The 57,671-nt window shown below is 33.3% G+C and carries 49 protein-coding genes (2 of these 49 running past the window's edge); 36 read left to right on the top strand and 13 right to left on the bottom strand.

What is annotated here, in order from left to right:
* On the top strand, positions 1–408 hold the final stretch of the coding sequence (locus tag AC1RRN_RS02285) for a M14 family metallopeptidase (RefSeq protein WP_492965743.1). It extends 1,320 nt beyond the left edge of the window; the window shows 408 of its 1,728 coding nt (coding positions 1,321–1,728); its start codon lies beyond the left edge, outside the window; the stop codon is at positions 406–408.
* Positions 409–546: 138 nt separating this feature from the next.
* Positions 547–1,584, top strand: coding sequence for a hypothetical protein (locus tag AC1RRN_RS02280; RefSeq protein ID WP_492965742.1), 1,038 nt, complete (start codon positions 547–549; stop codon positions 1,582–1,584).
* 170 nt (positions 1,585–1,754) lie between these two features.
* Here the strand turns inward: AC1RRN_RS02280 and AC1RRN_RS02275 are convergent, their stop codons facing one another.
* Complete coding sequence (locus AC1RRN_RS02275; protein WP_492965741.1) at positions 1,755–2,366, bottom strand: NUDIX hydrolase; 612 nt, start codon at positions 2,364–2,366, stop codon at positions 1,755–1,757.
* A 7-nt stretch (positions 2,367–2,373) separates the two neighbouring features.
* Between AC1RRN_RS02275 and pyrE the strand changes: the two genes are divergently transcribed.
* Both pyrE and AC1RRN_RS02265 read left to right on the top strand, forming a co-directional pair.
* On the top strand, positions 2,374–3,018 hold the full coding sequence (gene pyrE, locus AC1RRN_RS02270) for an orotate phosphoribosyltransferase (protein WP_089354431.1): 645 nt from the start codon (positions 2,374–2,376) through the stop codon (positions 3,016–3,018).
* A 125-nt stretch (positions 3,019–3,143) separates the two neighbouring features.
* Complete coding sequence (locus AC1RRN_RS02265) at positions 3,144–3,536, top strand: SRPBCC family protein (protein ID WP_492965739.1); 393 nt, start codon at positions 3,144–3,146, stop codon at positions 3,534–3,536.
* Between the two features lie 232 nt (positions 3,537–3,768).
* On the opposite strand, the gene AC1RRN_RS02260 is transcribed toward AC1RRN_RS02265, so the two are convergent.
* Complete coding sequence (locus AC1RRN_RS02260; RefSeq protein ID WP_492965737.1) at positions 3,769–4,509, bottom strand: biotin--[acetyl-CoA-carboxylase] ligase; 741 nt, start codon at positions 4,507–4,509, stop codon at positions 3,769–3,771.
* A gap of 93 nt (positions 4,510–4,602) precedes the next feature.
* Here AC1RRN_RS02260 and rsfS point away from each other — a divergent pair, with 93 nt between their 5' ends.
* From rsfS to AC1RRN_RS02225, 7 genes are all read left to right on the top strand, one after another.
* Positions 4,603–4,974: a ribosome silencing factor gene (rsfS, locus tag AC1RRN_RS02255; RefSeq protein WP_007809313.1), complete on the top strand. Its 372-nt coding sequence runs from the start codon at positions 4,603–4,605 to the stop codon at positions 4,972–4,974.
* A gap of 15 nt (positions 4,975–4,989) precedes the next feature.
* The gene (ftsH, locus tag AC1RRN_RS02250) at positions 4,990–6,915 is read left to right on the top strand and encodes an ATP-dependent zinc metalloprotease FtsH (RefSeq protein ID WP_026982207.1); all 1,926 of its coding nucleotides are present in this window, start codon (positions 4,990–4,992) and stop codon (positions 6,913–6,915) included.
* Positions 6,916–7,028: 113 nt separating this feature from the next.
* Entirely contained in the window at positions 7,029–7,637 is a 609-nt protein-coding gene (locus AC1RRN_RS02245; RefSeq protein WP_072971202.1) for a lactate utilization protein B/C, read from the top strand.
* Position 7,638: 1 nt separating this feature from the next.
* Positions 7,639–8,529, top strand: coding sequence for a phosphatidate cytidylyltransferase (locus tag AC1RRN_RS02240; protein ID WP_492965735.1), 891 nt, complete (start codon positions 7,639–7,641; stop codon positions 8,527–8,529).
* The gene (locus AC1RRN_RS02235; protein ID WP_074657311.1) at positions 8,519–9,172 is read left to right on the top strand and encodes a phosphatidylserine decarboxylase family protein; all 654 of its coding nucleotides are present in this window, start codon (positions 8,519–8,521) and stop codon (positions 9,170–9,172) included. The genes AC1RRN_RS02240 and AC1RRN_RS02235 overlap by 11 nt, the downstream gene beginning before the upstream one ends.
* Positions 9,173–9,442: an acyl-CoA-binding protein gene (locus AC1RRN_RS02230; protein ID WP_492965734.1), complete on the top strand. Its 270-nt coding sequence runs from the start codon at positions 9,173–9,175 to the stop codon at positions 9,440–9,442. It begins immediately after the preceding gene.
* Positions 9,443–9,450: 8 nt separating this feature from the next.
* Positions 9,451–10,233 carry a superoxide dismutase gene (locus AC1RRN_RS02225; protein ID WP_492965733.1) on the top strand — a complete coding sequence of 261 codons (783 nt, stop codon included), beginning with the start codon at positions 9,451–9,453 and terminating at the stop codon, positions 10,231–10,233.
* A gap of 55 nt (positions 10,234–10,288) precedes the next feature.
* Here the strand turns inward: AC1RRN_RS02225 and AC1RRN_RS02220 are convergent, their stop codons facing one another.
* Entirely contained in the window at positions 10,289–12,160 is a 1,872-nt protein-coding gene (locus AC1RRN_RS02220) for an alpha-amylase family glycosyl hydrolase (RefSeq protein WP_492965731.1), read from the bottom strand.
* A gap of 349 nt (positions 12,161–12,509) precedes the next feature.
* Between AC1RRN_RS02220 and AC1RRN_RS02215 the strand changes: the two genes are divergently transcribed.
* The 7 genes from AC1RRN_RS02215 (at position 12,510) to AC1RRN_RS02185 (ending at position 21,537) form a co-directional block, all read left to right on the top strand.
* The gene (locus AC1RRN_RS02215; protein WP_492965729.1) at positions 12,510–14,195 is read left to right on the top strand and encodes an OstA-like protein; all 1,686 of its coding nucleotides are present in this window, start codon (positions 12,510–12,512) and stop codon (positions 14,193–14,195) included.
* A gap of 116 nt (positions 14,196–14,311) precedes the next feature.
* Positions 14,312–15,511, top strand: a complete 1,200-nt coding sequence (locus AC1RRN_RS02210) for an aspartate aminotransferase family protein (protein ID WP_492965727.1) — start codon at positions 14,312–14,314, stop codon at positions 15,509–15,511.
* 204 nt (positions 15,512–15,715) lie between these two features.
* Positions 15,716–17,113, top strand: a complete 1,398-nt coding sequence (locus tag AC1RRN_RS02205; protein ID WP_492965726.1) for a tetratricopeptide repeat protein — start codon at positions 15,716–15,718, stop codon at positions 17,111–17,113.
* Positions 17,113–17,862 (top strand): shikimate dehydrogenase family protein, encoded by a 750-nt coding sequence (locus AC1RRN_RS02200; RefSeq protein ID WP_492965724.1) that lies wholly within the window; start codon positions 17,113–17,115, stop codon positions 17,860–17,862. The genes AC1RRN_RS02205 and AC1RRN_RS02200 overlap by 1 nt, the downstream gene beginning before the upstream one ends.
* A gap of 66 nt (positions 17,863–17,928) precedes the next feature.
* Entirely contained in the window at positions 17,929–18,678 is a 750-nt protein-coding gene (locus AC1RRN_RS02195) for a lipid A phosphoethanolamine transferase (protein WP_492965722.1), read from the top strand.
* Between the two features lie 291 nt (positions 18,679–18,969).
* Entirely contained in the window at positions 18,970–20,961 is a 1,992-nt protein-coding gene (locus AC1RRN_RS02190; RefSeq protein ID WP_492965721.1) for a DUF349 domain-containing protein, read from the top strand.
* A 159-nt stretch (positions 20,962–21,120) separates the two neighbouring features.
* Positions 21,121–21,537 carry an OsmC family protein gene (locus AC1RRN_RS02185; RefSeq protein WP_492965720.1) on the top strand — a complete coding sequence of 139 codons (417 nt, stop codon included), beginning with the start codon at positions 21,121–21,123 and terminating at the stop codon, positions 21,535–21,537.
* A 73-nt stretch (positions 21,538–21,610) separates the two neighbouring features.
* On the opposite strand, the gene AC1RRN_RS02180 is transcribed toward AC1RRN_RS02185, so the two are convergent.
* Positions 21,611–22,882, bottom strand: coding sequence for a tetratricopeptide repeat protein (locus tag AC1RRN_RS02180; protein WP_492965718.1), 1,272 nt, complete (start codon positions 22,880–22,882; stop codon positions 21,611–21,613).
* A gap of 47 nt (positions 22,883–22,929) precedes the next feature.
* Positions 22,930–25,569, bottom strand: coding sequence for a DNA gyrase subunit A (gyrA, locus tag AC1RRN_RS02175; protein ID WP_492965717.1), 2,640 nt, complete (start codon positions 25,567–25,569; stop codon positions 22,930–22,932).
* Positions 25,570–25,827: 258 nt separating this feature from the next.
* Between gyrA and AC1RRN_RS02170 the strand changes: the two genes are divergently transcribed.
* From AC1RRN_RS02170 to AC1RRN_RS02145, 6 genes are all read left to right on the top strand, one after another.
* Complete coding sequence (locus AC1RRN_RS02170) at positions 25,828–28,374, top strand: ATP-dependent Clp protease ATP-binding subunit (RefSeq protein ID WP_492965715.1); 2,547 nt, start codon at positions 25,828–25,830, stop codon at positions 28,372–28,374.
* Between the two features lie 140 nt (positions 28,375–28,514).
* The gene (gene rimK, locus AC1RRN_RS02165; protein WP_072971218.1) at positions 28,515–29,888 is read left to right on the top strand and encodes a 30S ribosomal protein S6--L-glutamate ligase; all 1,374 of its coding nucleotides are present in this window, start codon (positions 28,515–28,517) and stop codon (positions 29,886–29,888) included.
* Positions 29,889–29,982: 94 nt separating this feature from the next.
* Positions 29,983–30,498, top strand: coding sequence for a DUF421 domain-containing protein (locus AC1RRN_RS02160; RefSeq protein WP_492965714.1), 516 nt, complete (start codon positions 29,983–29,985; stop codon positions 30,496–30,498).
* A 105-nt stretch (positions 30,499–30,603) separates the two neighbouring features.
* Positions 30,604–30,939, top strand: a complete 336-nt coding sequence (locus AC1RRN_RS02155) for a PadR family transcriptional regulator (RefSeq protein ID WP_492965713.1) — start codon at positions 30,604–30,606, stop codon at positions 30,937–30,939.
* The gene (locus AC1RRN_RS02150) at positions 30,936–31,553 is read left to right on the top strand and encodes an HAAS signaling domain-containing protein (RefSeq protein WP_492965711.1); all 618 of its coding nucleotides are present in this window, start codon (positions 30,936–30,938) and stop codon (positions 31,551–31,553) included. Before AC1RRN_RS02155 ends, AC1RRN_RS02150 begins: the two co-directional genes overlap by 4 nt.
* On the top strand, positions 31,550–32,863 hold the full coding sequence (locus AC1RRN_RS02145; RefSeq protein ID WP_492965710.1) for a serine hydrolase domain-containing protein: 1,314 nt from the start codon (positions 31,550–31,552) through the stop codon (positions 32,861–32,863). Before AC1RRN_RS02150 ends, AC1RRN_RS02145 begins: the two co-directional genes overlap by 4 nt.
* Before the next feature lie 108 nt (positions 32,864–32,971).
* Here AC1RRN_RS02145 and AC1RRN_RS02140 read toward each other — a convergent pair whose 3' ends face one another.
* The 3 genes from AC1RRN_RS02140 to hutH are packed head-to-tail and all read right to left on the bottom strand — an operon-like array spanning position 32,972 to position 36,546.
* Positions 32,972–34,306 (bottom strand): inorganic phosphate transporter, encoded by a 1,335-nt coding sequence (locus AC1RRN_RS02140; protein ID WP_492965709.1) that lies wholly within the window; start codon positions 34,304–34,306, stop codon positions 32,972–32,974.
* A 32-nt stretch (positions 34,307–34,338) separates the two neighbouring features.
* On the bottom strand, positions 34,339–34,983 hold the full coding sequence (locus tag AC1RRN_RS02135; protein WP_026982186.1) for a DUF47 domain-containing protein: 645 nt from the start codon (positions 34,981–34,983) through the stop codon (positions 34,339–34,341).
* Between the two features lie 48 nt (positions 34,984–35,031).
* Positions 35,032–36,546, bottom strand: coding sequence for a histidine ammonia-lyase (gene hutH, locus AC1RRN_RS02130; protein ID WP_492965708.1), 1,515 nt, complete (start codon positions 36,544–36,546; stop codon positions 35,032–35,034).
* 637 nt (positions 36,547–37,183) lie between these two features.
* Between hutH and thrA the strand changes: the two genes are divergently transcribed.
* The 3 genes from thrA (at position 37,184) to thrC (ending at position 42,105) form a co-directional block, all read left to right on the top strand.
* A complete protein-coding gene (gene thrA, locus AC1RRN_RS02125; protein WP_492965707.1) occupies positions 37,184–39,631 on the top strand; it encodes a bifunctional aspartate kinase/homoserine dehydrogenase I in 2,448 nt (815 codons plus the stop codon).
* A 165-nt stretch (positions 39,632–39,796) separates the two neighbouring features.
* Entirely contained in the window at positions 39,797–40,720 is a 924-nt protein-coding gene (locus AC1RRN_RS02120) for a homoserine kinase (RefSeq protein ID WP_492965706.1), read from the top strand.
* 95 nt (positions 40,721–40,815) lie between these two features.
* Positions 40,816–42,105 carry a threonine synthase gene (gene thrC, locus AC1RRN_RS02115; RefSeq protein ID WP_492965705.1) on the top strand — a complete coding sequence of 430 codons (1,290 nt, stop codon included), beginning with the start codon at positions 40,816–40,818 and terminating at the stop codon, positions 42,103–42,105.
* 79 nt (positions 42,106–42,184) lie between these two features.
* Here the strand turns inward: thrC and AC1RRN_RS02110 are convergent, their stop codons facing one another.
* Together AC1RRN_RS02110 and AC1RRN_RS02105 are read right to left on the bottom strand one after the other, a co-directional pair.
* A complete protein-coding gene (locus AC1RRN_RS02110; protein ID WP_492965704.1) occupies positions 42,185–42,907 on the bottom strand; it encodes an RloB family protein in 723 nt (240 codons plus the stop codon).
* A 3-nt stretch (positions 42,908–42,910) separates the two neighbouring features.
* Positions 42,911–44,122 carry an AAA family ATPase gene (locus AC1RRN_RS02105; protein ID WP_492965703.1) on the bottom strand — a complete coding sequence of 404 codons (1,212 nt, stop codon included), beginning with the start codon at positions 44,120–44,122 and terminating at the stop codon, positions 42,911–42,913.
* Between the two features lie 603 nt (positions 44,123–44,725).
* Between AC1RRN_RS02105 and AC1RRN_RS02100 the strand changes: the two genes are divergently transcribed.
* The 7 genes from AC1RRN_RS02100 to AC1RRN_RS02070 all read left to right on the top strand — a co-directional run bounded on the left by AC1RRN_RS02100 (position 44,726) and on the right by AC1RRN_RS02070 (position 52,448).
* The gene (locus AC1RRN_RS02100) at positions 44,726–45,667 is read left to right on the top strand and encodes a hypothetical protein (RefSeq protein ID WP_492965702.1); all 942 of its coding nucleotides are present in this window, start codon (positions 44,726–44,728) and stop codon (positions 45,665–45,667) included.
* Positions 45,668–45,687: 20 nt separating this feature from the next.
* Positions 45,688–48,207 carry an FAD-binding oxidoreductase gene (locus AC1RRN_RS02095; RefSeq protein ID WP_492965701.1) on the top strand — a complete coding sequence of 840 codons (2,520 nt, stop codon included), beginning with the start codon at positions 45,688–45,690 and terminating at the stop codon, positions 48,205–48,207.
* A 19-nt stretch (positions 48,208–48,226) separates the two neighbouring features.
* Entirely contained in the window at positions 48,227–48,811 is a 585-nt protein-coding gene (locus tag AC1RRN_RS02090) for a hypothetical protein (RefSeq protein ID WP_492965700.1), read from the top strand.
* 71 nt (positions 48,812–48,882) lie between these two features.
* Complete coding sequence (locus AC1RRN_RS02085) at positions 48,883–49,104, top strand: hypothetical protein (RefSeq protein ID WP_492965699.1); 222 nt, start codon at positions 48,883–48,885, stop codon at positions 49,102–49,104.
* A 477-nt stretch (positions 49,105–49,581) separates the two neighbouring features.
* The gene (locus AC1RRN_RS02080; RefSeq protein WP_492965698.1) at positions 49,582–51,114 is read left to right on the top strand and encodes a S10 family peptidase; all 1,533 of its coding nucleotides are present in this window, start codon (positions 49,582–49,584) and stop codon (positions 51,112–51,114) included.
* A 47-nt stretch (positions 51,115–51,161) separates the two neighbouring features.
* The gene (locus AC1RRN_RS02075) at positions 51,162–51,668 is read left to right on the top strand and encodes a GNAT family N-acetyltransferase (protein ID WP_492965697.1); all 507 of its coding nucleotides are present in this window, start codon (positions 51,162–51,164) and stop codon (positions 51,666–51,668) included.
* Positions 51,669–51,899: 231 nt separating this feature from the next.
* Positions 51,900–52,448, top strand: coding sequence for a HutD family protein (locus AC1RRN_RS02070; RefSeq protein ID WP_492965696.1), 549 nt, complete (start codon positions 51,900–51,902; stop codon positions 52,446–52,448).
* A gap of 340 nt (positions 52,449–52,788) precedes the next feature.
* On the opposite strand, the gene AC1RRN_RS02065 is transcribed toward AC1RRN_RS02070, so the two are convergent.
* From AC1RRN_RS02065 to AC1RRN_RS02055, 3 genes are all read right to left on the bottom strand, one after another.
* Positions 52,789–53,172, bottom strand: coding sequence for a DUF3037 domain-containing protein (locus AC1RRN_RS02065; protein WP_492965695.1), 384 nt, complete (start codon positions 53,170–53,172; stop codon positions 52,789–52,791).
* On the bottom strand, positions 53,162–53,944 hold the full coding sequence (locus AC1RRN_RS02060; protein ID WP_492965693.1) for a HipA family kinase: 783 nt from the start codon (positions 53,942–53,944) through the stop codon (positions 53,162–53,164). The genes AC1RRN_RS02065 and AC1RRN_RS02060 overlap by 11 nt, the downstream gene beginning before the upstream one ends.
* A 138-nt stretch (positions 53,945–54,082) precedes the next feature.
* Complete coding sequence (locus AC1RRN_RS02055; RefSeq protein ID WP_492965692.1) at positions 54,083–54,931, bottom strand: NAD(P)H-hydrate dehydratase; 849 nt, start codon at positions 54,929–54,931, stop codon at positions 54,083–54,085.
* A gap of 360 nt (positions 54,932–55,291) precedes the next feature.
* Between AC1RRN_RS02055 and gcvT the strand changes: the two genes are divergently transcribed.
* The gene (gene gcvT, locus AC1RRN_RS02050) at positions 55,292–56,374 is read left to right on the top strand and encodes a glycine cleavage system aminomethyltransferase GcvT (RefSeq protein WP_492965691.1); all 1,083 of its coding nucleotides are present in this window, start codon (positions 55,292–55,294) and stop codon (positions 56,372–56,374) included.
* A gap of 180 nt (positions 56,375–56,554) precedes the next feature.
* A protein-coding gene (locus tag AC1RRN_RS02045) for a S41 family peptidase (protein WP_492965690.1) crosses the window boundary here: on the top strand, positions 56,555–57,671 show its 5' portion. The gene runs 914 nt beyond the window's last position; 1,117 of the gene's 2,031 nt are visible here — the first part of the coding sequence; the start codon lies at positions 56,555–56,557; its stop codon lies beyond the right edge, outside the window.

Raw genomic sequence — 57,671 nt, 5'->3', positions numbered from 1 at the left:
ACATTTTCAAGTGCTTATGAAGGGCATTATCCACACTATAATACAACCATAAATTCTAAAATGGTAAAAATAGCTTTCGCCAAAGGAGACTATCTCGTTTCAACAAACCAAAAAGGTGTGAAATATTTAGTAGAAGCTTTTGAACCAGAAGGTGTTGATTCCTTTTTTAACTGGAATTTCTTTGATCCTATCTTACAACAAAAAGAACATTATTCCGAATATATTTTTGAAGATACTGCTGCGAAATTGCTAAAAGAGAATCCAGTTTTAAAAGCTGAATTAGAAACTAAAAAACAAAATGACCGCGAATTTGCTAAAAATTCCGAAGCACAGTTAGACTGGATTTACAAACATTCTGTTTATTATGAAAAGGCGCATATGCAATATCCTGTTTATCGATTGCTTTAATTTTAGCCACAAAGTTTACTAAGTTTTTGATTTCTAGTGTGTTGAAAAACACAGAGATCACAAAGTTTAATCTAGACTTGTTTTTTTTAAACCAAATTTGAATAATCTAAAAAACATTTAAAATCATTAATTTGCAATATGGTAAAAAAATACAATGCTCTTCTTGTTTTTGGAATGATAGAAACTATTTTGTTATTAATAGATTTCTTTTTTATACCAAAAAATAGTGCGATTTCATTTTCAATTCTAACGACACTTTTTCTTATCGTTGCACCTATTATTTATTATTTTTTAAGTAGAAAAGAACAAACAGAATTTACTTTTTGGTTTGTTTTTTATTTGGCTTTTAAAACTGCGCCTTATTTATTTCCAATGAAAGGAAATTTCTTTGAAGTTATTTTTGATTGGAAAATTTACTTCAATATCGCATTCCTTTTGTTTTTAATCTGGACATCTGTTCGTTTTATTTTGGACTTTAAAAGAACTATAAAACAAAATAATATAGAAAATCATGACGATTATTCGCTAATAACGAATGCATTGCAAAAATCAATTAAATTTAAAAAATTGGGCAAAATTATCGCATTCGAAATTTGTTCTTTTTATTATTGTTTTATAAAATGGTCAAACAACAAAACTTCTGAAAATCAATATACAGGATTTAAAAATAGTGGCGTAAGTGCCATCTATATTGGATTAATGCTGGCTTCAATTGCTGAAGCCGTAACTGTACACATGCTACTTATTTCAAGAAGCAAAAACGGTGCAATTCTGTTTTTAATATTGCACATTTATGTTTTAATCAATTTAACCGGACAGTTAAAAGCAATTATTTTTAGAAGACATTTTATTACTACTGATAAAATTATAATTCAGTATGGACTTTTTAATTCGCTTGAAATTCCACTTAGCCTAATTGAAAATATCAGCAAATTTGAAGGTGATTACGAAAAAAATAATGAGCTTGTAAAGTTTGCATTCTTAGGCAAATTAGAACCTCATAATGTGAAAATTGAATGCAAAAATAATATTGAAATTAGTTTGCCTTTTGGAATTGTAAAAAATCCTAAATCAGTGTTATTATATATTGATGATGCAAATATTTTTATTACAAAAGTTAACGCGATTCGTAAACTTGAAACCATGAAAAATGAAACAATTATTTACAACGTGTAGCTTTGCGTGAGGGATAGAAGCAATCCGCCGCGGCGGAGCGGATAGCCCGACAGCATTAAGAAAAGGCCCAATGAACGCAATGCTCATTGGGCCTTTTTTTAATGGTGGCACGCCCAAAATAATTTTCTAAGCTGCTAAGTTCTATCTTGATTCTTACTTCTTCTTCTATATTACTCTTCAATCGAAATTTTATTTTCTTCTTCAAAAAGTAGTTTAATATTTTCGTAGGAGTTTTTTAAGGCTTCTTTAATTTGTTCCGGATTTAGCCAGGCAACTTTCTCGATTCCTTCTTCAATTTGACCTTGCGGAGTTCCTTCAAAATCAGAAAACATTTCGAACCAATGCGTGATTTTAAGTTTGTATTTCCCGTTGCGTTTAAAAACGTGATACGTTTTTTGGAGTTTATTTATGATTCGAAGTTGACCAACGCCCGTTTCTTCCTCCACTTCACGCATCGCAGTGTTCTCAATTTCTTCCCCTTTTTCGATTCCGCCTTTTGGTAAATCCCATTTTCCGTTTCTGAAAATGAATAAAACTTCTCCTTTTTTATTGTATACAAAGCCTCCTCCCGCTTTACTAACCGGGATTTTAGCTTTTAGAGTCTTCATAATCTCTCTTTCGTCGGGGTGATATAAGTAGGCCTTTTGAATTTTATTTTGAAAAATTTTCACTATAAGCTGCTCAATATCAATACTCTCCAACAAGAATAATTGAAAATTAGTCTCTCTTGAGATTTCATTTGTCAAAAAAAGTGGTTTGTCGTTCACAAAAACTTTATACATTTGTACTATGATTTTTAATAAAGATACTGCCGAAAAAACAGCCGAATTGCTTTTGCAAATAAATGCAATTAAATTGAATCCAGAAAATCCTTTTACATGGGCTTCTGGATGGAAATCTCCTATTTATTGTGATAATAGGTTAATTCTTTCATTTCCGATCATCCGAAATTATGTTCGTGATGAATTTGCGAAAAACATTGAAAAACAATTTGGAAAACCAGATGTTATTGCCGGTGTTGCCACTGGAGCTATTGGAATTGGAATTCTTGTTGCTGAAAGCCTTGGATTGCCATTTGTATATGTGCGTCCGGAAGCTAAAAAACACGGAAGACAAAACCAGGTTGAAGGTTTTTTACAAAAAGGCCAAAATGTGGTTGTCGTTGAAGATTTAATCAGTACCGGAAACAGCAGTTTGATGGCTGTTGAAGCTCTACGTAATGAAGGTGCTAATATTAAAGGAATGGCAGCGATTTTTACCTACGGTTTTGGTGTTGCCGAAGAAAACTTCAAAAACGCAAATATTGATTTGTACACTTTGAGCAACTACGAAAACTTATTAGAATTAGCTGTTCAGAAACAATATATCACTGAAGAACAGCAATCTACCTTGCAGGAATGGAACGCAATTCCATCAACTTGGGGACAGGATTAATTTTAGATTTTAGATTGTCGATTTTAGATTAGATCTAGCTTTGCGAACTTTGTGTTTATAATAAATTTACAATATAAAAAGAACCTTTGCGCCCTTTGCGGTTAAAAAAAAATAAAAAATAAAATATGAACTTAGAAAGTCCAAAAGTTACTGTTCAGAAATCAGCTCAAGATTTATTTGATCAATTGTCTGATGTAAAGAATTTTGAAAAATTAATGCCGGATAATATCGCTAAATTTGAAGTAATTGGTGAAGATGCTTTTATTTTTGGATTGAAAGGTATGCCGGAAATAAAACTAAAAATGAAGGAAAAAGTAGCACCAAACAAAATTGTTTTGGGAGCCGCAAGTGATAAACTTCCTTTTACTTTGGTTTCAAACATTGATAGTATTTCAGATTCAGAAAGTGCTGTACAATTATTTTTTGAAGGAGAATTCAACGCCATGATGGCTATGATGATCAAAGGACCAATCAGTAAATTCATTGAAACTTTAGCTAACAATATGACTAAATTGTAATTGTAATTATAAATTGTTAGTTGTTAATTCGCTATTTACATAAAAATTTAAAGCCTGATTTTTTTACGATCAGGCTTTTTTTATTGCCAAAGATTTCACAGATTAAAATGCTTTTTTGCACGAAGATTTTATGCAGATTTAAAAAGATATTCTATTTCTTAGCAAGAACTTTGTCTCTTCGCGTCTTCTTAGCAAAACCTTTGAACCTTTGTAACTCTGCCCCTTTGAACCTCTAGTAAAGCATCTGAACTTCCTTAATATCAAACTCCGAAACAGAATCATCTTCAAGCATAATTTGTATTTTACCTACTGAAGAAACGCCCTGGATGATTCCCATAAAATTTTGTCCCGATGCATCAGGATTCAGATTTTTAAAAGGCATTGGAATACCTTTTCGGAATAAAGTATTATAATAATCGCTCCAGAAAATCGCTGAGTTATTTTCCCAGGATTCAATTTTTTTCTTGATTTTTTCGATAATTAAGGCAGGTAAAATTTCTTTGTCAAAAGTATGCCCTGAAATGACTGCCAAAGAAGAAGCATTTGGCAATTCATCAAAATTTGTTTGGTTTACATTGAGCCCTAACCCAAATACTGACACGATCCTGCCATCACTTTTGAGGCTATTTTCGATTAATATGCCACCAATTTTTTTATTGTATGACATAATGTCGTTTGGCCATTTTATACTTAAATCAGGAATATTTAATGATTTTAAAGCCTCAATTACGGATAAGGAAACGATTATGCTTAAATTAAAAACCTTTTCATTATCATAGAGAAAATCCTTGACCAAGGCACTCATAATTAAGTTTTTACCAGATTCTGATTCCCACTTCGCTCCCATTTGCCCCTTGCCTTTTGTCTGATTTTCAGCCGTTACCACAGTAAAATTATCAAGTTCATCCTGACTTGATAATGCTTTAAGAAAGTCGTTTGTCGAATCTATGGCATCGAGTTTGATTAGTTTCATTCAAGTAATTTAAATAACTTAATTTAATATTTTGTTAAGGTTCAAAAATAATCACAAATTTTGGTAACTTTACAAATTCATATAAAATAATTCATGGCGAAAAAGACTATTAATAATGATGTTCTACTGGCGAACATAATCAAGGGGATTGAAGAAGTAAAAGGAAATGATATTGATATTCTTGACTTAAGGGAAATAGACACGGCTGTTTGTGACTATTTTGTTATTTGCAACGGAAGTTCTAACACTCAAGTTAACGCCATTGTAAACTCAATCCAAAAAACAGTATCTAAAGATTTAAAAGATAAACCCTGGCACGTAGAAGGAACCGATAACGCGGAATGGGTTCTAATGGATTATGTGCATATCGTGGTACATGTTTTCCAAAAACACATTCGTGAATACTATAATATCGAAAGCCTTTGGGGTGACGCCAAAATAACTACAATCGAAAACAAATACTAAAGAAAATTTTTTCTAATGGCTAAAGATAATAATCCAAATCCGAGTAAATTTAAAATAAGTCCTTGGTTAATATATACCGCAATACTTCTAGTTTTTTTATTTATAAGTTTTGCAACCGGAGGATCTAACTTAAGCGAACCTGCTCAATTGACTTCTTCTAAATTCAATGTTTTATTAGAAAAAGGACAAATTGAAAAAGTTATCGTTTATAATAAAGCTGAAGCTGAAGTTTATTTAACTGCCGCTGCTCTTAAAGATGCAGCCAATAAAAAAGTAGCTAAAGATATTTTTGACAGAGCAAACAAAGGTCCTCACTATACTTTAGAAATTGGTAATGACCAGATTTTTCAAACTAAATTAGAAAAAGCTGTTGGTGAAGGCAAACTGAAAGATTTTAATTTCTTGCAGAAAAACAATTGGAGTGACATTTTAATCAGTCTGCTTCCAATCATCATTATTATTGGTGTATGGATTTTCATTATGCGTAAAATGTCAGGCGGTGCCGGTGGCGGTGGCGGACAAATTTTCAACATCGGAAAATCAAAAGCTAAATTGTTTGATGAAAAAACAGATATCAAAACAACATTTAAAGATGTTGCTGGTTTAGAAGGTGCAAAAGAAGAAATACAAGAAATTGTAGAATTCCTGAAAAACCCGGAAAAATATACTAATCTTGGAGGTAAAATTCCAAAAGGAGCTTTACTTGTAGGGCCTCCGGGAACTGGTAAAACTTTATTAGCTAAAGCTGTTGCTGGTGAAGCTCAGGTACCTTTCTTCTCATTATCAGGTTCTGATTTCGTGGAGATGTTTGTTGGAGTTGGTGCTTCACGTGTTCGTGACTTATTCAAACAAGCAAAAGAAAAATCTCCTGCTATCATTTTCATTGATGAAATCGATGCTGTTGGTAGAGCAAGAGGAAAAAGCAATATGTCAGGCGGAAATGATGAAAGAGAAAACACTTTGAACCAATTATTGACAGAAATGGATGGTTTTGGTACAAACTCTAACGTAATTGTTTTGGCTGCAACCAATAGAGCTGATGTTCTTGACAAAGCTTTAATGCGTGCCGGGCGTTTTGACAGACAAATTTTTGTTGACTTACCAGACATTCGCGAAAGAGCTGAAATCTTTAAAGTTCACTTGGCTCCTATCAAAAAAATTGAAGGTCTTGATTTAGATTTCTTAGCAAAACAAACTCCAGGTTTCTCTGGTGCTGATATTGCAAACGTTTGTAACGAGGCTGCCTTAATTGCTGCACGTAACAATAAAACTGCAGTTGACAGACAAGATTTCCTTGACGCAGTTGACAGAATCATTGGTGGTCTTGAAAAGAAAAATAAAATCATTACTCCAGAAGAGAAAAGAGCAATTGCAATTCACGAAGCTGGTCACGCAACTGTAAGCTGGATGTTAGAGCATGCTGCTCCACTTATTAAAGTAACAATTGTTCCGCGTGGACAAAGTTTAGGAGCTGCATGGTATTTACCAGAAGAAAGACAAATCGTTAGAACAGATCAAATGTTAGACGAAATGTGTGCAACTATGGGTGGAAGAGCTGCTGAAAAAGTAACTTTTGACCGAATTTCGACTGGTGCATTAAGCGATTTAGAAAAAGTTACACGTCAGGCTCGTGCTATGGTAACGATTTACGGTTTGAATGAAAAAATCGGAAACGTGACATATTATGATTCAAGCGGACAAAGTGAATACAACTTCTCTAAACCGTATTCTGATGAGACTGCAAAAGTTATTGACAAAGAAATTTCAGAATTAATTGAAGGTCAATACCAAAGAGCAATTCAAATTTTAGAAGAGAACAAAGACAAGTTAAATCAGCTTGCTGATATATTGATAGAAAAAGAAGTTATTTTTAAAGATGACTTAGAAACAATTTTCGGAAAACGTACTTTTGACAAAAATCTGGAAGAAGTGGTTTCGTAAATTATTCAGAAATATGTAATATTTTTTAAAATCTTAATTCAAAATAGCCTTTTGAATTAAGATTTTTTTATCTTTGAACGTTTTCAATTAACATGTAAAGTATTTCATATAAAATGAATTTTTTCAAAAAAATATTTGGTTCTAGCGATGCCGCATCTGACGAAGAACATGAAAGCGAATATGGAGGAGGTAATCCAATTCCGAACAGTCATTTATCTATTGACGAGCAATTCATTTTCAATTTTAAGAAAAACGGTGGTAAATTTTTGTATTGTGAAAACAAACAAGAAGTTGCTGAACAATTTGAAAATATTCTAGAAGAAAACGATTGGTTCGAAAATGAAGTTTTATGTTACGAACCAGGTCTTTTTCATTTATTAGAAGAAAACAAACTTATTTATGTTTCACCAAGAGCTCCTAAATTCTTATTAGCTTCTTGTGAAAACCTTATAGCTGATGAAGGTTCTATTTTGTTTTCTTCAAAACAAATCAGACAGGACAAACCAAACGAATTACCAGCAAATATCGTCATTATAGCAACTACAAGCCAGATATTACCAATGAAAAGTGATGGTTTGAGCGCTATTAAACGAAAATACGAAAGAGACTATCCAACTAACATTACCACTATAAAATATTTCGAAAAAGCAAAAGAGGAAGATTTTACACAATACGGAAGCGTTGCAAAAAATCTCTATTTACTGCTTTTAGAAGACCTTTAAGATGAACGAAACACTCAAGAGAACCATTTCTGGTGCTGTTTATATCGCTTTATTATTAACTGCAATTCTGTTTTCTACTGAAAGCTTTATTATTCTTTTTGGTCTTTTCTTAATAATTACAATCTACGAATTTTGCAGTTTAGTCCATCTTAACAAAGTATTTTCCATTCTTTTTGGAATTATCTTATATGGGACAATTCTGTTAATCAGTCATTATAACAAACAGACTACTTCATTTTTAAACACGACATTCAATTCAGACATAATCTTAAACACTAATATTCAACAATTAGATCTTGTGTTACTGGCCGTAACATTAGTAATTTCTATAAAATGTATTTTATTTTTGTTTTATGACAATATTCAAAGTGTTAGCACATCCTCAAAATATTTGTATTTATTAGGATACATTGTATTACCGTTTATATTTATCGTTAAAATTTCTTTCGGTACCAATGATTACAATCCAAAAATTATTCTTGGATTATTCATCTTAATCTGGACCAATGATACTTTTGCTTATTTGGTTGGAAAATCGATGGGAAAACATAAATTATTTGAACGTGTTTCTCCTAAAAAAACTATTGAAGGATTTCTTGGCGGAGTTGTATTTGCCGCTTTTGCCGGTTTTTTAATTTCTAAATTATACATTCAGCCAAAACCAGAATTCAGCAGTAAATCTATTCTAATCTGGACTATAATTGCTTTAATTGTAAGCATTTTTGGTACTATTGGAGATTTGATTGAATCAAAATTTAAAAGAATTGCCGGTGTAAAAGACAGTGGTTCCATAATGCCTGGCCACGGAGGCATCTTAGATCGATTAGATAGTGTTATATTTGTAGCACCAATTATATTTTTATTTTATCAAATTTTATATTATGTTTCATAAAGAGGGAGGCCCATCCATTTTATTAGGTACTGTTTTTGCAGTTGCTGTACTTTTAATTGCTGACAAATTCATTGATATTAGTTGGTTAAGAATTCTTGTGCAAGTTGCCGGGATAGTAGTTTTAATTATTATTCTGCAATTTTTCAGAAATCCAAAAAGAATTGCAATCAGAAACAGCGACCACATTCTGGCTCCGGTTGACGGAAAAGTTGTGGTTATTGAAGAAGTTTATGAAGGTGAATTTTTCAAAGACAAACGTTTACAGGTTTCTATTTTTATGTCACCAATAAACGTGCACGTAACACGTTATGCGATGGACGGAATTATTAAATTCAGTAAATACCATCCAGGTAAGTTTTTAGTTGCATGGCATCCAAAAGCAAGTGAAGAAAACGAGAGAACTACTGTTGTTATTGAAAACGAGACCTTTGGACAGATATTATACAGACAAATTGCTGGTGCTTTAGCGCGTAGAATTGTAAACTATGCACAAGAAGGAATGCAGGTAGTTCAAGGTACTGATGCAGGGTTTATCAAATTTGGTTCAAGAGTAGATTTATTTTTACCTTTAGGTACCCAAATTAATGTAGAATTGAATCAAAAAGCAATTGGTGGAAAAACCATTATCGCTACAAAAGCATAAATGACCGGAAAAGATTTAGATACCCGTTTTTCTGAAGCTGTAGAAACTGCTTTAAAAATGACTCAGTCCTCACTGCCACAAGATGTGCAGCTAAGACTGTATGCTTATTATAAACAGGCTACTTTTGGAACTGCTGTATACAATCAATCTGAGAATTTTGACTTACGCGATGCATTTAAAACAAATGCATGGATGCAGATTAGTCACATATCAATTGACGAGGCAAAGGAAAATTATATTGAAATCATAAATTCTCTAACATCAAAATAAATCACATTATGAAGAAAAACTTAACTCGGTTTAGCATTTTGACTTCATTCTTCGTATTATTTTCTTGTAACGATAGCAATAAATTAACCGAAGTTGTTGAAGTTCCTCTACCAACAAAGGAAGAAAAAATAACGATCGGGTCACCTGATGAAGTAAAGGCTGATCCTGGTTCGTTTGAACTCACCAAATTAGCGTTTCCTTATGATGGATTAGCTCCTGATATTCGTTCTTTAACTTTAGAAACACATTATTCGAAGCATTATTTAACGTATACGAATAATTTAAATAAAGAAATTGTTTCGACAGAGTTTGAAAACATGCCGATTGAAGATATTCTGAAAAAAATGGATCTTAGCAATGCTAAACTTCGTCAAAATGCAGGAGGATATTATAATCATACGATGTATTTTAATCTTTTGACACCAAAAGAGCAAACTCCAAAAGACACTTTAGCAGGTTCTATAAATAAAGAATTTGGTTCTTTTAATAATTTAACGACCCAATTTAAAGGCATGGCTACAAAACAATTTGGATCTGGCTGGGTTTGGTTAGTCGTTGATAGATATGGAAAACTTCAAGTAACCCTTACAGGAGATCAGGACAATCCATTAATGAAAAATGCTTTGATACCCGGAACTCCAATTATGGGAATTGATTTATGGGAACATGCTTATTATCTCGATTATCAAAATAGAAAAGGAAGTTATATTGATGCTTTTTACAAACATGTAAATTGGGAAAAAGTAAACGAAAATTATAAAGAGGCTTTGAAGAAAGTCAAAAAAGTATAAAAATAAAAAAGCTGATACAATGTATCAGCTTTTTTATGTCTACTCTTAACAAATCTTATTTTAATTCATAAATAAACGATTCAGAAGGTGCAATTTTTACTTTTGCAACTCCTTCTCCATTATTTACTTTTAACTGAACTGAATTCTTTTGATAAAGTTGATCTCTTAATTGATACTCTCCATCTTTTAAGTTCCATTTTAAAATAATATCAGAAGGGATTTTTAAATCAAATTCACTTGTTTTTTCAGAAGAAAAATTCACAACAACAATCAGTTTTTGCTTTTCAGACCAACGTACATAAGAATAAATGGATTCATCATAACCTACATTGTTCTGACGATTAACAGATTGAATTTCCTGAAAAGTTCCCATTAAAGCTGAACTATTAATTGAAAAATTCAATAAACGTTTGTAAAAGTCACGTAAATTCTTCTCTGAATCAGAAAGTTTTCCTCCATCAAATTTCCCTTCATTCATCCATCTTTGATGATTTGGAACTCCGATATAATCGAAAATAGAAGTTCTTGAATGTGTTCCAAAACCTGCATTTTCGTTTCCGGCCTCTCCTACTTCCTGTCCAAAATAAACCATTGTTGGCGATGTACTTATTGTTGTAGAAACAACCATCAAAGGCTTTCCACGTTCAGCACTTCCGGCAAATTCAGGACTTGCTAAACGCTGTTCATCATGATTATCTAAAAAATGAAGCATATGGTGTTCAATATCCGACATTCCTTTTTGAATATCTGATAATCCGTCAGGATTTGATTTTCCTTTGATAATATCTTTCAGCTTATCATAAGTTTCCACTTTATCATACAGATAATCCATCTTTCCTAAACGAATATAATTGCGATATTCATTTGGATTGTAAACTTCTGCCAATAAAAAAGCGCTTGGGTTTTTCATTTTAATAGCCGAGTTCATATAACTCCAAAATTCGTACGGAACCATTTCGGCCATGTCATAACGAAAACCGTCAACGCCTTTTGCTGTCCAATACAAAGCAATAGATTTGAATTTCTTCCAGGAATCCGGAACGTTTTTGTCTTGCCAAAAAGCAAAATGTTCCTGATACGATTTTTGATCAAATCCCACCGGAAGTTCTGGAAAATCTTTAGAACCATCTGGACGAATTCCGTAATTTACTTTTACCGTTTCGTACCAGTCATTTTGATCCGGTTTTACTTTTCTTGAGCCATTTCCAGTCCATTTTGCAGGATTTTCATCGAATACGCCATCGATCATAGAATTCTTTTCTCCATTTAATGGAATATCACCATCCGGAATCTCAAAATGGTTTTTCGGTATGTAATAGAAATTATTATCTCTTTTATACTCCACATTTACATCATCATCGGCGCCAAAATCTCTTATATCTTCCGGATTATTTTTACCTTCATATTTTCGGGCAATATGATTGGGTACAATATCAATAATTAACTTCAATCCCGCTTTATGCGTGCGAGTGATGAGAGCTTCAAATTCTTGTAATCTATTAGCTGGATTTACGGCTAAATCAGGATTTACATTGTAATAATCTTTTACTGCATAAGGTGATCCCGCGCGGCCTTTTACCACTTCAGGATCATCATTTGAAATTCCGTAAGCGGTATAATCACGAACCAAAGCATGATGAGGAACACCAGTGTACCAAATGTAGGTTACACCCAAATCTTTAATTTCATGAAGCGCTGTATCTGTAAAATCATTAAATTTTCCGACTCCGTTTTCTTCAATGGTTCCCCACGGTTTGTTTGTTGTATTTTTATTTCCAAATAAACGTGTAAAAACCTGGTACACTACAATTTTCTTTTCTGTAGCAATTTCTTCTTTAGCCGTATTCATTTTTAAATCTTTTGTTTTACATGCCGAAAACAGCAGGGTTACAGCCATTCCTGCAACTATAAATTGTTTATTTATCATATTCTTTTTATAATCTTATCTTTTTGAAGCTTCAGAATTAAAATTACTTCATCGAAAACCATTTTCTAAATTTAGTTTAATTTTTAAAATTCGAATGAAATTCAATTCAATTTGTCTTAAAATGAGTTAGAAATGACTTACTACAACGTGAGAGTTCTGCCTTTTGTTGATAAATTAAAGGTTCAGAGGGACAAAGGTTCAAACAACAAAGGTTTTCTCAAAAATCCAAAATCCTTTTAGCCTTTGTCCCTCTGAACCTTTGTATCTAAAAAAAGAAACAATTATAAATTAATCCTAATATCCATGAAGGTTGTATCCTTTTTCATAAATTTGACAAAAATTTAATCAATTGAAGAAATCACTGTTTTTCATATCTTATTGTTTACTTCTATTAAGTGTTCAGAGCATTTTTGCCCAGGCACCTAAAAAAATTATTGTAGAAAATGCCGATTATTCTGATGTCAATCAAGAATTAATGCCAGACGCACTTTTGCTTACAGGAAATGTAAAAGTAAATCATGACGGTGTGGTCTTAACTTGTAATAAAGCCTATTTTTTCCAGAAAGAAAATTACCTTAAAGCCTTTGGTAATGTACAATTGGTACAAGGCGACACTCTATTCCTAAACAGTAAATATGCCGAATATAATGGGAATTTCAAAAAAGCATTTGCTACCGGAAATGCGGTTATGACTTCACCAGATGCAACTTTAGCCACTGATACCATTAATTTTGATCGTAATGTTCAAGAGGTTTTTTACAACACAAAAGGAACTATCGTCAATAAGGATAATACATTAGTTAGTAAATCCGGCAGGTATTATGTAGCCGAAAAAAAGTTTCAGTTTTTGACAGAAGTAACGCTAACGAATCCTAAATATGTTGTAAAATCAAATCATTTAGATTATTACAGTAATTCTGGGCATACTTATTTACTTGGTCCATCAACTATTACCAGTAAAGCCAATTATATTTATACCGAAAAAGGTTTTTATGACACCAAGAAAAACCTGGCGCATTTTCTTAGAAAATCTTATATAAAATATGATGACAGACGTATTGAAGGCGACAGTTTATATTATAATCGGAATACTGAATTTGCATCGGCAACACGGAATGTAAAAATTACAGACTCTATCAATCGTGGAATTGTAAAAGGCCATTACGCTGAATTATATAAATTGAAAGATTCGATGTTTGTAACCAAAAGAGCTGTCGCTATTAATTTAGTAGAAAACGACTCTGTTTATATTCACGGACAAAAATTAATGGTAACCGGGAAAGAAGGTGAGCGAATTTTAAGAGCTTATAAAAATGTTCGCTTTTTTAAAGTAGACATGAGTGGAAAATGTGATTCGATACATTCTAACTCCAAAACAGCCTTGACCAAACTGATTGGAAATCCGATTTTATGGAATGGCGATAATCAGATTACCGGAGATGTTATGCATTTAATTGGAGATAATACTACCAAAAAATTAGATTCCTTAAAAGTGCTCAATAACACTTTTCTGGTTTCACGGGATACACTCGGTACTGGATTTAATCAGGTAAAAGGGCTTAATTTATTTGGAAAATTTAGAGATGGAAAACTCCATGATGTCGATGTCATCAAAAATACCGAAGTGATTTATTATATGCGGAATGATGCCAATGAACTCATCGGGATTAATAAAAACGTAAGTAGTAAAATCAATCTTATTTTAGAGAATAATGCGGTTGAAACCATTACATTTTATAATAACGTTGACGGCGATATTTATCCAGAAGCCGATTTACCTGAAAATGCCCGAAAATTAAGAGGTTTAGTCTGGCGTGGTGATGAAAGAATAAAATCAAAAGATGATATTTTTACTTTGGAAGAAAATGAAGAAAACGACAAATTAATAAAAGAGGGCAAAGACGAAGAAGCGAAAAATAAGGACGTCCCAATGCAAGTCAGGAAGGAAACGCGTGACTACGATAAAAAGAAACCCGCGGTAAAAGCAAGTGCAACTAAAGCGGATACAACAAAAACTACTAAAGCTAAGAAGTAGTTTTGAGTCGGAGAGGTCGTTTTCAGCGTAGAGCTTTGTGATCTTTGCGGTTAAAAATCATTCGCAGCTTTCAGTTTCCAGTCAACTTGAAACCTGAAACTTTTAAACAAACAACAGTGAATCCAGATTTTATAAAATACCAGGCACAAACATCTCCATATCCTCTTGGAATGGAAGTTTCACATGCCATTGGTTCCTATATTTACGACACTAACGATAAAAAATATTTAGATTTTGTTGCTGGCGTATCTGCCTGCACACTTGGACACCAGCATCCGAGAGTTAATCAAGCCATAAAAGATCAGTTGGATAAATATTCGCATGTTATGGTTTATGGTGAATATTCGCAAAGTCCAGCCGTTCAATACTGCAAATTACTAGCTTCACTCCTACCCGAATCTTTAAACAAAACTTATTTAGTTAATTCAGGTACTGAAGCTATAGAAGGCGCGCTTAAACTGGCTAAACGAACTACAGGCCGAAGTCAGCTTATTTCGTGTCACAATGCTTATCACGGAAACACAATGGGATCGATGAGTGTTATGGGATTTGAAGAACGCAAACAAGCTTTTCGTCCTTTACTTCCAGATGTCGATTTTATCACATTCAATAACGAAGCCGATTTACAAAAAATAACTACCCGAACCGCAGCAATTCTTTTAGAAACCATTCAGGGAGGTGCCGGATTTATTCAGCCTGAAAACAACTTTTTACAGAAAGTCCGTAAACGCTGTGACGAAGTTGGAGCCATGATGATCGTAGACGAAATTCAACCAGGTTTTGGAAGAACCGGAAAACTATTCGGTTTTCAAAATTATGATGTCGTTCCGGATATTGTAGTTATGGGAAAAGGAATGGGAGGCGGAATGCCTGTTGGTGCTTTTACAGCTTCTGCAGAAAAAATGGATCTTTTGACAGAGAATCCGAAATTAGGACATATTACAACTTTTGGTGGTCACCCTGTCATTGCGTCAGCTTGTTTAGCTACTTTGCAGGAATTAACTGAGACTAATTTAATGCAGGAATCCTTAGAGAAAGAAAAACTCTTCAGATCGCTTTTGGTACATCCTTTGATAAAGGAAGTTAGAGGAAAAGGATTAATGCTTGCTGCGATGACAGAAACAGCTGAAATAACCAATCAGGTTATTTTAAATTGTCAGGATAAAGGATTGATTTTATTCTGGTTACTGTTTGAAGGATGCGCTATACGAATAACACCGCCATTGACCATTTCTGAAGAAGAAATAAAAGAAGGTTGTGCCATAATTTTAAGCGTTATGGATGAAATCATGAAAAAGAGCAAAGAGCTTAATTAGAAGCTATCGAAACCAGCTTCTATTAAATAAAAATTAGAATAATAATCAAAATAATCTTTTATATATCAGAAGATTATGACTAAAAACAGAGTGGAAATTCTGTCCATATTGTTAATTAAATTGTTCAAAACAATTAATTTCCTTTCCAACAACAATAATATGGTTGCCTAAATTTATAACAGGCTAATTTCAAATAAAGACAGTATGCAATTAAGCAACGAAGAAGAAGATTATAACCTATCCCTATCCAAATTTGAGTCAATGTTAAAAACTAACAAAGTACTCTTTTTTGATTCTGAAGAATTTGAAGAAATTATTCTTCATTACTTAGACATAGGTAAGGCTAATTTAGCAAAAAAGGCCTTAAAACTCGCATTAGACCAACATCCAAAATCTACAGGCTTAAAATTAGTACAAGTAGAAATGCTGGTCTACGACGACAAACTCGAAATCGCCGAAAAGCTTTTGAACGAGTTGTATGCAATCGAACCTAACAACGAGGAAATTTACATCCAGAAAGCCAATATCTGTTCTAAGAGAGATCAACACGAAAAAGCGGTAGAATTGCTTAAAATTGCCTTGCAATATACTGACGACTACGCTGACGTGTACAACTTGATTGGAATGGAGTATCTGTTTATGGATAACCTTGAGATGGCAAAAGATAGTTTTATCAAATGTCTTGAAGAAGACTTAGAAGATCAATCTGCTTTGTATAACGTGGTGTATTGTTTTGAATTTTTAGATCAAAATCAGGAAGCCATTGTTTATCTGAACGATTATATCAATAAAAATCCATATAGTGAAATCGCCTGGCATCAGCTTGGACGTTTGCATTATGGCGTAAAAGAATATGAAAATGCTATTCGTGCTTTTGATTATGCAACTTTAATCGATGACGAATTTTTAGGTGCTTTCATGGAAAAAGCAAAAGCTTACGAGCGATTGAAAAAGTATAATGAAGCGATCGAAAGCTATAATCGTACAATCGAACTTGACGATGCAACTTCTTATGCTCTTTTACGTATCGGAAAATGTTACGAAAAACTAGGAAATTCAGTAAAAGCGCTTCAATATTATAATCAAACAGTTCATGAAGATCCTCTTTTAGACAAAGGCTGGATTGCGATTACTGATTTTCATGTTCGCCAGAAAAATTTTCAAAAAGCATTATTCTTTGTTAATAAAGCGTTGGCAATAGACAATCAAAATCGTTTGTACTGGAAACGTTATGCAACGATCAACAAACAAATGAACTTTTTTGAAGAAGCTGAATTTGGGTACAGAAAAGCCGTTGAATTTGGTGATTATGCATTAGATACCTGGTTATATTGGGTTGATATTTTACAGTTTTTAGGTGAATTCGAAAGTGCCATCCAAACCTTATTGCAAGCGTCAGAATATTTTCCGGAAGAAAACGAAATCGAATATCGTTTAGCCGGATTGTATTTTATGATTCAGGATAACACAAAAGCAAAATTACATTTAAGTAATGGGTTACGTTTAAACTTTGACAATTACATTTTGATCGAAGATTTATTTCCTGTGGTCTGGACAAAAAAAATGGTTAAAAATTATATTGAAAAACATAGAAAACAATAATGATTGATATTTTAAGAAGGCGTTTTGGCTTATTGGGTCGTAATATAAGTTACTCTTTTTCAAAGGGATATTTTACAGAAAAATTTAGCGATGAAGTTTTTGCAGGCAACAGCTACGAAAATTTTGACATTTCTGAAATCAATCACTTTACTGGGTTGTTGAAAAATAATCCGGATTTAAAGGGTTTAAACGTTACGATCCCATACAAAGAACAAATAATTCCTTATTTAGATAAATTATCAACCAAAGCAAAACTTATTGGTGCTGTTAACACTATTAAGTTTACCAAAAATGGAAAATTAAAAGGATACAACACAGACTATTATGGTTTTAAAAAATCATTAAAACCTTTATTAGAACCTCATCATAAAAAGGCGCTTATTTTAGGAACTGGCGGTGCATCAAAAGGTGTTGCCTTTGCACTTGATGAACTTGATATTCCGTATACTTTTGTATCGAGGGAAGCAAAAGAAAACATAATCGATTACGATTTGATTAATGCCACTACGTTTGACAACTTTCAAATCATAATCAATTGTACGCCAGTCGGAACGAGTCCAAACATTGAAGCTTGTCCTGATTTACCGTACGAATTCTTTACTGATAAACATATTGCATACGATTTAATTTATAATCCTGCAGAAACGCAGTTTATGATAAATGCCAAAAAATACGGAGCAATTACCAAAAACGGTTATGATATGCTTATTTTTCAGGCAGAAAAGGCTTGGAAAATATGGAATAAATAAAAAAATAACTACAAATTAAATTTCATCATTTTTTTCGTAACTTAGACTACTCATTAATAGCTAGTTATGAAAAAAATACTACCATTTTTTGTGTTATTTATTTTATTTTATAATTCACTTCAGGCTCAAGATACTATTGCGCAAAAGAAAAATATTTATGAAGAAGCGCGCTATCATTATTATCTTAAAACCATTTTACTTTTTAATGAATATTTAGATACTGACAGCGGTTCATTTAATACTACACAACTCCGTTTTTTGCACCCGATTGCAAGTAAAGCCTGGAATTTAAGAGTGGATCTTCCTTTAATTTCTACCAATACGAATTCAATAAATAAAACCGGAATTGGTGATATAGGAGTTGGTTTAAGCTATATTCCTTACATGCGTTACAAGAAAGATGGTATGGCCTTTCGTGCCAGAATAATTTCCAATTCTGCCGTAGATCCTGCACTTGGAACAGGAAAATGGGTCTTTTCTCCAGCTGTTTTCTATGGGAGGTATTTCAACACAAATTTATTATGGATCAGTTCAGTAGAGAATCAAATCAGTTTTGCCGGCTCTGACAATAGAAATGATGTAAATCTAACCGCGTTTGAAAATTATTTCATGTTTATTCTAGGTAAAAACTGGCTCGCAGTTGATGCTGCCTTTAGATATAATGCTACTAATAAAGGATTCCCCAATAACGCTTTTGTAGAATTTGGACGAAGAATAACCAAAAATGATATGGCATATATTCATCCAAGCGTTGCTTTTGGAAATCACAAAACGTATAATTTTGGTATCGAAGTCGGAATGTTAATCTTATTTTAATTTCTATCCTCCTAAAAATTCTCATATACCTCTTCTCTCCAATATTAAGAAGAAAGCAGATTTTTTTCGATTAAACTATAGCTTTCTAACTGCTTTTCTTAAAACAATATTTATTCTTAATTTAAATTAAGTTTAAAAAATCAATAAAAAAAACAACAACGTAATTGTAAATTAGTTGAATAATTAGGAATTTAATCGTAAAATAGCGTATAAACAAACGATTTATTTTGTATTTAGAAACACCTTTACTATCTTTCGCAATGTTTAAAATAAAACCTTATTACATTTAAAATGTTAGAAGAAAAGAATGATAACCTGCAAGAAGCAGACGGAAAATTAGGAATCGAAATTAGCGATTCTATACAAGATGATGCAATTGAAACATTGGATTCTGAAGCAACGACAGAAAATGAAATTTCGCTTACCGAAAATGAAACTGAAGATACTGCTGAAGCTACAGAAACCAATCATCAAACAGCACTCGACGCTATAACAAATTCTAATGCTGAAGAAAGTGAAGATGAGACGCTAAAAGAGCGCCATGACATTCCTATGCAGGACTATGATACTTTTTCATTAGATGCCCTTGTTGATGAATTAAAAAAGCTTGTCAATACAGATAAAGTAATGTCTGTAAAGGATCATATCGAAGAAATTAAAAAATCATTTTTATTACAATACAATCATCTTATAGAGGAGAAAAAAGAGGAATTTAATACCTCTAAACAAGATCCTAACGAGGAATTTGAATATCATTCTCCGCTAAAATCTAAGTTTGATGAATATTATAATGTTTTCAGAGAAAAAAGAAATGCTCATTTTAAACATTTGCAAACCAATTTAAAATCTAACTTAGAGAATCGACTTGCAATTGTAGAAGAACTAAAAGAGCTTATAAATCCGCAGGAAAACATTAAAGACACACTTAAGCATTTTAATGATTTAAGAGAAAGATGGAAAAATGCAGGTGCAATTCCTAAAGACAAATACAATCACGTTTGGAATAATTACCATTTTCATGTAGAAAATTTCTATGATTATCTGCATTTAGACCGTGAAGCCAGAGATTTAGATTTCAAATACAATCTTGATCAAAAGCAAAAAATAATTGCTCGTGTTGAAGAGTTAGTAAACGAAACTGATATCAGCAAGGCATTTCGTGAATTACAAGATTTGCACAGAATCTGGAAAGAAGACATCGGACCTGTTTCTAAAGAACATCGTGATGCAATATGGAATAAATTTAGTGAGTTAACTAAAAAAATTCATGATAAAAGAGAGCTTTTATTTGAAAGCCAAAGAGCAAACGAACAACAGAATCTCGAAGTTAAAAAAGGAATTATTGCCACTATAGAGGTTTTAGCCACTGAAAAAGTGGGATCACATTCACAATGGTTGGTACAAATACAAAAAGTAGAAGCACTAAGAAATGAGTTCTTTGCTGCCGGAAAAGTTCCATCTGAAGTAAACGAAGAAACCTGGGCTGCTTTTAAAACTGCCGTTAGAAACTTTAATTCTTTTAAAAATTCATTTTACAAAGACATTAAAAAAGATCAAAATGACAATTTAAATAAAAAAATGGCTCTTGTTGCCAAAGCAAAAGAATTACAGGAAAGTGTTGATTTTGGTGCTACTACCCCAATAATGAAACAAATTCAGGAAGAGTGGAAACAAATTGGTCACGTTCCTAAAAAATATTCAGATAAAATCTGGAAAGAATTTAAAGATGCCTGTAATCATTATTTCAATAAATTGAAGGAGCATAAATCTGAAGAAAATGGTGATGAAGTAGCTGCTTTTGATAACAAAAAAGCATATTTAGATATCTTAAGAGCCTATCAATTAACAGGTGATCACAAAACAGATTTAGATGCTATTAAACAGCATATTGAAACCTGGAAAGGATTTGGAAAAGTACCTTTTTCAAGACGCCATATCGAAGGAAAATTCAATAAAATTTTAGATGCACTTTTTGAAAAACTAAGTTTGAGTAAAAAAGAAACTGAAATGATGCGTTTTTCTAACAGAATTGATTCTCTATCAGAAAGCAACGATACACGTAAATTAGATAATGAAAAAATCTTTTTAATGCGTAAGATTGAAGAAGTTCAAAATGAAATTTTTCAATTAGAGAATAACATTCAGTTTTTCACGAATACTAAAAACGCTAAAAAAGAAAATTCAATTGTTCTTGAAGTTCGCAAAAACATTGCGATCCATAAAGAGAGTTTAGAAGTTTGGAAAGACAAATTAAAACAATTGCGCAATTTAGGTCAGGAATAGATTTAATTTAAGACAATAATAGTAAGGTGCGATGAAATTCATCGCACCTTTTTTTATGAATTTATTTTACATAACAAATTGATAAACTATTACTGGAGAATATTAATTATATTTGATAATCAATACTTTAATAAAATATTAATTTAAAAATACTTTACGATGAAATTTACTAGAAAAGCAAATGCCAACTGGAAAGGAACAGGCATGGAAGGAACAGGAACGATCAGTACTCAAAGTACAACATTAAATAATGCACAATTATCATTTAAAACCAGATTTGCAGATGGTGTTGGTACAAATCCAGAAGAACTTGTTGCAGCAGCGCATTCAGGCTGTTTTACAATGCAGTTAAGTTTTTTATTGAATGAAGGAGGTTTTACAGCAGATGATTTGTCTACAGAAGCTACAGTAACTTTTGAAGACGGAACTATAACACTAATTCATTTAGATTTAAAAGGAAAAGTACCCTCAATTTCGGCTGAAGAATTTGAAAAAACCGCTGCGAAAGCAAAAGAAATCTGTCCGATTTCTAAACTTTTAAATACAACTATTACATTATCTGCTACTTTAGTTTAGATAGTGATATTTTAGCATAAAAAAAATCCCGTTTTCATCAAACGGGATTTTTTTTATAAAATGAAATGAATTATTAGTTCATTGTAGCTTTCAATGCTTTTGCTTCAGCAGTCATTTCTAACGCTTTATAAACACCTAATAACGTTTTAGATACATCTTCATTTTTAGGATCTAATTCATGTGCTTTTTTAAGGTAAGGAATAACACCTTTAAAAACGTCTTCTCTTTGTGCTTTTAAAACATTATAACGTTTCGTATCCTTATCAGAAGTTCCCAATTTATTCATTTCATCAATAATTGGTTTCTCAGCTTCTAATTTTAAAGCTGCAAGATTAAGATATGCATTAGTATAACTTGGATTGATTTCAATCGCTTTCAAATAATATTTCTCAGCATCTGCTTTATTACCTGCGTTTCCGCTGATAACTCCTAAATTAAAAATCAAATCAGCATTGTTTGGGTCTTTTTGTAAAGCCTCACTAACTAATTTTTTGTAAGTATCGAAATCTTTAGTTTCCAAATATAAATTTGCTTCTGTAAGTAGCAAAGAAGTATCATCAGGATTTGTTTTTCTTGCATCAGCAATTGCTTTTTTAGCATCTTCAGTACGACCTTCCTGAACCATGATTAAAGCTAAATTTTTATAAATTTCTCCTCTTTTAGAAGGAATCGCTTCAGTTTTAGGTTTTTCGTGAGTTCCTAATTTTACAGCTAAATCTCTTTCATTAGCAGTATTAAAACCATCTTCATTACCAGAAGCTTTATTTAACGCCGTATAACTAGTTCCTTTACCAGAATAATTCAATTTTTTCAATTCTTCATACATTGGCATAGCTGTTTTATAATCCTGAGCATTTACCGCTGTCGAAGCTGCATAGTATAAATTAATTGTATCTTTTTTATCTAACAAATAAGCGTCATACAATTTTTTTGCACCTTCTGTATTCTTATTTGCCTGACTATCCGCAATAGCAGAATTAATCAATTTCCCTTTAATTTCAGTAATTGAAGCAGCTGCCTGAGTTGAATATTTTAGTTTTCCAGAAGCTTTTTCAATATCAATTAATTTTTTATAGCTTTCAGCAGCAAGTGATAAGTTTTTACTCTCTTCTACTTTTTTATTTGCTAAATCTAAATAAGCATTTCCTTGTACAGAATAGTATTGCGCTTGTTCAACATCTTTGGCATTAACCACCAAATTTTCTGCATCTTTTAATATCGCAATTGCTCCTTGAGCATCTCCGCTTTTTAATGCTTTTTCAGCACTTTTAATTTGATCTTTTTGAGCAAAAGTAGCTACTGAAATCAATAATGCTGATGCAAGTATTACATATTTACTTTTCATAATATTCAATTTGTGTATTTAATTTTAAATTTCGTGGTTATATATTTTTACTCTTCAGATTCTTCTTCTTCAGAATCATCTTCGTCTTCAACTATTTCATCAGTGTCGTCTTCATCGTCTTCAACTGTACCGTCGTCTTCAAGAACTTCTAAATCAGGTTTCACTCTTTCGATAACAGATTCAATAACATTTCCATCTTCATCCACAATTACTTCTTCAACATCATCTTTCATAACTTTTGTTACGGCTGCAATCGAATCTTTACCTTTTAAGTTAATTAATCGAACACCTTGTGTTGCACGACCCATTACACGTAAATCTTCAATAGCCATTCTAATTGTTAATCCTGATTTGTTGATAATCATTAAATCATCAGCATCAGTTACGGCATTAATCGAAATCAGTTTTCCTGTTTTCTCTGTAATGTTAAGGGTCTTTACACCTTTACCACCACGGTTTGTAATTCTGTAAACATCTTCTCCATCTTCGTCAACTAATTTGGTACGTTTACCATATCCATTTTCAGTTACAACTAAAATTTGCGAATCGTTAATATCATTTTTATCAACAGTAACCATACCAATTACTTCATCAGTATCGTCTTTTAAGGTAATTCCACGAACTCCGGAAGCCGTTCTTCCCATCGGACGTGTTTTGGTTTCTTCAAAACGAACCAATTTACCAGACTTAACTGCCAGGATAATTTGACTTTCTCCGTTTGTCAATTGTGCACCCATTAATTCGTCACCTTCCTTAATAGTAATAGCAGCAACACCATTTACTCTTGGCTTAGAATATTTCTCCAAAGAAGTTTTCTTAACCTGACCTTGTTTGGTAACCATTACAAGGTTATGGCTATTGATGTAATCTTTGTCTTTTAAATCTTGTGTACAAATGAAAGCTTTAACTTTATCATCACTTTCAATGTTCACTAAATTTTGGATTGCTCTACCTTTTGCTGTTTTACTTCCTTCCGGAATTTCATAAACACGCATCCAGAAACATTTCCCTTTTTGTGTAAAGAACATCATATATTGGTGATTGGTTGCAACGAACATATGCTCAAGGAAATCCTGATCTCTTGTTCCGGCGCTTTTTTGCCCAACTCCTCCTCTATTTTGTGTTTTGTATTCTGTTAAGTTGGTACGTTTGATATAACCTGCATGCGAAATTGTAATAACTACATTCTCATCAGCAATTAAATCTTCGATACTAACATCTCCACCAGAATATTCAATTATAGAACGACGCTCATCTCCATATTTCTCACGAATTTCTTCAAGTTCTTCCTTAATTAAGTTTGTTCTCAAGTTTACATCCGCTAGTAAGGCTTTTAAATGTTCAATTAATTTCATCAATTCTTCAAACTCAGCTCTTAACTTATCTTGCTCCAGACCTGTTAACTGACGCAAACGCATCTCAACAATAGCACGAGCCTGAATATCAGACAATTTGAATCTTTCGATTAATTTCTCACGAGCTTCTTCTGTATTTTTAGAACCTCTGATAATAGCAATTACTTCATCAATATTATCAGATGCAATAATTAAACCTTCTAATATATGAGCTCTTTCTTCTGCTTTACGTAATTCAAATTGCGTTCTACGAACTACAACATCATGACGGTGCTCAATGAAATAGTGAATCATATCTTTTAGATTCAACATTTGTGGGCGACCTTTTACTAATGCAATATTATTTACACTAAAAGATGATTGTAATGAGGTAAACTTATATAAGGTATTCAAAACTACGTTTGGTGTAGCATCACGTTTCAGAATGTAAACGATACGCATACCATTTCTATCCGATTCGTCACGAATATTCGCAATACCCTCTATTTTTTTATCGTTAACCAAATCAGCCGTACGTTTGATCATTTCGGCTTTGTTAACCTGATACGGAATTTCAGTAACGATGATACATTCTCTTCCGTCAACTTCTTCAAAACCAACTTTAGCGCGCATTACAATACGCCCTCTACCCGTTTTAAAAGCTTCACGAACTCCTTCATAACCATATATTACACCGCCGGTTGGAAAATCCGGAGCTTTAATATGTGTCATTAATTCGTCAATTTCAATATCGTTATTATCAAGATACGCTAAAGTACCGTTGATTACTTCCGTTAAATTGTGTGGAGGCATATTCGTTGCCATACCAACCGCAATACCTGTAGCTCCGTTTACTAATAAAGTAGGAACTCTTGTTGGCATTACTTTTGGCTCATATAAGGTATCGTCAAAGTTCAATTGAAAATCAACTGTTTCTTTTTCGATATCTGCCATAATATCTTCTGAAATTTTGCGCATTCTGGCCTCAGTATAACGCATTGCTGCCGGACTGTCACCATCAACAGAACCAAAGTTACCCTGACCGTCCACTAATAAATATCGCATACTCCACTCTTGGGCCATACGCACCATCGCATCATAAACAGAGGTGTCTCCGTGCGGGTGGTACTTACCCAGAACCTCTCCTACGATTCTCGCAGATTTTTTGTGGGCAGATCTTGATGTTACTCCTAAGTCATACATTCCGTAAAGAACTCTTCGATGCACTGGTTTCAAGCCATCTCTAACATCCGGAAGTGCTCTTGATACGATTACTGACATCGAATAATCGATGTAAGCTGATTTCATTTCATCTTCTATGTTAATAGGAATTAACTTTTCTCCTTCAGACATAAGTTGTTATATTAAATAATTATATTAGTTTCAAAGCGTGCCAAGATACGGTTTTTTGAAATTTTTTCAGCTATTTACTTACACTTATTTCAATGATTTATTAACAACTTTATTTCTACTTTTAGTTAATAAATTAAGCGTTTTTTAACGCTTTTATTGTTATTTTTTTTGTCAATTAGCTGACAGTAGTTCTCGAAGGGTACGGTTTTTGTTTTTGAAACTGTAATTCACTAAATTTACAATACCAATAAATATATTATGGATGATAATTTTTCACCAAGAGTAAAAGATGTTATTACATACAGTAAGGAAGAAGCCCTTCGTTTAGGACACGACTTTATTGGTACTGAACATCTAATGCTAGGCATTTTAAGAGATGGTAACGGAAAAGCTATTCATATACTTAATAACCTAGCTGTCGATTTAGACCATTTACGCAGGAAGGTAGAAATACTGAGTCCAGCCAACCAGAGCGTTGAAGTAAATGCTGAAAAGAAAAATCTTCATCTTACCCGACAGGCAGAAAGAGCCCTGAAGACAACCTTTCTCGAAGCTAAAGTATTTCAAAGCTCGTCGATTAGCACGGCACACTTGCTTTTATGCATCTTACGAAACGAAAACGATCCAACAACCAAGCTATTGAATAAGCTAAAAATAGATTATGACATAGCTAAAGAACAATATTTAAACATGACGCCAAACGAAGAAGAATTCTTAGAAAACTTGCCAAGAAACGAATCGTACAATGACGATTCAGGACAAGATGACAGTCTTAAAGAAAGTAGTTTTAATAATCCAGCCAATAAGTCAAACAAAAAATCTAAAACTCCGGTTTTAGATAATTTTGGGAGAGATTTAACAGAAATGGCTGAGGAAGGAAAACTGGATCCGGTTGTAGGACGCGAAAAAGAAATTGAACGTGTTTCGCAAATCTTAAGCCGTAGAAAAAAGAACAACCCGCTTCTTATCGGAGAACCAGGAGTTGGTAAATCTGCTATTGCAGAAGGACTTGCTTTGCGTATTATCCAAAAGAAAGTATCTCGTATCCTTTTTAACAAACGCGTGGTTACTCTTGATCTGGCTAGTTTAGTAGCCGGAACAAAATACCGCGGTCAGTTTGAAGAAAGAATGAAAGCTGTTATGAACGAGCTTGAAAAAAATGATGATATCATTCTTTTTATTGATGAAATCCACACTATTGTAGGTGCTGGTGGAGCAACAGGTTCGCTTGATGCTTCAAACATGTTCAAACCCGCTTTAGCAAGAGGAGAAATCCAATGTATTGGTGCTACAACTCTTGATGAGTACAGACAATATATTGAAAAAGATGGTGCTTTAGAAAGACGTTTCCAAAAAGTAATCGTAGAACCAACTTCTGTTGAAGAAACGATCGCGATTTTGAATAACGTAAAAGATAAATACGAAGATCACCACAATGTTACTTATACCCAGGAAGCAATTGAAGCCTGTGTTAAATTAACAAACAGATATATGTCTGAGCGTTTCTTACCGGACAAAGCGATTGATGCAATGGACGAAGCCGGTTCTCGCGTGCATATTACTAACATTGATGTTCCGAAACAAATTCTTGATTTAGAACGTCAGTTAGAAGAAGTGCGTGAAAACAAAAATATGGTTGTTAAAAAACAAAAATATGAAGAAGCAGCCAAACTTCGTGATGATGAAAAACGCATTGAAAAAGATTTAGCACTTGCACAGGAACAATGGGAAGAGGATTCTAAAAACAACAGAATTGAAGTTACAGAAGATAATGTAGCCGATGTTGTTTCGATGATGACCGGAATTCCTGTAAACAGAATTGCACAAACAGAAAGCAACAAATTAGCTAAATTACCTGAATTAATTCAGAATAAAGTAATTGGTCAAAATGAAGCTGTATTGAAAATTGCACGTTCTATTCAACGTAACAGAGCTGGTCTTAAAGATCCTAACAAACCAATTGGTTCATTTATTTTCTTAGGTCAGACTGGAGTTGGTAAAACACAATTAGCGAAAGTTTTAGCAAAAGAATTATTCGATTCTGAAGATGCGTTAGTTCGTATTGACATGAGTGAATATATGGAGAAATTTGCTATCTCTCGTTTAGTTGGAGCGCCTCCGGGATACGTAGGTTACGAAGAAGGTGGACAATTGACTGAAAAAGTTCGTAGAAAACCATATTGTGTGGTTCTTTTAGATGAGATCGAAAAAGCGCATCCAGATGTGTTCAATATGATGCTTCAGGTTTTAGATGATGGTTATTTAACAGATAGTTTAGGTCGCAAAATTGACTTTAAAAACACTATTATCATTATGACTTCTAATGTTGGAGCACGACAGTTGAAAGATTTTGGACAAGGTGTTGGATTCGGAACTGCTGCTAAAGTGGCTCAAGCTGATGAAAATTCAAAAAGCATTATCGAAAACGCATTGAAAAAAACTTTTGCTCCTGAATTCTTAAACAGAATTGATGACGTAATCGTATTTAATGCATTAGAAAAAGCTGATATTGATTTGATTATCGAAATTGAACTTAAAAAACTATATTCTCGTATTGCTGAATTAGGTTACACGCTAAGTTTAACTGATAAAGCAAAAGCATTTATTGCAGAGAAAGGTTTTGACAGACAATTTGGTGCAAGACCTCTAAAAAGAGCGATTCAGAAATATGTTGAAGATTTGTTGGCCGAAGAAATCATAACTTCAAAAATTCATTCAGGCGACGAAATCTTAATGGACTTGAAGGAGGATTCTCAAGAACTTTCAGTAGAAATACACAAAGCAGAAGAGCCGACTAATCAATAAATTAGTTAAAAATTATAACAAAAATAATATACCCGTTACGTTTTCATAACTTAACGGGTATTTTTTTTGAATAATTTACTATCTTTAATAAAAGCAAATAGCTATTTTTGAATTAAAATTACATAACAATAAAACAACGTATGCTTCAAAACAAAGTCATTTTAGGCAGTGAAGAATGGTGCTCATTTCCAGAACTAGGAATCCCGACAATCAAGGCTCGTGTTGATTCTGGTGCCAAAACTTCTGCAATGCACGCCATCAACATAGCTCCTTTTATAAAAAATGATGCCAATTGGGTAAAATTTGATATTAATCCAATTCAGAATAACATTAAAACCATCATCCATTGTGAAGCTCCGTTGGTTGATAAAAGAATTGTAAAAAGTTCAAGCGGTTTTAGAGAACATCGTTATGTAATTCAAACAAATTTAAAAATTGGTGATGTAAAATGGCCAATAGAAATGACGTTGACCAATCGTGACTCGATGGGTTTTAGAATGCTTTTGGGCCGTGAGGCCATGAGCGGGCGTGTATTAGTTGATCCCGAAGAAAAATACTTATTAGGACAACCTACAACCGAAGCTTTAAAAGAATTATATCAAAACTCGGAAAAAGCAACTTCTGGTTTACGAATCGGACTTTTAGCCAGTAATCCTGAATTGTACAGCAATAAAAGAATCATGGAAGCAGGCGAAATGCGTGGCCATGAAATGCATTTTTTGAATATCAAAGAATGCTATATGAAACTGGATGCTAAAACTCCTGAAATCCATTATAGAGGCGGGAAAATATTAAATCAATTTGACGCTATTATTCCAAGAATCCGACCAAGTATTACTTTTTACGGTTGTGCCCTAACACGTCAATTTGAAGCTTTGAAAGTTTTCGTTTTAAATTCGGCTACAGCCATAACGCAGTCACGCGATAAACTATATTCACTACAATTACTTTTGAACAGTGGAATTGATATTCCAACAACTGGTTTTGCTAATTCTCCTTTGGATACAGATAATTTAATTAAAATGGTTGGAGGTTCGCCTTTAATTGTAAAATTGTTAGAAGGAACACAAGGAAAAGGAGTTGTTTTGGCAGAAACTAAAAAAGCAGCAGAAAGTGTTATCAATGCTTTCAAAAGTTTAAATGCTAATATTTTAGTTCAGGAATTCATCAAAGAAGCCAACGGAAAAGACATTCGTTGTTTTGTAATTGACGGAAAAGTTGTTGCTGCTATTCAGCGTGAAGCTATGCCGGGCGAATTTAGAGCAAATATTCATCTTGGCGGAACAGCATCAGTAATAAAAGTAACTGCCGAGGAAAAAAAGATCGCTATAAAAGCCGCAAAAGCAATGGACTTAAAAGTAGCAGGCGTAGACATTATTCGTTCTTCGAAAGGACCATTATTGCTTGAAGTAAATTCTTCCCCTGGATTAGAAGGAATCGAAGGCGCCACAAATAAAGATATTGCCGGAGAAATGATTAAAGCAATTGAAAAGAATTTCAAAATAATTAGTTAGTTCATCCTAACTTAATTCTCAATATTTATTTTAGCAGCTTTGTCAAAGTTTAAACTTTGACAAAGTTTTTTTTTTACCTTTAAAATAAAAAACAATGTTAAACCCCTATTTAGATATTATTTTAAGAAGTCTTGCTGTTTATTTTTTCATGACTATTGCCTTGAGAATTTTCGGCAAAAAAGAACTCTCACAACTAAATACCGCTGATATCATTCTGATTTTATTAATCAGTAATTCAGTTCAAAATGCAATGGTGGGGCCAGACACCAGTCTTTGGGGAGGTTTGGTTGCTGCATTAGCTTTGTTTGTAATTAACTTTATTATCAAAAAGCTGACACACAAATACAAACTATTCAACGATTTGCTTTTAGACAAACCAGAAATATTAATACATGATGGAAAACTGGATTTTAAAGCATTAAGCAAATTAGACATTTCTAACGACGAATTAAAAGAAGCAATGCGTGAACATGGATTAGAACATTTTACCGATGTAAAGCTTTGTATGTTAGAAATTGACGGTACTATTAGTGTAATTTCTGAAGATAAAAAACATCTTAAGCAAACGCATTACAAAAGAAAACACAATCATAAGAATTTTAGAAAATAATTTTAAATAAATTAACTGATTGAAAATCAATATATTAATTATTTAAATTAAAAAAACTTAGCTATATACTTTGTTATACTATGTATTTTGTTATACATTAGCCAAATGAACGAGACATTTGTAACAAACTGGAAATCACAGGTAAAGAAAGGCACCTTAACTTTCATTATCCTCAATGTACTCAAAAATCATGAGTACTATGGTTATGAACTTATAGAACAAATAAGAAAACATACCGAAATAGAAATTGCAGAAGGAACTCTTTATCCTTTAATGAATCGATTAAAAACAGAAGAATTAGTTGATTCTAAATGGGTAGAACAGGAAACAGGCATCCCAAGAAAATACTATTCCTTAACTGAAGCAGGAATCGAAACACTCGCTCAGATGAACGTCTATTGGGAAAATCTGGAAAAATCAATTAAAAAAATCATTCAATGAGAATAGAAGATATCAAATTCGAACAGAAAGCTTCGCAGCGAGTTTACAATGATTACATGAAGCGTATCAGGAAAGCAACTGCATCTTTATCAAAAATTGATCAGGATGATATTTATATGGAGTTTAACAGTCATATTTATGAGGCTATTCACCACAAAAAAGAAGCAAATGAAATTGACTCTCTTTTAGATATTATAGAAAAACTAGGCTTGCCAGAAGAAGTATTAAAACCGCTTGTCGCTGATAAAAAATTACAGCAGGCTACAAAAACATTTAATCCTGTTCATGTTTTCAAGGCCTTGATATTAAACTTTACAAATGGAGTTTCCTATATCTTTTTCTTCATTTTATACCTTTTTCTATTTGGCTTTGTTTTTTTAATTTTTGCCAAAATTTTCAATCCTTCTCTTGTTGGACTGTACATGAAAAAAGATTCGTTTTCTGTTTTCGTCTTGGGAATAATCAATCCTGAAAGTCAAAATAAAAATCAAATTTATGAAGTTCTTGGCAACTGGTTTATTCCCGTAATGCTGCTATCAATCGTATTATTTTATTTCCTTATTACCCTATTATTAAAGTTCAAAAAATCAATCAATCAAAAAACACTATCATGAAAAAAATTATTACCTGCTTATTTGCTCTTGTAATTACGAGTGCTTTTTCCCAAACTTTCAACACCAAAAGACTCGACAGTTTGTTTCTTCTTTTAGAGAAAAACAATAAATATCTAGGAAGTATCGCAATCTCTGAAAACGGAAAAACAATTTACACAAAATCAATTGGCTTTGATGATCTTGCCACATCCAAAAAATCAAGTATTAATACGAAATACAGAATTGGCTCAATCTCTAAAACATTTACAGCTTCACTCATTTTTAAAGCAGTTGAAGAAAATAAAATCAATTTGAAACAAACTATCGATTATTATTTTCCAACAGTAAAAAATGCCAAAAGTATTACAATCAGCAATTTATTAAACCACAGAAGCGGTATTCATGATTTCACAAACGATCCGGATTATTTAAAATGGAACACACAGCCTCAATCGAGAACGAAAATGACAGAACGAATAGCTGCTGGAGATATTGTTTTTGAGCCCGACACAAAAGGTCAATACAGTAATTCAAATTACATTTTATTGTCGTTTATATTAGAAGACATTTACAAAAAACCGTATGGCGAAATTTTAAATGTAAAAATCATTAAGCCTCTTAAATTAAAAAACACTTATTTGGGCGGAAAGATTAATCCTGAAAACAACGAATGTTATTCTTATTCTTTTGCCGGAAAATGGGAAAAAGAAAGCGAAACTGATATGTCGATTCCGCTTGGGGCAGGTGCGATTGTTTCCAATCCGACGGATTTAAATCTTTTTATTGAAAGTCTTTTTGCAGGAAAAATTGTTTCTGTCGAACATCTAAATCAGATGAAAACAATTAAAGACAAATATGGGATGGGAATTTTAGAATTTCCTTATTTCGAAAGAAAAAGCTACGGCCACAATGGAGCAATAGATGGTTTTAGATCTATTTTAGGCTATTTTCCAAATGAAAAATTAGCTTTAGCCATAACTTCAAACGGAATGGGTTATGACAACAATAACATCTTATTATGTGCTTTAAGTTCTTATTTTAACAAACCATTTAATATGCCAGTTTTTACTAACATTGCAGTAACTACTGAAACGTTGGATTCGTATGCAGGAACATATGGAAGTTTGCTTATTCCTTTAAAAATAAGCATTACTCAAAAAAACAACATACTGATTGCCCAGGCAAGTGGACAGCCTTCTTTTCCTCTGGAAGCTATTGCCTTAAATATTTTCAAATTCGATCAGGCAGGTGTAGTTATGGAGTTCGATGCTGATAAAAAGGAGATGATTTTAAAACAAGGCGGAAAAGATTATTTATTTAAGAAAGAGTAAAACTAAAGTTTAGTATACATAAAAAAGCTGGTTTCAATAATGAAACCAGCTTTTTTTATCTGTTTTAAAATGCGATCAAACTTCTCACATTTTACAAAAATCTTTTTACTATGAAATAAATACGCTCAGTACAAAGTAAACCAATCCTGCTAAAATAGCCGAAATAGGAATCGTTAATATCCAGGCCCAAATCAAACTTACAGTTACACCCCAACGAACGGCAGATACACGTTTAGTTAATCCAACTCCGATGATAGAACCTGTAATAGTATGTGTTGTACTTACGGGAATTTTTAAGTGTTCAGTAAAATAAAGAGTCAAAGCACCAGCAGTTTCGGCAGCAACACCTTCAAAAGAAGTTACTTTAGTGATTTTAGAACCCATTGTTTTCACAATTTTCCATCCACCACTTAAAGTTCCTGCTGCAATAGCAGAATAACATGCTAATGGAATCCAACCTGGCATTACTCCTTTTATTCCTAAATCATCATTTGGTAATACAACATCTAACCAGGAAGCCATATGAACTCCGGGATTTGTATTGATATAAACCGCTACAGCTGCAGCAATAATACCCATTACTTTTTGAGAGTCATTTCCTCCGTGTCCTAAACTAAAAGCTGCAGAAGATAATAATTGCATTTTTTTCAAAGCTGCATCAGCCTGATGAAGATTTAAACTGCTAAATATTAAACAAAAAGCACTTACTGTTAAGATAATAAAAGCAACCAAAAACCATTTTATATTGTGCGGGTCGAAAGCTACACTCCAAAAATGAGAATCAAAACGAGGTTTTTCAATATCAGCATAAGGAACCATCAGACTACTAACAATCCAAACTGTTGCAATCATTAATGCTACAGTAAATATTTTAGGAAAAATACTTTTACGAGAAGCATTTAACAACCATATCGATATTAAATAAGAAGCCAATGCTCCCAATAATGGCGCTAAAACGATAAAAGCAATAATGATAAGAACTCCCGAAGGCATTCCACCATCTTTTCCTGCTTTATACCAACTTACGATTTCGTACCAATAATGAGTAGTTCCATCTTCTCCTACATAACCTGAAAAACCATGTACAGCGATCGCATGTGCCACTGCTGCTCCGGCGAAACCACCAATTAAAGTATGTGATGAACTTGAAGGAATTCCTAGCCACCAAGTCAATAAATTCCAACAAATAGCTGCAATAACACCGGCAAGGATAACAACAAGGTTAATCTCCATAGTGTGCGCTGTTTTTGCAACAGTATCTGCAACACCAAATCCGAAAACCCAATAAGCCAGAAAGTTAAAAAATGCTGCCCAAAGAACGGCCTGAAAAGGCGTTAGAACCTTTGTAGCAACAACAGTCGCTATAGCATTTGCCGCATCATGAAAACCATTGATGTAATCAAAAATTAAAGCTAATACTATAATAATTATAAGTAGCGTCATAAAATTATAACTTCAGAATGAAATAAATTGAATTAAGAATGTTTTACAGAAATAGATTCTAGTATGTTCGCAACACTCTTACATTTGTCTGTTGCTGATTCTAAAACAGATAACACTTCTTTATATTTAATAATATTTTTAGCGTCTGTTTCGTTTTCAAAAATTTCAAAAACTGCTTTGTTATATACATTATCAGACTTGTTTTCTAGTTTATTAATTCTAGCACAAGCATCTTTAATAATGTTCATATTTTTTAAGTTGCTCAACTCTTTTACAGCACTGTCAATGTTTTGACAAGCTTCAAGGTTGATTTCTGTCATCTTTCTGATCGATTTTGTAATCTTATCAACCTGATACAATCTCATTCTGCTTGCTGCACCATGAAGGTAATCAGCAACGTTATCAATAGAAGTAATTAAAGTGTGAATATCCTCTCTATCAAATGGAGTAATAAAATTTCTGCTCAATTCAAGATTGGTTTGACGTGTAATGTCTTCTCCTCTTTGCTCTAATTCATCAATTTTTTGAAAAAGAACTTCTCTTTCTTTTAATGGAAGATTTACAGCTTCGTGTAAGTTAGAAGCTAATTCAATTAAATTGCTTGAAGCTTCTTCAAAAAGTGGAAAGAATTTCTTGTCTTTCGGCACTAAAAATTGGAAAATACTGTTTATTGACATTTTTTTATTTTTGATAGTGCAAAATTACTTCATTAATATTCTATAATGTTAAGCCAGTGTTAACAAATCGTTTTCAATTTGGAAACTATCCAGGAATGCAACTGTCTTTTCAATGTCGTAATGTAAGATGCGATCTTCTTTAACCAAAGGCACTACTTCTCTATAACTACTTAGGAACATTTCGATGAAATCACTTGATTTCAAGGGCTCTCTGTAAGCAATTGCCTGCGAAGCGTTCATTAATTCGATCGCTAAAATGCGCTCTAAATTATCCATAACACGCAACGCTTTTGTTGCCCCGTTTGCTCCCATACTCACATGATCTTCCTGCCCGTTGCTCGAAACAATACTATCAATACTTGACGGAGTTGCCAATTGTTTGTTCTGGCTTGCAATACTTGCTGCAGTATATTGTGGAATCATAAATCCTGAATTCAATCCCGGATTGTCAACCAAAAATGCCGGAAGATTTCTTAGACCTGAAATCAATTGGTATGTTCTTCTTTCAGAGATACTTCCCAATTCTGCCAAGGCAATTGCCATAAAATCTAAAGCCAAAGCCAAAGGTTGTCCGTGGAAATTTCCACCGGAAATAATCTGATCGGCTTCTATAAATATATTTGGATTATCGGTAACCGAATTAATTTCCGTTTTGAATACTTTTCGAACATAATCAATTGCATCTTTTGAAGCGCCGTGAACCTGAGGCATACAACGGAAAGAATACGGATCCTGAACATGTTTTTTTTCTTGTTCAATTATTTCGCTTCCTTCTAAAAATTCATTGATACGCTGAGCTGTAATAATTTGTCCTTTATGTGGACGAATAAAATGAATCAATTCATTGAATGGCTCGATTCTTCCATCAAAACCTTCTAAAGAAATAGTTCCGATTAAATCTGCCAAATACGAATATTTATAAGCTTTTAATAAAATGTGAGCTCCATAAGCACTCATAAATTGGGTTCCGTTTAGCAAAGCCAAACCTTCTTTTGACTGTAAAACGATTGGTTCCCAGTTAAAATGTTTTAAAACTTCGGCGGAAGCCACTTTCTTTCCTTCAAATAAAACTTCGCCTTCTCCTAATAAAGGCAAAGACAAATGCGCCAATGGTGCTAAATCTCCGGAAGCACCAAGAGAACCTTGTGTATATATAATAGGAAGGATATCATTATTGTAGAAATCAACCAAACGACTTACCGTTTGTAACTGAATTCCGGAATGTCCATAACTTAAAGATTGGATTTTAAGCAACAACATTAGTTTTACAATTTCTGCAGGAACTTCTTCTCCTGTTCCACAAGCATGAGATTTTACCAGATTCTCCTGAAGCTTTGATAAATTTTCATTTGAGATTTTTACATTACAAAGTGATCCAAAACCCGTGTTGATTCCGTAAATAGGTTCAGAATGCGACGCCATTTTTTTATCTAAATAATCACGACATTTCTGAACGTTTACTTTTGCTTCTTCAGATAATTCAAGCATTTTCTGATTTACAATAATTTCTTGCAGATCTTCTAAACTTATGGTTTCAGTACTTATATAATGGATTTCTCTCATAACATTTTTAATTTAAGGCATCAAAATTCAACAAATCAATATTAAAAAGCAACATTTGTTCATAATAATTAAAATTTCAATAAAACAAATAATACGTATTTAGCTATTTCACAATACTAATCATACAAAATCAGTGCTTTATTTTTTTTCTGCAAAATCAACCTTCAAAACTTATTATAAAAAAATCAATTTCCTACTTATTTTATAGACTAATAACTCTTTCTGTCCAATATTTTGATTAGAAATCAGCTTTTTAAGCTCTTAGACTTCCAATAAATACGGGTTTAAATATACGAATCCATCAATTTATGATATTCAATCTTAACAAAAACTCAATATTAAATCAATGAGAATTGAATTATTAAAATATTCGCAAAAAGAAAATAAAGGTTTTTCGCTTTTATAAAAATCTGTACTTTTGAAACATCAAAAATGAAAAGTAACAGCGCAAAATATCAATCTACAATGACAACTCAAACTAGAGTTGCAATTGCTGCTACAACAATTTCTACAACTACGACTACCCCTTAGGGGTATACATTTTACATATAAACCAGGTTATCTATACTTTTTTCATGAAAGAAGAGAGTCATTGGATACATAAAAATATTTGCATAAAAAGAAAAAAATCATCAAAATGAAAGTATTAAAATTTGGCGGAACTTCGGTTGCCAATGCTCAAAATATAAAACTCGTTCTCGAAATTGTTAACCAAAAATCAAAACAAGATCAATTAGTTGTTGTGGTTTCAGCTTTAAGCAAGGTGACCGATTTATTGCAATTAGCAGCAGCAAAAGCGGCAGCTAATGACGAAAGTTTTAGAGAAATTGTTGCCGAAATCGAGAAAAAACACCTCGACACTTTAAAAGAACTTATTCCGGTTAGCGAGCAAAGCAGCTTGTTGAGCCATATAAAAAGAATCATCAATCACTTAGAAACTTTGCTTGATGGATGTTTCTTATTAGGCGAATTATCTCCAAGAACGGCTGACACTATTTTGAGTTTTGGAGAATTGCTTTCTTCTTACATCATTGCGCAGGCATACCAGCAAATTGACAAAAATGTAGTTTATAAAGACAGTCGTGAAATAATCAAAACAAATGCTGATTTTGGAAAAGCCGTTGTAAACTTCGAAATTTCAAATCAATTGATTCAGGATTATTTTGCCGAAAATCAATCGCAAATCAATATTTTACCTGGATTTATTGCGTTAACTCTTGACGGAATCACAACTACTTTAGGCCGTGGTGGTTCTGATTATACTGCGGCAATTATCGCCGGAGCGCTTGATGCTGAACAATTAGAAATTTGGACAGACGTAAACGGAATGTTTACAGCGAATCCAAAAATTGTAAAACAGGCACAGCCAATTGCCAACATTTCGTATCAGGAAGCGATGGAATTATCGCATTTTGGTGCCAAAGTTTTGTATCCACCAACAATTCAGCCGGTTTTAAGAAAAAATATTCCAATTTTAATCAAAAATACTTTTGAGCCGGAAGCAGAAGGAACTTTGATTTCTGATCAGGTTTCGTCTAAGGATTCGGTTGTAAAAGGAATCAGCCATATCGATAATATTTCGCTTGTAACACTTGAAGGCCCTGGAATGATTGGCGTTGCGGGTTCGTCAAGACGTTTGTTCGAAGTATTGTCTCAGGAAAAAATCAATGTAATTTTTATTACTCAGGCTTCTTCTGAGCATTCGATATGTATCGGAATTTTAAATTCGGATGCAGAAAATGCTGAAGCTGCGATTAACAGAGCTTTTGAAGTAGAAATTCTTCAAAACAAAATCGATCCTGCCATTGTAGAAAAAGATCTTTGCATTATTGCTTTGGTTGGAGAAAACATGAAAAACCATCAAGGTTTGAGCGGTAGAATGTTTAGCACTTTGGGTAAAAACAACGTAAATATTCGTGCGATTGCGCAAGGTGCATCTGAACGTAATATTTCGACTGTAATCAACGAAAGAGACGTTAAAAAAGCGTTGAATACTTTACACGAAAACTTCTTTGAAGAAAATACTAAACAGCTGAATTTATTCGTAATGGGTGTTGGAAATGTGGGTGAAAAATTCATCGAGCAAATTCACAATCAAAGGAAATTCTTAAAAGATAATTTAAAGATTAATGTTCGCGTAATTGCTTTGTCAAACTCAAGAAAAATGCTTTTTGATGAAGACGGAATTTCATTGAAAGACTGGAAAGCGACTTTAGACAAAGGAGAAGAAGCTATTCCATTAGAATTCATCGCACGTGCAAGAGAATTGAATTTACGTAACAGCATTTTTGTGGATATTACAGCAAATGCAAGCGTTTCTGAAATGTACGAGAAATTCTTAAAAGAAAGTATTGCCGTAGTAACCTGTAACAAAATTGCCTGTTCATCGGCATTTGACAATTACAAAAAATTAAAAAGCTTATCGCGCCAATATAACGCTCCATTTTTATTTGAAACGAATGTGGGCGCCGGATTACCAATTATTGATACTGTAAAAAACTTAATTGCTTCTGGTGATAAAGTGCATAAAATTCAGGCGGTTTTATCTGGAAGTTTGAATTTTATTTTCAACAATTTTGATAAAAATAATTCTTTCCATGATGTGGTTAAAGAAGCCGGAGTTCAGGGCTTTACAGAACCGGATCCGAAAATCGACTTAAGCGGAATTGACGTGGCTCGTAAAATCCTTATTCTTATTCGCGAAAGCGGTTACGAAATGGATATTGACGCTATCGCAAACGAATCGTTTTTGCCTGCCGAATGCTTGGAAACAACAAATAACGAGGCCTTTTTTGCATCGTTAATCAAACACGCACCGCATTTTGAAAAAATCTATGAAGAAGCATTAGCAAAAGATTCAAGATTGAAATACGTAGCACAATTTGAAAACGGAAAAGCAAGCGTTGGCCTGCAATTCATCCCGAAAGATCATCCTTTCTACAATTTAGAAGGAAAAGACAATATCGTATTGTTCTACACAGATCGTTACGTAGATCAGCCTTTATTGATCAAAGGCGCCGGAGCCGGTGCAGCAGTAACAGCCTCTGGAATTTTTGCAGACGTTATTAGAATAGGGAATAATTAGCCGCTAAGGCGCTAAGACACAAAGTTTTTAAGTTTTTATCCCTAAAACTTTGTGTCTTAAAAACTAAAATAAAAAAATTTGTGTCTTAGCGCCTTCGTGGCAAAAAACACAAAAGCTAAAATAAAACTTTGTGACTTTGTGCCTTCGTGGCAAAATCAACCAGAAATGAAAGAAATTAAACTATTTTGCCCGGCAACTATCGCAAACCTCTCGTGCGGATTTGACGTACTCGGCCTTTGCTTAGACAATGCGGGCGATGAAATGATTGTTCGGAAAGTCGATCAAAAAGGAGTTCGAATCACTAAAATTGTGGGTGCCGATTTGCCTTTAGAAACGGAGAAAAACGTTTCTGGAGTTGCGGCTTTGGCCATGCTTGAAACATTAGACGAATTGGATTTTGGCTTCGAAATCGAAATTTATAAAAACATCAAAGCCGGAAGCGGAATTGGAAGCAGTGCTGCCAGTTCTGCCGGAGCGGTTTTCGGAATAAATGAATTATTGGGAAGACCTTATTCCCGCAAAGATTTGGTGCAGTTTGCGATGCAGGGCGAAAAATTAGCCAGCGGAAATGCACATGCAGACAACGTTGCTCCTGCCCTTTTAGGCGGATTTACTTTGGTAAGAAGTTATGCTCCTCTAGATATTATCCGAATTGATAGTCCGGAAGAATTGTTCGCAACTGTGGTTCATCCTCAAATTGAGTTGAAAACTTCGGATGCGCGTTCGGTATTGAAACAAACTGTTTCCCTGAAAAGCGCGATTATGCAATGGGGAAATGTCGGCGGATTAATTGCCGGTTTGTACACCAAAGATTATGATTTGATTGGAAGATCACTTCATGATGAAATCGTCGAGCCTTTAAGAAGCGTTTTGATTCCGGGTTTTGATCAAATCAAACAAACGGCTTTAGAAAACGGCGCTTTAGGTTCTGGAATTTCAGGTTCTGGCCCGTCAATTTTTGCTCTAAGCAGAGGAAAAAACACCGCAGACCAAATCGCCAAAGCCATGAGCGACGTTTACGAAAACATGAATTTGCCATATGAAATTCACGTTTCGAAGATTAATCCGGATGGCGTAAGAATTATTTAAAATGAGTAATTAGTCCTTAGTGATTAGTCCTTAGTTGCAAAAAGCTAAAGATTAAGACTAATTACTAAGGACTAATAACTAAGAACTTAACAACAATGAAATACTATAGTTTAAACCATAATGCACCAGAAGTTTCATTCAAAGAAGCTGTAATACAAGGATTAGCAAGTGATAAAGGATTGTATTTTCCGCAAATCATTACGCCTTTAAATCCTGCGTTTTTTAATGTAATCGAAAATTTAAGCCATAACGATATTGCTTTTGATGTGATTCAGCAATTTGTGGGCGATGACATTCCTGAGGACAATTTAAGAGAAATTATTAAAGATACTTTGTCTTTTGATTTTCCGGTTGTGGAAGTTGAAAAAGGGATTTATTCGTTAGAATTATTTCACGGGCCTACAATGGCTTTTAAGGACGTTGGAGCACGATTTATGTCACGTTGTCTGGCGTATTTCAATAAAGATAAAAAAGACAGCAAAAATACCGTTTTAGTAGCGACTTCCGGAGATACGGGCGGTGCGGTTGCCAGCGGATTTCTAGGTGTTGACGGTGTTGATGTAGTGATTTTATATCCGTCAGGAAAAGTGAGCGACATTCAGGAAAAACAATTGACCACTTTAGGAAAAAACATTAAAGCACTTGAAGTTGATGGTGTTTTTGATGATTGCCAGGATATGGTGAAAAAAGCGTTTTTAGATGAAACTTTAGCGCACAAAAACCTGACTTCGGCGAATTCTATTAATATTGCGCGCTGGTTGCCACAAATGTTCTATTTCTTCTTTGCTTACAAAGCGTTGAAAAGTCAAAACAAACCGTTGATTTTCTCTTGCCCAAGTGGAAATTTTGGGAATATCTGTGCCGGAATTATGGCAAAGAAATTAGGTTTGCCAATTGAGCATTTTGTAGCGTCTACCAACGTAAACGATACTGTACCAAGATTCTTAGAAAGCGGAAAATACGACCCAAAACCTTCTAAAGCAACGATTTCGAACGCTATGGACGTTGGAAACCCAAGTAACTTTATTAGAATTCAGGAATTGTACAATAACGATTTAAAAGCTTTCGAAAAAGATTTCTCATCTTACAGTTATACCGATGAAGAAACACTCGAAGCCTTAAAACAAATTTATAATACCGACGGTTACATCGCAGAACCACACGGCGCTGTGGGTTATTTAGGTTTGAAAAAAGAATTACAAAAACACGATAACGCGATTGGTGTTTTCTTAGAAACCGCGCACCCAATTAAATTCTTAGATGTTGTTGAACCTGCTTTAGGCATTACACTTCCGATTCCAGAACAAATTGAAAGTGTTATGAATGAGGATAAAGTTAGTGTGAAGATTAAGACTTATGAGGAGTTGAAGGCATTTTTGAGGTAATTTTTTCTCTTATAAAATTTTAAAAGCCAAGAATTAAATTAATAATTCTTGGCTTTTATCATAAACATACTTAGTAAAACTAAGCATCTCTATCTTTAATTTCTTTTATTAATTCTTCTGATTCTCCAATTAATTCCTTAACTAAAAGATGAATTAGAGTACAAGGATTATGAATAGCATAATTTTCACAAGTATGTGATGCGATCAATTGCTCTGCCCATTTTATAGCTTGAGTTTGATTACCATATTTCTCTAAAATCTGATACATTTCTGTACTATTCTTTTTATACTCAAACTTTTTAGGCTTTTTGCTTTTAGATTCTTTCGCTATTTTAGCGTTTATTTCATCTTCTATAGCTTTCTTATATTCTGTTCTAGACATTGAGGTATTTCTATATTGAAAATGTAATAAATACCAAAGTTCAAAAGCCTCATTAGACCATCCCACTTTAATGTCTTGACTATTTGCTAATTGAATCGCTCCGTTAAAATTATCTGGACTAAAACTATCTCTATCAAAAACAGTCCAAACTCTATCATATTTTTGACTAGACTTATCCCTCGCTTTGATAGTTCTTTTTACTAAATCCTTGGTGTTAGAACCTTCTCCTAATGTATCTATTGTATAAACAAATGATTTTATATTTGATTTAAATGATTTAAAATAATTAGGTTCTGTTTTTTCTCCTTCACAAACTATTAAAAAATAAACTCGTACTTCTTTAGTGTTCTGTTTTCGTTTATTTTCTGTTCTTTTTTGTCTCTTAAGAACAGCATTATCAATTTTAATAATATTTGCCATATATTATATCTCTTGAAAGTTTGAAATATAAGGAATAGCGCCGTAACGTCCCATTATATAATCTTTTTCAAAACTTCTATCTTTTCTAATTGTATTTCCATCTTCATCTTTAAATTCAAGTAAAGAATACAAATCAGTAGCTTCACAATTATTTTTTTCTGTAAACCAAATTTGATCTCTTCTAAAAAGTTTTGCACCAAGCAAATTAGTGTCATGAGTAGTAAAAACTAGTTGAGCATCATTAGGATTTGTTTCTGGGTTATTGAATAATTTAATAATTTCTTGAGTTAAAATGGGGTGTAATTTCGCATCTAATTCATCAATAAATAAATGCAACCCAAGCGAGAGTGTAAAAGCAATATGACCCGAAATATCAAAAACCTTATTAGTTCCAGAAGATTCATGTTCCACTAATTTAAATTCACGTTCCCCAACTATTTTTCCATTATCATCAAAAATATTATGAATAGTCTTAATCCGTTTTTTAAAAGTTTCATTAGAATCCGTTTCAAGATGAAAAGATCGAAAACCTAAATTTAATCTATTTATTAGTTTTTCAACTGTATCTTGATAACTGTCGGTTTGATGCATCAAAGAGGTCATATTAATGGACTTCTCATGCTCTACACCAGATTGTATAAAAATATAAGAGAAACTTCCCATTATTTGCTTACCTATTTCAATATTTAATTGATCTAACAAAGATATAAACAAGCTATTATCCTTTGTATTTTCAATAAACATTTTTGCCTCCTCAAAAATATCAGCTACTCCAATTCCATCAATATTTCTAATAAAATATAGAGTTTCTTTTTTTGAATTCTCATTCAATATATATAGCCATTCTTCATGAATTCTTTCATTATCAAGCTCAAAACCATATCTATATCTTTTTCCATATTTAGTGAATAAAATTTCAAAATGACTCGGTAAATTAACTGTTTTATCACTGAGTAAAAAAGGTTTCGCATTTAGTTTATCCGTTGAATTTAATTTGGATGAGTTTCTAACTGTTTCAACCATAAATTCTAAAGCTTTAATAAAATTACTTTTACCACTAGAATTTGCTCCATAAATAACAGCTGAACGAAGTATTTTATATTTGCCCTTTTGTACAACATTCTCTTTATATTCAGTAATACTAGAAGCTTCTAAACTAAATGTTTTTTTTTCTTTAAATGACAAAAAATTCCCAACTGTGAATTCTAACAACATATCTATGATTTTAATTTGAGAAATTTTCTCAATTTCAGAACAAATGTAATTAATAAGATTTAATTAAAAACTTATTTTAACAAAACATTCATTAATCATTTTAACTGAGATTTTTATTACAATAATTAAGATGAAAAAACGCTCTACGAAGTATTCTTAATTAATAGCAACGCTTGCTGTGTGAAGTCCCCCCGCTAGAGCGAGCGTCCCGCTCGTGAACACAAAGAAATTCAAAATCAATTGGAACGTTCACGAGCGGGACGCTCGCGCTAGCAAATAAAACTTACTTCTCTGCATAAATGACCTCCCAACATCCATCGTTTAGGTTGTTTGGTGCATCGTTTAGGTTCCGAACCTCAAATTTTACGTCGGGAACCTAAAAATATACGTTGCCTGACGTCAAATTTCACGTCATGAGCGTCAAATTTTGGGATCTTGACCTAAATGATGAGGCTCGCAACCTAAATGATGAGGTTCAAAACCTAAACGATGCATGATAGAACCTAATCAGAGATTTAAATTATTTGATAGCTTTCCATTTCTAATTCTCAAATTAGTTTTCCGCAAGTAAAATTACTATGTTTGAAAGACCAAAATCTACTTATGAAGAGACGCAACTTTCTTAAAACATCATTACTTTTTGTCACATCGGTACAATTGTTTCCTAACAAATTGCTTGAATCCACTTTATTCCTTAGAAGTAATTTCAAATACATTTATACGAACTCAAAACTTAAAAATCAGTTCTTTTTATTTTTGAAAAACGTGTTTAATTTATATCCAGAGGAAGAATTCCATAAATTAATTTATGACAACACGATTTCAAAAAGCACTGATAAAGAGATTTATACGGCAACGCAATCGCAGTTAGACGACATTACCCCTATGTTATCGAGCGTTCGTTATCAGCTTCCGGCTTTGATGCATCAAAAAAATGAGATGTCAGTTGAGACGGTTTCTTTGTTGGGAGAAGGCACATCTTATAATGGTTATTTAGAAATTGGTTCTTCGGGACGATATCTGGATTATCTGGAAGAAAGCATTTCCATCAAAGGAAAAAGATATTATGCTGATGGCCGAAAACCAAAATACTCCTTTACCGAAATGGTCGAGCGCGGTCAAATAGCTGTTGGCGCAGAATACATTCCCTTTACCAATTACGAAACCAAATTTGGAGATCATGTTCCGCACAATAGTGTTGATTTGGTTACTGTTTATATCGGTTTTCATCATTGTCCTTTAGAATTGCGAACACAATATATTTCTTCAATCAGAGATACGATGCGCGTGGGCGGAAAATTGATTTTAAGAGATCATAATTGCGATACTGAAGATCAAAAAGTATTGGTCGCATTGGCACACGATGTCTTTAATCTGGGCGTAAATGAAACCTGGGAATACAACGCCAAAGAGGTTCGGAACTTTTATTCCTTAGACTTTATTTGTGCTTTTGTTGAAAACATCGGATTTAAATTCAACAAAAAAACATTGTACCAAAAAGGCGATCCTACCAAAAACGCTTTAATGGTTTTCACAAAAATATAATCTCTTTTCTATACGCCTTTATGAAGAAAATCTACCGTTTTATTCAATTGCTATTTACCTGGTTACTAAAAATTATACAATTCATTTGCACCGGAATCAAAAAAGCGATTCAGTTTATCAATAGAAAAAAACGCAGGGCAGTTCCGTTTTACGGTTTCCTTTTATTCGTTTTATACATTTTCTTATTAATCCAATTCTCCGGTGATTCAAAATTCGACACCACGATTGATAATAAAACGCTGAATGATATCACGCAAATAAATCCGATTCAAGTCAACGAAATTATCAAACCCAAAACGGTCAACGAGATTGTTTCTGCTATAAAAAATACGACCGGACCTATTTCGATTGGCGGTGGAAAATACAGTATGGGAGGTCAAACGGCCTTCGAAAACAGTTTGCATATTGATATGCGATCTTTTGATAAAATCATCAATATCGATAAAACCAAAAAGCAGATTACAGTGCAAGCCGGAATTCGTTGGAGAGACATTCAAACCGTAATTGATCCTTTAAATTTGTCGATCAAAATCATGCAAACGTATTCTAATTTTACGGTTGGCGGAGCGATTTCGGTAAATTGTCATGGAAGATATGTGGGTTATGGTCCTATTATTTCATCGGTTTTAGAATTGAAAATTATTACCGCAAATGGTGCCATCATCATTGCAAACCGACAAGTAAATCAGGATGTTTTTAATGCTGCAATAGGCGGTTATGGCGGAATTGGCGTTATCGCCGAAGTTACTTTGCAATTGGTCGACAACGAAAAAGTAGAAAGATTCCACCAGGTCATGCCGATTGAAGAGTACAAAACTTATTTTGATAAAAACATTAGAAATAACCAAAATATTATTTTTCAGAACGGGAATTTATATCCGCCGAAATACGACAAAATAATGAGCATTTCATGGGAGAAAACCACAAAACCGCTAACCGATACCGACCGTTTAATCGATGAAACTCAAAATTATTGGCTGGAATCAAACTTGTCTGGAGTGGTTTCCTGGGGAAATTCGGGAAAATGGATTCGCGAATACGCGATTGATCCTTTGTATTTTATTCCGAAAACGGTTCGATGGCGCAATAAAGAAGCAAGTTATGATGTGAAGGAATTAGAACCTTCTTCTCGCGAAAAGTCAACATATGTGTTGCAGGAATACTTTATTCCGGTGGAGAACATAAAATCCTTTATTCCGAAAATGACTGCTGTTTTTCAAAATAACAAAGTCAATGTTATCAATGTTTCGCTAAGACATGCCTTGCCAGATCATGAAAGTTATCTTTCGTGGGCACGAAAAGAAGTATTTGCTTTTGTGATTTATTACAAACAAGGAACCAATCCCGAAGCAAAAGAACATGTCAAGAAATGGACACTTGAAATGACAGACGCTATTTTAAGCGAAAACGGAACCTGGTACCTTCCCTATCAGCCTCACGCGACGGTTGAACAATTTCAAAAAGGCTATCCAAATAGTGCCAAATATTTCGCTTTAAAAAACAAATTAGATCCGGATCAACGCTTTACAAACAAATTACTGGACAAGTATAATCCGTATACGAAAGACAACTTAGCGCATCAAAAAAAGAAAATAAAAGAATACTTCAGAGCAGAAGAGCAAACGATTCTGACGGTTCCTGAATGGTATTTGGTTTACAATCCAAAAGAATATGCAGATTATTTAAAAAGTGGCAAAAATCCATCTGATTTTCCTTTTTATAAATCGATTGATGAATATTGGAAACTGTATGATCGTTCGATAAAACTAACTTCAAAAGCCTATCCTGAAAACGGCGAATATAAAACGATGTTGCAAGTCATTGGCGTAAGCATGACGATGGAATATGGCGCGAAAATTCTTTACGAAAATACAACGGGAAGATTCTTTTCTTTATTTGCAGAAGACAAAATATCCAAACAAGAAGAAATCATAATTGAAGCTCAAAACGCTTACAGTCATTTTATATACCAAACGGCCTGGTATGAATTTGAATTTCTGCCGTGGGTTAAAAAAGTATGGTCTGCCTCTGATACTTCGGATTGCAGTACTTTACGAAAATGGGAAAGAACGCTGTTATTTACAGCCGAATTTTCGTTTAAAGCTTTTTATTCCAAACTTATTGAGTGGGGCGCGAAATCCAGCTACGAAACACCATCTAATCTTATTTATTTAATCGTTTCTAATACTGATGCTATTAAAGAAAGTAAAGACCTAAAAATCATCAAAAAAGGAAATGGCGACAAAATGATTATTTCGATTACCCGTTGGGAAATTTTCACTAAGGAAATAAAGAAACTTGCCGATCAGGATGTAAAAATCTATGAAATTTCCGGTAATGATGAAATTGCGGTTTCTGTAATTATGAAAAAATCACAAGATCTAAATTCGAAGGATATTAAGTTATTGTATCAATCCCGAATTGTTACAGATGATGGTTTAAAAAGGAATGTTTACTTTATGCCGGTTGAGCAGTTATTGCCTTTTATTAAGAAGGCTAAGAGTGAAAATGTTACGGTTGAACATGTTTATGATTATTAAATAATTAAAAGATAAAACTATGCTAAAAAAAATCGCTTTCCTTTCGTTAATTCTGTTGGTATCTTGCCAAAAAAATGAAACCATTCAAAAAAAGAATGAGGATCCAAAGGCATTCGAAGAAAAAACTTTTGATATTGGAAGATCTGGAAAAGGCAATGATTTAGTCGAAAACTTGTATCAGGAACTGGTAGATAAATCTCCTGAATTGACAGCTTTAGAAAACGAATTAAATGAAGTGAAGGCCAGAGATACAACTGATGTTTTTTATAATTATGATCAAAAATCTGATGATTATTATAATTCTGCAGAAAGCCATATTAATGGTATAAGGGATAGCGTATTGAAACATAAAATGATAAATTTAATTACGAAAAGTAACGATAAATATGCCTCTCAAAAAGCTGATCTGGAAAATTTAATAAAGACTATTAATCTAAAAAGAAGCGAGATAACTGACTATCATAATACTTTAAAAATTATTTTAACGATTCCGCTTATTGAAGAATATCAAAAGCAACATTTACCAAATAAATCTCCATTTGAGAAATTAATTGAAAAAGAAAATCAATTGCTTGAAAAGATAAAAAGCAATATTCCAAAATAGTAATCGGAAAGAAAAAATGTTATTATTGAACATGTTTATGATTATTAAACTTTAAAAAACATAATTTAAAGATGAAAGAAGAACATAAAGTTATCCTCGATTTAATTGCATCTTATCTAGAACAAAACCCAGATCAAAGATTTGGTCAGGCACTTTTCAATCTTAGTGTTAATGAATTTCAAAAAACTACTGATCCCAGAAATCCAAATTATAACATAAGAGATATTCATGGCGACAATGATCTGGATATTATTAAACGAATTAAAAATCGATTGGACTTAATGAATTCTTGAAAAGCAAATAATTTAAAACAGAATTATGGAAAAGTTATTTCTAATATTGATTATTCAGATGTTAGCTTATGGCTTAGTTGATCATTTTAAAATTAAATATGGTCATTTCATAATTCTATCAATATTTCTATCACTTTTTTTAATTGTCTTTCCTGTTTATTTCAGGATTGATGAAGAAACAGAAGAAAAATCAATGTTCTGCTTTTATAATATGTTTGCCTATTTTCAAGTGTATTGGAATATTGGTATTACAATGGTTATAGTTTCTCACTTTACTTATTGTCGCATCATTAACAGAAGATCAAAAAGTTCTTAACCAGAATTGATTCATTTCTTTAACAGAATATGTTTTTAACGAAGAAAGTACATCATCCCACGAGACTAAAAATCATCACTTGCTATTTTTTTATATCTTTAAAAACTCTAATTATACTCATCTATTTAGAATACTGAAATTCAATAACACACTCTAATTCTATGAAAAAAACATTAATCTTATTTCTTTTAGCTGGATTTTTCACTTCATATGCTCAGGATTCAAAACCGAAAATCACCGCTACACCTCCCGTTACAAAAGAAGAAAATTCACCTGCGAACCTTACTTTCAATCCAGATTCTCAAGTAGTCACCAATCATACAACCACAATAAAAGGACAAAAAGTTGCTTATAAGGCAACAACCGGAACTATGCCAGTTTGGGACGAAGACGGAAAAGCAATTGCCGGATTATTTTATACGTATTATGAACGTTCTGATGTAAAAGATAGAAATTCTCGTCCTTTAGTTATTTCGTTTAATGGTGGGCCTGGATCTGCTTCAGTTTGGATGCAGATTGCTTATACGGGTCCAAGTTTGTTAAATATTGATGATGAAGGCTACCCTTTGCAACCTTACGGAATAAAGGAAAACCCTTATTCTATTTTAGATGTTGCTGATATCGTTTTTGTAAATCCTGTTAATACAGCGTATTCAAGACCTACAAGCAAAGAAATCCCTACTACAAAATTCTTCGGTGTAAATGCCGACATTAAATACTTAGCCGATTGGATCAATGGTTTTGTAACCCGCACTAATCGTTGGGCTTCACCAAAATACTTGATAGGAGAAAGTTATGGCACAACCCGAGTTTCCGGATTAGCACTTCAATTACAAAACAATCAATGGATGTATTTAAACGGAGTGATTTTAGTATCTCCTACTGAGTTAGGAATAACGCGTGGTGTTGTTTCTGATGCTGCTCTTAAATTACCTTATTTTGCCGCTACTGCCTGGTATCACAAAGTGCTTAGTCCTGACCTCCAAAATAAAGATTTAACTGATATGTTACCGGAGGTTGAAGATTTTACCATAAACGAACTTCTTCCTGCACTGAGCAAAGGAGGATTTTTGGACGAACAAAAAAGAAAAGAAATTGCCACTAAAATGGCACGTTATTCTGGTATTTCAGAGAAAGTTATTCTGCAAAACAATTTAGACGTTCCTTATGATTATTTTTGGAAAGAACTGTTAAGAGATAAAGGCTACACAGTAGGAAGACTTGATTCAAGATATAAAGGAATTGACCGCAAAGACTCAGGCGAAAGTGTCGATTTTAATGCCGAGCTTACTTCTTGGTTGCATTCTTTTACTCCTGCTATCAATATGTATGTACGCAATAATCTTAACTACAAAACTGATTTTAAATACATGATGTTTGGTTCTGTACATCCTTGGGACAGATCTAATGATAAAACAGGAGAAAATCTAAGACAAGCCATGGCACAAAATCCATATTTGCATGTAATGGTACAATCAGGATATTATGATGGTGCATGCGACTATTTTAATGCTAAATACGATTTATGGCAAATGGATCCAAGCGGAAAACTAAATGGCAGAATGTCATGGAAAGGCTACAGAAGCGGTCATATGATGTATTTGAGAAAAGCCGACCTAGAAACTGCAAATGAAGACATCAGAACATTTATTAAACAATCGTTACCTAAAGCGGCCGAGCCTGCAAAATATTAAATCTGATTTCTAATCAGAAAGAAGCTAAATTACAAGTACTATAATTCATGATTTCAAAAGCAACATTAGCAGATATTCCTGCTTTGAATATATTAGTCAATTCCGCATACAGAGGTGAAACTTCTAAAAAAGGCTGGACAACAGAAGCCAATTTATTAGAAGGAAAAAGAACCAACGCGGAAGAATTGACGGAAACGATTCTGAATCCGAAGAATACCATTTTGAAATATACGGAGAACGATCAAATCATTGGTTCCGTTTTATTGGTCGAAAAAGAACATCAATTGTATTTGGGAATGCTAACTGTTTCACCTGAATTACAAAACAGCGGAATCGGAAAAAAGATGCTCGCTGAAGCCGAAAATCATGCCAAAACTTTAGGTTTGTCGAGTATAATTATGACGGTTATTTCAGTTCGTGAAGAGCTTATTGCGTGGTACAAACGCCACGGTTATGTTGATACTGGCGAAAGAGAAGCTTTTCCTGAAAGCGAAATTCATGTTACGATTTCTGATGCGCCTTTGGAGTTTATTTATTTGGAGAAGCTTCTTTGAGAATCTTATTTCACAGAGATTCACAGAGATTTTGCATGGAGATTCGCTGATTTTTTTTAATCACGCAAAGACGCAAAGTCGCAAAGTTTTCTTTTAAAATTTTCTTTGCGACTTTGCGCCTTTGCGTGATTTTTAAATTCTACACGTTAGACGCACTGCTGTGCGTCTCTACAAAAAAACCTTTGTCCCTTTGTAACTTTGCAACTTTGAACCTTTTTTTTAAAATAAAAAATGAACATACGCCTTTTGTCTAAAAAAGATAGTAAAGCCTCTATTTGGAGCGGTGGATTGACATATGAATATATGATATATCCGGAAACAGCAAACTATGCCGATAGAGATTTTGTATTCAGAATAAGCAGTGCTTCAATTGAGCAAGAGCCATCAGAATTTACGAAATTTAAGGGTTATTACCGGTATTTGGTTATGCTTGATAACTGCTTGCATATTGAAGTAAATAAAGAAAAAAAAGTATATGAGAAATATGAAATCATGGAATTTAATTCCGATGACGAAGTGACTTCTTATACAAAAGGTATTGATTTTAACTGGATGGTTTCTGATAAAATAAGTCATCATCAACTGAAAACAACGACTGGTAATCAAAATTGTAATGCTCAAATAATAATTTTATTTTCATTACATACGACAGTTATTAGAATTAATGAGAAGTCATACAATCTTGAACCTCATGATCTGTTAGTTATTGAAAATCAAAAAAAGGAAAATATAATGCTTCATTTTTCTAATGAATGCCTATTTGGAATATTGGATTTTTGATTAAAAGTTTTTTTCCATGAAGGCACAAAGACACTAAGCTTTTTTAATCTCGCAAAGACACAAAGTCGCAAAGAAATTAGCTAAAGTTACCATACAGTTTGTCATTTCGACGGAGGAGAAATCCTCGCAAGTAGCTCCGCACAGAAATGTTGCCAATCTTTGTAGAGTTTCTTGCGAGGATTTCTCCTCCGTCGAAATGACAAGATTGCGGTTAATGTATAAAATAAAAAACTTTGCGACTCTGCGTCTTTGCGAGATTTTCACAATACGTTACACGCACTGCAGTGCGTCCCTACAAAAAACCTATGCCCCTTTGTTCCTCTGCCTCTTTGTCCCTCTTTTAAAGAACCAACTCTTCAAACAAACGATTAATCGTTTTCTCCAAATCCTTACATAAACCAGAATGCGGTCTTGACGTTTGAATTGCTGAGCTACGAATCGCTGTTAACCAGCGAAAACGCTCTGGAATATCCATTGCGCCAATTGGTCCGCCGTCTTTATCTCCATCTGCAATTTTGTTTAGGGCTGTTATGTTGCAATGCAATTGCTCAATATCAAAATCGTTGGAAAGGGCTTCTACTTTGGCGTCATCAATATGGGATAATACTTTTATAAATTTGGCTTTTTTGCAAAATAAAATGATTCCAATATTTAGGAATTCTTCGCGCTCTACTCTGGGTACCACGCGAATTACGGCATACTCATATAAGTGACTATCTTGCATTTTGAGCTTGATTTACAAAGATTTCGGAATTATTTAATCTTGTCTGCAAAAATTGTAAGTATACATTTCGCAAAGCTTCTGGCGTTTCATCGGTATCTTCCCAAACCAGCCATTCTTCCGGAATTGTATTGACAATTTCTTCTAATTTTTCATTGGTTAAAAGCGATTTGAATTCGGCATCAACTTCTTTTAAAAGTGAAGCCTGAGGCAGTAAAACATGATCTTTGATCAATGCAAACGGACTTTTGGCATGTTGTTCCCAATTATTCCAGGAATGATGAAAATACAAACAAGCGCCGTGGTCAATCAGCCACAATTCTTTATGCCAAATCAACATATTGGTGTTTCTGAATGTTCTGTCTACATTCGTGATATAAGCATCAAGCCAAACAATTTGAGATGCTAATTTAGCATCGACAGTTGTCACAACAGGATCAAAAGTAATCGCACCTGACAAAAAATGAAGTGCTAAATTTAATCCCTGACTTCCTTGTAGTAAATCCTGAATTTCTTCGTCACCCTCAGATCTTCCAAAGGCTTCGTCCAGATTGGCAAAAACCAATTCCGGAAGCTGTAGTTTTAAGGCTTTTGCAATTTGTCCGCCAACTAATTCGGCTATCAGGGCTTTTATGCCGTGACCGGCTCCTTTGAATTTTAGGACATATTTAAAATCGTCATCGGCTTCTGCCAAAGCGGGTAAAGAACCGCCTTCGCGCAAAGGCGTGATGTAACGCGTAACATTTACCGTTCTGAGATCGAAATTGTTTTTCATAAATACAAATCTACTAATTTAGATTGTTAGATCTTTAGACTTCTTAGATTTTTAGATTTTAGAAAAAAGAAGCTAGAATAAAGAAAAAAGACTTCTCGGGATCATGAAAATTATCTAATTATCTAATTGGCACATTTTCTAATTTTCTAACAGCAAAAAAGCTTTTCCCAGGTTTTCAATAATATCTGAAGCAATAAAAGATTGATAACCTGTTTGCGGTAAAGCAATATCTGCAGTTAAGCCGTGAAGGAAGATACTTAATTTTGCTGCATATTTAGGTTCGTAGCCTTGGGCTAGAAAACTTGTTATGATTCCGGTTAGGGTGTCGCCGCTTCCTGCGGTTGCAAGGGCAGCGTTTCCGGTTGTGTTTTCGTAGATTTCCTGTTTGTTGATGATATAGGTTGGCGCACCTTTCATTACTATAATCACTTTGTATTTTTCTGAAAAAGCAATTGTTTTTTGAAACTTTTCGGATTCCGAATTCCATTTTCCTATTAAACGTTCCAATTCTTTTGGATGAGGTGTTAAAATGGTGTTTTCAGGAACTAATTCAAGCCACGATTGATTTTCTGCTAAAATATTCAACGCATCAGCATCGAGAACTAAAGGTATTTTATTGCTTCTCAAAAATTCAAATAACGCTTTTTGAGTAGCGAGCTCCTGCCCGATTCCAGGACCAATTCCAATTGCTTGTGGAATCAATGGAAGATGGATATTGGTTATAAAATTCGTATTTTCATCAGTAACAACCATAACTTCGGGAATGGAAATTTGCAGAATTTGATAACCACATTTTGGTGTAAAAGTGGTTACGAGCCCGCAACCCGATTTTAGGCAGGATTTTGAGGCTAAAACGGCTGCTCCAATTTTGCCATAACTTCCGGCAATAATCACAGCGTGGCCCTGAAGTCCTTTATGTGTGTGAGGATTTACAGGTTTGTAGCTTTTTAGGATTTCTTCCTTTGTGATTAAAAATGGAGTTTTCATCTTAAGACTTTTGTTTGTGCTATATTTAAACACATAGAATCATAGTTTTTTTTGCGTAGAAAGGCGTTTCACTTGTTTTAATAAACATAGCTATATTTAAAAAGCATGATTTTATGATTTGATTTATTTCTAAAAATGTTTCTTATAAAGTTACATAAAATTTGAAGAAAAAGTTCTTTCTTAATACCTAAGTCCCCTAGCCCTGATAGAAGCGGTATCCTTTTTGTTTTTTCTTTAAAAACAAAAAGATATAGCGGATAGCAGGAAATAGCTCCTAAATATTGCGAAATTTATAATTTTGACTATCCATTTTCGATATTTTTTAAATAAATTTGCGACTCACTTTTACAAAACAACACAATGAAAAATACTGCGCTTACGCACATACATGAGAGTTTGGGAGCGAAAATGCTGCCTTTTGCCGGTTACAACATGCCTATTACCTATGAAGGCGTAAATGCTGAACACGAAACAGTTCGTAATAGTGTGGGCGTTTTTGACGTTTCGCATATGGGCGAATTTTTACTTACAGGACCAAATGCTTTGGCTTTGATTCAGAAAGTAACTTCGAATGATGCTTCGACATTGACAATTGGAAGAGCGCAATATTCTTGTTTACCTAACAATGACGGCGGAATCGTTGATGATTTGATTGTGTATAAAATGAAAGAAGAAGAGTATTTACTTGTTGTAAATGCTTCGAATATTGAAAAAGACTGGAACTGGATTTCATCGCACAATGATTTGGGTGTTGAAATGAAAAACCTTTCTGATGATTATTCTTTATTGGCAATTCAGGGACCAAAAGCGGTTGAAGCAATGCAACCTTTGTCTTCAATAGATTTATCGGCTATTGCTTATTATCATTTTGAAGTAGCAGATTTTGCTGGTTTTAATGATGTAATTATCTCTGCAACTGGTTATACAGGTTCTGGCGGATTTGAAATTTACTGCAAAAATGCTGATGCTGAAGCGATTTGGAATAAAGTTTTTGAAGCTGGTGCAGCTTTCGGAATTAAACCAATTGGACTTGCAGCTCGTGATACTTTGCGTTTAGAAATGGGATTCTGTTTGTACGGAAATGATATTAACGACACGACTTCTCCGCTTGAAGCTGGTTTAGGATGGATTACGAAATTCAATAAAGATTTCACGAATTCTGAAAGTTTGAAAAAACAAAAAGAAGAAGGTGTTACTAAGAAATTAGTTGCTTTTGAAATGCAGGAACGTGCTGTACCAAGACATGATTATGAAATTGTTGATGCTTCTGGCGCTGTAATTGGTGTTGTAACTTCTGGTACAATGTCGCCTTCTATGAATAAAGGAATTGGTTTAGGATATGTTACGGTAAACAATAGCGCTGTTGACAATGCTATTTTTATCAGAATCAGAAAAAATGATGTTCCTGCTAAAGTCGTAAAATTGCCTTTTTATAAGAAATAGTTTTTGAGACTTATATAAATTTAAGAAATGCATTGCTGATAAAGTGATGCATTTTTTTTTACAAATTGATTGTGCATTTCATCGAAAACAAATCGTTTAAATGTAAGATATTTTAGAAAAAATATAACTTTTAATCAAAAAAATAAGCGTAATTTTAAGGTAAACGAAGATCTTCGATTTATGAAAAAAATACTATTATTTTTTTTGATGACTACAAATGCTCTATTTAGTCAAAATAGCGCAGCCACATGCGAAATCTTAAGCAAGATAAACAGACTTATTCAGACCGAACATATTAGACCAAAACCAGTAGACGACAGTTTATCCATTTTTGTATTTGATAATCTTATTAATGAACTGGACCCTTCAAGAAACATTTTTTTTAAGACTGAATACGATGAATTATCCAAAAAATATCGTGTTAGTTTAGATGATATGATTATGGAAGGAGATTGCAATTTCGTAGCCGATATTTCTGATAAATACAGAGACGGATTACTTAGAACTAAAACAGTTTTAGAAAAAATTCAGACGGGGACTATTGATTATACTAAAAAAGACACGATTCGGTTTTATAAAAAATCATTTCCTTTTTATCTTAAAAAAGAAGATTTAGAGAAAGTCTGGCTGAAAAAATTACGTTATCAGATTTTAGATGATATGGCTGAAACGAGTGATAATCTAGATTCTATTAAAGCGAATTTCAAATCGATTGAACAGGCTTCGAGAACTACTATTTTAACCAATGAAATTTGTCGTTTCAGTACGCTTTTAGAAACAAATACCAAACTGGAAGAGAAACTGTATAATTTCTTTTGCACTTATTTTGATCCGCATACAGCCTATTTTAGTGATGATTCTAAATCGAGTTTCGTGGCTTCTCTATCAAAAGAACATTTATCGCTTGGAATGACGGTTAATTTGAATGAGAAAAACGAAATTATTATTGACGAAATAGATCCAAACGGTCCTGCTTTTAAAACGGGACAAATAAAAAAAGGCGATCAGATTGTTTCTATCTCTAACCATAAAGATACATTACAGGTTTCTTGTGCATCTCTGGAATCTATTTCTACCATGATTTTATCAGAATCCAATAAAAGTATAACGCTTACGCTAAAAAGGAATTCAGGCAAAAGTTTCGACGTTTACATCGAAAAGCAAGTTATGAAAGATGAAGAAAATTCTGTTTTTAGTTTTATTGTAGGCAAGGAAAGTAAAATTGGCTACATCAAGATTCCGAGTTTTTATGCTGATTTAGATGGTAACAGCCGAAAAGGTTGTGCCGATGATGTTG

Source organism: Flavobacterium sp. GW821-FHT11G01 (assembly GCF_058808175.1).
Note: the sequence above shows the minus strand (reverse complement) of the source record. Positions and strands in the feature narration are given on the sequence as shown.

Bases quoted from the DNA above. Each gene is read 5' to 3' on its own strand.
- AC1RRN_RS02280 (WP_492965742.1), top strand. From the start codon at position 547: ATGGTAAAAAAATACAATGCTCTTCTTGTTTTTGGAATGATAGAAACT.
- AC1RRN_RS02275 (WP_492965741.1), bottom strand. From the start codon at position 2,366: ATGTATAAAGTTTTTGTGAACGACAAACCACTTTTTTTGACAAATGAA.
- pyrE (WP_089354431.1), top strand. From the start codon at position 2,374: ATGATTTTTAATAAAGATACTGCCGAAAAAACAGCCGAATTGCTTTTG.
- AC1RRN_RS02265 (WP_492965739.1), top strand. From the start codon at position 3,144: ATGAACTTAGAAAGTCCAAAAGTTACTGTTCAGAAATCAGCTCAAGAT.
- AC1RRN_RS02260 (WP_492965737.1), bottom strand. From the start codon at position 4,509: ATGAAACTAATCAAACTCGATGCCATAGATTCGACAAACGACTTTCTT.
- rsfS (WP_007809313.1), top strand. From the start codon at position 4,603: ATGGCGAAAAAGACTATTAATAATGATGTTCTACTGGCGAACATAATC.
- ftsH (WP_026982207.1), top strand. From the start codon at position 4,990: ATGGCTAAAGATAATAATCCAAATCCGAGTAAATTTAAAATAAGTCCT.
- AC1RRN_RS02245 (WP_072971202.1), top strand. From the start codon at position 7,029: ATGAATTTTTTCAAAAAAATATTTGGTTCTAGCGATGCCGCATCTGAC.
- AC1RRN_RS02240 (WP_492965735.1), top strand. From the start codon at position 7,639: ATGAACGAAACACTCAAGAGAACCATTTCTGGTGCTGTTTATATCGCT.
- AC1RRN_RS02235 (WP_074657311.1), top strand. From the start codon at position 8,519: ATGTTTCATAAAGAGGGAGGCCCATCCATTTTATTAGGTACTGTTTTT.
- AC1RRN_RS02230 (WP_492965734.1), top strand. From the start codon at position 9,173: ATGACCGGAAAAGATTTAGATACCCGTTTTTCTGAAGCTGTAGAAACT.
- AC1RRN_RS02225 (WP_492965733.1), top strand. From the start codon at position 9,451: ATGAAGAAAAACTTAACTCGGTTTAGCATTTTGACTTCATTCTTCGTA.
- AC1RRN_RS02220 (WP_492965731.1), bottom strand. From the start codon at position 12,160: ATGATAAATAAACAATTTATAGTTGCAGGAATGGCTGTAACCCTGCTG.
- AC1RRN_RS02205 (WP_492965726.1), top strand. From the start codon at position 15,716: ATGCAATTAAGCAACGAAGAAGAAGATTATAACCTATCCCTATCCAAA.
- AC1RRN_RS02200 (WP_492965724.1), top strand. From the start codon at position 17,113: ATGATTGATATTTTAAGAAGGCGTTTTGGCTTATTGGGTCGTAATATA.
- AC1RRN_RS02195 (WP_492965722.1), top strand. From the start codon at position 17,929: ATGAAAAAAATACTACCATTTTTTGTGTTATTTATTTTATTTTATAAT.
- AC1RRN_RS02190 (WP_492965721.1), top strand. From the start codon at position 18,970: ATGTTAGAAGAAAAGAATGATAACCTGCAAGAAGCAGACGGAAAATTA.
- AC1RRN_RS02185 (WP_492965720.1), top strand. From the start codon at position 21,121: ATGAAATTTACTAGAAAAGCAAATGCCAACTGGAAAGGAACAGGCATG.
- AC1RRN_RS02180 (WP_492965718.1), bottom strand. From the start codon at position 22,882: ATGAAAAGTAAATATGTAATACTTGCATCAGCATTATTGATTTCAGTA.
- gyrA (WP_492965717.1), bottom strand. From the start codon at position 25,569: ATGTCTGAAGGAGAAAAGTTAATTCCTATTAACATAGAAGATGAAATG.
- AC1RRN_RS02170 (WP_492965715.1), top strand. From the start codon at position 25,828: ATGGATGATAATTTTTCACCAAGAGTAAAAGATGTTATTACATACAGT.
- rimK (WP_072971218.1), top strand. From the start codon at position 28,515: ATGCTTCAAAACAAAGTCATTTTAGGCAGTGAAGAATGGTGCTCATTT.
- AC1RRN_RS02160 (WP_492965714.1), top strand. From the start codon at position 29,983: ATGTTAAACCCCTATTTAGATATTATTTTAAGAAGTCTTGCTGTTTAT.
- AC1RRN_RS02155 (WP_492965713.1), top strand. From the start codon at position 30,604: ATGAACGAGACATTTGTAACAAACTGGAAATCACAGGTAAAGAAAGGC.
- AC1RRN_RS02150 (WP_492965711.1), top strand. From the start codon at position 30,936: ATGAGAATAGAAGATATCAAATTCGAACAGAAAGCTTCGCAGCGAGTT.
- AC1RRN_RS02145 (WP_492965710.1), top strand. From the start codon at position 31,550: ATGAAAAAAATTATTACCTGCTTATTTGCTCTTGTAATTACGAGTGCT.
- AC1RRN_RS02140 (WP_492965709.1), bottom strand. From the start codon at position 34,306: ATGACGCTACTTATAATTATTATAGTATTAGCTTTAATTTTTGATTAC.
- AC1RRN_RS02135 (WP_026982186.1), bottom strand. From the start codon at position 34,983: ATGTCAATAAACAGTATTTTCCAATTTTTAGTGCCGAAAGACAAGAAA.
- hutH (WP_492965708.1), bottom strand. From the start codon at position 36,546: ATGAGAGAAATCCATTATATAAGTACTGAAACCATAAGTTTAGAAGAT.
- thrA (WP_492965707.1), top strand. From the start codon at position 37,184: ATGAAAGTATTAAAATTTGGCGGAACTTCGGTTGCCAATGCTCAAAAT.
- AC1RRN_RS02120 (WP_492965706.1), top strand. From the start codon at position 39,797: ATGAAAGAAATTAAACTATTTTGCCCGGCAACTATCGCAAACCTCTCG.
- thrC (WP_492965705.1), top strand. From the start codon at position 40,816: ATGAAATACTATAGTTTAAACCATAATGCACCAGAAGTTTCATTCAAA.
- AC1RRN_RS02110 (WP_492965704.1), bottom strand. From the start codon at position 42,907: ATGGCAAATATTATTAAAATTGATAATGCTGTTCTTAAGAGACAAAAA.
- AC1RRN_RS02105 (WP_492965703.1), bottom strand. From the start codon at position 44,122: ATGTTGTTAGAATTCACAGTTGGGAATTTTTTGTCATTTAAAGAAAAA.
- AC1RRN_RS02100 (WP_492965702.1), top strand. From the start codon at position 44,726: ATGAAGAGACGCAACTTTCTTAAAACATCATTACTTTTTGTCACATCG.
- AC1RRN_RS02095 (WP_492965701.1), top strand. From the start codon at position 45,688: ATGAAGAAAATCTACCGTTTTATTCAATTGCTATTTACCTGGTTACTA.
- AC1RRN_RS02090 (WP_492965700.1), top strand. From the start codon at position 48,227: ATGCTAAAAAAAATCGCTTTCCTTTCGTTAATTCTGTTGGTATCTTGC.
- AC1RRN_RS02085 (WP_492965699.1), top strand. From the start codon at position 48,883: ATGAAAGAAGAACATAAAGTTATCCTCGATTTAATTGCATCTTATCTA.
- AC1RRN_RS02080 (WP_492965698.1), top strand. From the start codon at position 49,582: ATGAAAAAAACATTAATCTTATTTCTTTTAGCTGGATTTTTCACTTCA.
- AC1RRN_RS02075 (WP_492965697.1), top strand. From the start codon at position 51,162: ATGATTTCAAAAGCAACATTAGCAGATATTCCTGCTTTGAATATATTA.
- AC1RRN_RS02070 (WP_492965696.1), top strand. From the start codon at position 51,900: ATGAACATACGCCTTTTGTCTAAAAAAGATAGTAAAGCCTCTATTTGG.
- AC1RRN_RS02065 (WP_492965695.1), bottom strand. From the start codon at position 53,172: ATGCAAGATAGTCACTTATATGAGTATGCCGTAATTCGCGTGGTACCC.
- AC1RRN_RS02060 (WP_492965693.1), bottom strand. From the start codon at position 53,944: ATGAAAAACAATTTCGATCTCAGAACGGTAAATGTTACGCGTTACATC.
- AC1RRN_RS02055 (WP_492965692.1), bottom strand. From the start codon at position 54,931: ATGAAAACTCCATTTTTAATCACAAAGGAAGAAATCCTAAAAAGCTAC.
- gcvT (WP_492965691.1), top strand. From the start codon at position 55,292: ATGAAAAATACTGCGCTTACGCACATACATGAGAGTTTGGGAGCGAAA.